Here is a 55178-nt window from a genome sequence, read left to right as displayed (position 1 = left end):
GCCCGGCTCGCCGCCGGATACCGCGCCGATGTCCTGGTCGTCGACGGCGATCCGCTCACCGACCTGGACGCGCTGCGCCAGGCGCGGCTGGTGGTCGCCGGGGGCCGACCGCACGTCCCGACGCGCGTCGCAGTCCGCGCATTGTCAGCATCCTGACGTGCGGTCCGAGGCACCCGACCGTCGCCTACTGGCAGCGATGCTGGTTGGATCGGTGCAGGTTACGAATTCACCTGACGCAGGGGATCTCCTAGTTTGGCGCGCTGTTGAAGGCGAGGTGTCGTGCCTGCGACCTGTCCCTTCTGCGGGGCAGTTGGGAAGCTGACCGGCGAGCATGTGCTGGGTGACTGGCTGTCTCGGATCGGTCTCAAGCTTGATCCGGTGGCCCTTACGACGGGGCCGTTGAACCGGATCGGGCGCAATATCGGTGTGACTCCGCCGTTCAACCGTAAAGTTCGTGATGTCTGCGGGCCATGTAACAACGGCTGGATGAGCCGGCTTGAGGACGTCGCGAAGCGTGTGCTGACGCCGCTCATCCTCGGGGAACCGGGAAACATCGCTCAAGCTGGCCAGGGGCGAATCGCCGCATGGTTGGAGAAGACCGTGCTCGTGGCCATGCTCATGTCCTCGGAGGAGGAGCGGGAAGGCGGGTACAGTCTGCCGGCGCAGGAGTATAGGGCGCTGTACGATCGACGCGCAGCAATGGAGCCGCTGCCTGCTTCGCAGGTCGGGGTCGAGACGAGCGCCGGCCTCGCCCAGCTGTGGCCGGTCATCCAGGACATCGCCTGGCGCCATCGCCAAGGCGCTGCGACCGGTCTACACTGCCCCCACCGAAGCCGCCGCGAGGGCGCGGTTCGCCGAGTTCGCTGAGGCCTGGGGCGGCAAATATCCGGCTATCGTGCGGTTGTGGGAGCAGGCTTGGGCGGAGTTCGTACCGTTCCTGGCCTTCGACGCCGAAATTCGTAAGGTCGTGTGTTCGACCAACGCCATCGAGTCGGTCAACGCCCGCATCCGTCGTGCGGTACGCGGCGGCCTCGTTCGGGAAGTGGCCGCGGGCCCGACGACCCCTTGACCCCAGGACGTTGCGTTACACGTTGCCGCACGTCAAACGCGGTATGCCGCCCCGACTGACGTGCCGAGAGGTGCTGCACGTTCGGCATCGCGCACGACGTGTGGTCCCCAACTGGTCCTCGGCGCAGTCCGGCATCCCCGTAGCCGCCGGGCTATGCCACGAGGCGCTGCGCCTGCCACAGCTGCCCGACCTCTTCCGCGTGAACGTCGATCCGGGCTGCGACTCGTTGTCGTTCGCTGTCGTGCGGTGCTGGCTCCTACAGCTCGCCAGAGCGTCCACGTCATCCAGGAGCACAAGTGAGCATCGCGTTCGCTGACTTGCTGCTGACTGTTTCGTGTCGACGAACCGCCTTGCGCCTCAGCCCTCAGTAGACGTGTTTCGGAGCCGCTTGATGAGCCACACGTACGCACCTGCGTTGGCGGCGGCCAGGGCAACCGCGATGAGATTGATCCAGGCGTCGCCGTAGTAGACGGGGTCGGCGTTCGTAAGCCCCAACACCCACGGAAGGCCGATAGCGAAGCTCGCGACCGTCACGCCAATGATGGCCAATGGGGCAAGGACAAACGCCGCGATGCCGGTCGGAGTGAGCAGCGTCGGACTGTTAACCGCGACCAGGACGACGGCAACGGTGATGCCTACGTACCCACCTACCAGCACAAGCCTCGCAAACGAGGGCCTCCTCATCATGAAGCGAGTAGAGCATGCTGATCACGCCCGGGGAATGGACGAACGGCTATCTCGAAGCTGTTCTAAAGAGCTTTCATGGTTCGGTTGATGGGATGGTGAGTCCGGTTCGGTCGAGGAACGACCACGGTAGAGCGGAGTTGCTGCGGATGCGTCGCAGGCCGCGATGGGCGGCGCGCCACAGGTCGGTGAGGTTGGTGGCGGCGTAGTTGGCCAGGTCGTGGCCCTTGCGCGCGGACCACAGTCCTCGACGGGGTTGAGCTCGGGAGCGTAGCCGGGCAGCCGCACGACCTGCAGCCAGGCGGTCTGCCCGACCAGCCAGTCGTTCATCTGCCGGCTGCGGTGCGCGGCCAGGTTGTCCCCGACCAGGATGACCGGGACGCCACCGACGAGTCCGGGTAGCCGTTGCAGGACGGCAATCAGGCTGGCGGTGGTGTAGGTACAGGAACGTGGCCGACGAGTAGTCGTACCCGTCGGCCGTCGGGGTGGAAGCAGATCAGCCCGACCACCGACAGGTTCTCGCGATGGCCCATGTGATGGCGCAGGATCGGGGTGTGCCCGCGGGGCGCCCAGGTGGTGCGGCCCGGGCCCCGCCGACTGGTCGGCCCATGTGCCCCCGAAGCGATCTATGATGGCTCTGGCCTGCGGAAACGCGTGCTCTCCTAACCCTTGAGGAGCTGCCGTGCCATCACGATGCGCTGCACCTGGTTGGTGCCCTCGTAGATCTGGGTGATCTTCGCGTCGCGCATCATGCGCTCAAGTGGGTAGTCCTTGACGTAGCCGTAACCGCCGAGCAGTTGGACGGAGTCGGTGGTGATCCGCATCGCCACGTCGGAGGCGTAGCACTTGGCGGTGGCTCCGAAGAACGACAGGTCCGGGTCGGCGCGTTCGGATTTGGCGGCCGCCGCGTACACCATCTGGCGCGCCGCGGCGAGGGTCATGGCCATGTCGGCGAGCATGAACTGAATGCCCTGGAACTCGGCGACCGCCTTGCCGAACTGCCGGCGTTGCTTGACGTACGCGAGGGCGTGGTCCAGAGCGCCCCGGGCGATGCCCACCGCCTGCGCACCGATCGTCACCCTGGTGTGGTCGAGCGTTCGGAGAGCAATTTTCAGGCCGTCGCCGACCTCGCCGACCCTGCGGTCGTCGCCGATCCGAACGTTGTCGAAGAACAACTCCCGGGTGGGAGAGCCCTTGATGCCAAGCTTGCGCTCCGGCTCGCCGAACGAAAAGCCCTCGTCAGGAGGACGCGCAGGCGCGGGCGACCTCTTCGATGACGATGCAGGTGGCCACGGCGTCCGCTCCAACGCCGCCGTACTCTTCGCCGATGTGTGGGGCGTGGAAGTCCGCCGCCCGCAGCGCGTCATAGGCTTCGATCGGGAACCGCGACTGTTCATCGACGTCCGCGCGTACGGGGCGATCTTGTTTTCTGCGACGGCGCGGACCGCGGCCCGCAACTCTTCGTAGTCGTCGGGAAGTTTGAACAAATCGAACGTCGCTGCGCTCACCGCCGACCCTCCCCGTAGCGGTAGAAGCCGCGCCCGGACTTACGGCCGAGCAGCCCGGCGTCGACCATCCGGGCCAGCAGCGGCGGCGGCGCGTACAGCGGCTCCTTGAACTCCTCGTACAGCGAGTCGGCCACCGCCTTGGTGGTGTCCAGGCCGATGAGATCCGCCAAAGCGAGGGGCCCCTGCGGGTGGGCGCAGCCACGCACGAAACCCTCGTCAACGTCCTCGGGGGTGGCGAACCCGGACTCCACCATCCGGACCGCCGACAGCAGGAACGGGATCAACAGCGCGTTGACCACGAACCCCGCCCGGTCCTGCGAGTGGATGACGTGCTTGCCCAGCGTGTCGCGGGCGAACCCGCGCACCCGCTCAGCCACCTCCGGATCGGTCAGCAGGCTCGGCACCAACTCCACCAGGGACAGCACCGGCACCGGGTTGAAGAAGTGCAGACCGAGCACCTGGCTCGGGCGGGACGTCGCCACCGCCAGCTTCATGATCGGAATCGAGGAGGTGTTCGACGCCAGGACCGCGTCCGGAGCGGTCACGATCCGGTCGAGCTTCCCGAACAACTCCACCTTCGCGGCCTCGTCCTCGACGATCGCCTCCACCACGATCTCCCGGTCCGCCAGGGCCTCAAGGTCGGTGACCACGTCTATCCGGTCCAGCACCGCCGCCGCGTCCGGGATCTTGCCCTTGGCCTCGGCGCGGCGCAGCGACGCGGCCAGCCGCTCGCGGCCCGCATCCGCCGCCGCCTGGCTCGACTCGACCACCACCACGTCCAGTCCCGCGCGGGCGGACACCTCGGCGATGCCGGCGCCCATCAACCCGCAACCGGCCACACCAATCTTCTTCACACTCACGCCTCCCTGCAGGTGACACCCGACCGGCGTCACGCGTTGCGGCGGCACTGGCCGCCGATTTCGAAGCACGCCTCGCTGACCTGCCCGAGTGAACAGTGGCAAACTGACGTGCGGGGCGGCTGGCCAAATGGCGCGCCGCCGGCATGCGGCAACCTCCGCACGAGGTCCTGCTGGCCGAGTCGCACGCCGCGCACACGCTCGACCGGCCCAGAGCGGTAATCGACTCATCCCATGTCCGGGCGCTCAGGCACGACCGCAAAATCCGAGCCGGGTCGACCGCGTCAGAACCGGCCTGAAACACCAGGTGAGCGCCGACGGCGCGGATCGCTCCGGCCGTCAGTCTCACCGGCGGCGACCGGCGCGACGTCACCCAGGAGGTTCCTAGCGCGGGCTCATCCGCAGGGCGCCGTCCATCCGGATGGTCTCGCCGTTGAGGTAGTCGTGGTCGATGATCGCCATGGCGAGTTGGGCGTATTCGTCGGGGCGGGCCAGGCGGTTGGGGAACGGCACCCCGGCGGCGAGGCCTGCACGGAACTCCTCGGAGACGGTGGCGAGCATCGGCGTGTCGACGATGCCGGGGGCAATAGTGCACACCCTGATGCCGTACTGCGCCAGGTCCCGGGCTGCGGGAAGGGTCAGCCCGACGACGCCGCCTTTCGACGAAGAGTAGGCGGCCTGACCGACCTGGCCCTCGTAGGCGGCGACAGAGGCGGTGTTGATGATGACGCCGCGCTGTCCGTGCTCGTCGGCTTCGGTCTCCGCGATGCGCTCGCTGGCCAGGGCGAGGACGTTGAAGGAACCGACGAGGTTGATCTGGACGACCTTGGCGTACAGGGCCAGGTCGTGGACGCCCTTCTTGCCGAGGATACGCATCGATGGGCCGATGCCGGCGCAGTTGACGACGGTTCGCAGCGGTTGGCCCGAGCCGGCCGCCTGAGCCACCGCGGACCTGACCTGGTCCGGGTCGGTGACGTCGACCGCGACGTACTCGATGCCGTCGCCGCCCTGCGCCGTCTCGATGCTGGCGGGCAGGTCGAAGGCGAAGACCTTCGCGCCGCGCTTGGCGAGCGCCTGGGCCGTGGCCGCCCCCAGCCCGGAGGCGCCTCCGGTCACGATGGCGGCAGTGTTCTCGACGTACATTGATTCTCCATACTGATCGGTGTTTCCTGGTCCGGTCTGCCGCCTCGCCCGTCCACTCAGGAACGGCTGAGGAACGCGTCGATGAGGGCGGAGGCCTCGGGGCCTGCGAGGAGACGTGCGATGGTGTCGGCTTCGTCCCGTGAGATGTCCTCAGGCGACGCTTCCCAGCCGGTGCGCAGCAACCGTTTGGCCTCGCCGTAGGCAGTGGTCGGGCCGGCGGCGAGGTGTTCCGCGATCGCTGTCGCCTGCGGCACGGCCACCTCGTCGTCCACGACGTCGGCGATCAGTCCCCAGTCCCGTGCTTGCTCGGCGCCGAGCGGGCGTGGTGTGAGCGCCATCTGCAGGGCGCGCTGCTGCCCGATCGCCCGGGGCAGCAACGCGGACACGCCGCAGTCCGGGGTCAGTCCCACGCCGGTGTAGGCGAAGGCAAACTTCGTCGAGCGGGCGGCCACCACGAGGTCCGCGCCGAGGACGACGCCCAGGCCCGCGCCGGCGACCGCTCCGTGCACGGCGGCGACGACTGGTTTGGGCAGCGCGGCCAGGCGCCGCAGGCCCCGGTCGAGCACCAGGGCCAGTTCGCGCACGTAGCCGGCGGGGTCCTCGGCGGCCGCCATCGCTGCGAGGTCGCCACCCGCGCAGAACCGTGGACCGGTCCCGGTGAGCAGGACCGCCCGCACGTCGTCATCCGCACCGGCGCGGGCTACCGCGGCCTCGAACGCGTACGCGGTGGGCAGGTCGACGGCGTTGGACACCTCCGGACGGTTGAGGGTGATGCGGGCGACGTTGCCGGGGACGGCGTACCGGATGCTGTCGGCCACGGACTCCTCCTTCCTCATACCCGGCGGAAGAGGGCGGCCATGGCCTGCCCCCCGCCGATGCACATCGTGACGATGCCGAGCTCCCCGTCGGTGCGGGTCAGGTGCTTGGCCACCCGCAGGGCGAGGATCGCGCCGGTGGCGCCGACCGGGTGGCCGAGCGCGATGGCCCCGCCGTACGGGTTGGTCCGCTCCGGGTCCAGCCCCGCGTCCCGGATTACAGCCACCGCCTGGGCCGCGAACGCCTCGTTGAGCTCAACCACGTCGATGTCTCGGGCGCTGGTGCCCGTCTTGTCGAACAGCTGCTTCAACGCCGGCACCGGGGCATAGCCCATCAGTTCCGGCTCCATCGCCGCAGTCGCCACCGCCTCCAGGCTCACCAGCGCGGTCAGCCCCCGCTGCGCGGCGACGGACTCCCGGGCCAGCACCACCGCGGCGGCGCCGTCGTTGATTCCCGACGCGTTGCCCGCCGTGACCGTACCGCCCGTTTCGAACGCAGGCCGCAGCCCGGCCAGCACCTCCAGCGTCGTTCCGGGCCTGGGGTGCTCGTCCCGGTCGACCGTCACCGGCTTGCGCCCACCGACCTCGACAGCGACGATCTCCTCCGCGAAGGCCTCCGCGGCCGCCTCCGACGCCGCGCGTCGCTGCGACTCCACCGCGAACTCGTCCTGGGCCTGCCGCGAGACGCCGTACTTGCGGGCCACGTTCTCCGCGGTGACGCCCATGTGGATGCCGTGGAACGGGTCGGTCAGCATCATCACCGTGCCGTCGACCAGGGTGCGGTCACCAAGCCGGTAACCCGACCGGGCGCTGAAGTCGTAGAACGGCATCCGCGTCATATTCTCGTCCCCACCCGCGACCACGATGTCCGCGTCACCCCACCGCAACTGCATCGCCGCTGACCAGATCGCCTGCAACCCGCTGCCGCACAACCGGTTCACCGTGTACGCCGGAGTGGCGACCGGCAGACCGGCGGCCAACGCGACCCGGCGCGCGTTGTACGCGTCCGGGCCAACCTGGCCGATGCAGCCCATCACCACCTCGTCGACAGCCTCGGCGGGCACGCCCGCCCGGGACAGCGCCACCCTGACAGCGGTCGCCCCGAGTTCGTGCGCCGGCACGTCCTTGAACGCGCCACCGAAACTGCCCACCGGGGTCCGGGCCCCGTCAACAAGGAAAACTCGCTCCGAGCTCACCATCCACCTCCAGATAGCCACGCCGCATCCCCGGCACGGGTTTCCTCACCGCCGCGTCGCCGCACGTCGGCGACGCGAAACTCGCCCATCTCGTTGTCCGCCAGTCCCCACTCCACGTCGATGATCATCTGGATGGCCAGCGCCTGGCGCACCGACAACGGGTGGGAGTGGTCACCGCCTCGTCGTACGCATTGGTGTGCAGGCTGCCGGCATCGTCGCTAATCATGCTAATCATTATCTCCAATGATGCCCAATTGACAACACCCGGAGACGACTCTTCACGAGAAGTCCTTCACGGCTTCCCCGTCGGACAGGAGTTGCGCTGATGGACGAGACGACGGAGCTGCGAACGGGGCTCGTGCTGGGCTGGTCGGCCGGCGGCCCCGAGGTTCCGCCGGCCGACCAGTTCGCCGAGCACGTCGCGCTCATCGAGGAGGGCCGGAGGTTCGACCTCAGTCTGATCGCCAGCGGCCAGCACGTCCTGCCCGAGGGCTCGCGTTTCTACCAGCCGGTCCCCTAGCCCGCAAACCTTGCCCACCGCTTCCGGAAAATCCGCCTGGGCACCGCGTTCCTGCTCCTCCCGTTGCTGCACCCGGTCGACGCCGCTGCGCAGGTGGCCACACTGGATGCTGTGTCCGGCAGTCTGGTGGTGTGCAGCGTGGGCCTGGGCTACACCGACCGCGAGTTCGACCTGTTCGGCGTGACGCGCTCCGAACGGACCGCGCGCCGGAGGAGGCGGTGCAAGTGATGCGCGCGACTGTGGTCGGGGGACCCAGTTCACCACACGGCCGGTTCTTCGACGTGGAGTCCGACCGGCCGGTGGCCGCTCCAGCGCAGCGACCGGGACCACCAATCTGAGTGGGCGGGGGCGCGCCGCCTCGGCCGACCGTGCGGCACGCATTGGCGACACGTTGTACCCGCCACCGTTGGTGGACCAGGACCCGCTACGCACGCTGCACGCGACGCACCTCCGCAGGCGCGAGGACTTCGGCCGAGTTGCCGCGAACACCGTCCCGGTCCGGCATGACCTCTACATCGCCAACTCCGCCGAGGAGGCGGCCGCGCGGATCGAGCCATTCGTGAACGGGCGCAGCCGGACCTACCTGAAGTGGGTATGGGCAGTGGGCGACGTCGGTGCCACCGCCATGCGTGACGAGCGAATCGGCAAAAGCACCGAGGCGCTCTCCCACGGCTTCTGCTCGACACGCCGCAGGGCGTCGCGAACGGGCTGAGCGCGCTGCGCCGGGACGTGGGGATGACCGACTTCGCGCTCCGCCTGCAGTGGCCGGGGATGCCGGTCGGAGAGAGCTTCGAGCAGATGCGCCGGTTCGGCGCGGAGGTGCTGCCGCTCGTGACCTGAGGGTCGGCCTTCAATCAAGGCTTGTCCCTAGTAATCATACGCATAGACATGCTACAAATAGTGATGTCAACCACGCCGACGTTGGGAGCCTGCCGATGACCCAGACCACCGACGCTCCGGGGAGTGCCGCCGCCCACGGGTTTCCTCACCTGTTCTCGCCGATCACGGTGGGGACGATGCAACTTCGCAACCGGGTCATGCTGCCCCCGCACGCGTCGGCGATCGGCAACATCTACGGCACCGACGAGGACGCCGCCCGCAACATCGCCTACTTCGAGCAGCGGGTCCGCAACGACGGGGTCGCCTGGGTGGCGAGTCTGTCCACCCACGTGAAGAACCACCTCATCCCAGGTTTCGAGCCGACCGGGGTCGGGGCGGCCACGCTGGGATTCTTCCGGCTGCCTTTCTTCGTCGAACGCGTTCAGCAGTTCTCCGACGCGCTACATGCACACGGTGCCACCGTTTCGGTGCAGATGGTGCACCAGGGCGGCATGCCACACGGCGCCTCCCACGTGATGAGCGCGCCGACGATCAACCTGATGCCGCACGTAATGAACCAGAACGACATCGACGCGTTCGTCAAGGAGTACGCCGAGTCCGCCCGGCTATCCATGCAGGGGCGCGCCGACGGGGTCGAGCTTCATCTCAACCACGACGATCTGCACGAGTGGTTCCTGTCCCCGCACACCAACCACCGCACCGACCGCTACGGCGGCTCTCTGGAGAACCGATGCCGATTCGCGGTGGAGACGATGCAGGCGATCCGCGAGGTGATCGGCACGAGCATGACGCTCGGCATCCGGCTCAACATCCGCGAGGAGGTCCCCGGCGGGTACGACGTACCGGGCGGCGTCGAGCTCGCGCAGTACTTCGAGTCCACGGGGCTGATCGACTACGTGCACGGCGTCATTGGCAGTCCGTGGGGCAACCCGAGCTACATCCAGCCGACGTACTTCGACCCGGCCCAGTTCGCCGGGCTCGCCGCCGAGCTGAAGAAGGGCATCTCGCTCCCCGTCGTGCACACCGGCCGCATCAACGGACCGGAGGTCGCCGAGCGGGTGCTCAGCTCCGGCAGCGCCGACATCGTCGGCATGGCGCGGGCGCACATCGCCGACGGCGAGGTGCTGCTCAAGGCACGCGAGGGCCGGCTCGCCGACATCCGGCCGTGCGTGGGCGGCAACGAGTGCATCAGCCGCCGCTACGTGGAGGGCCTGCCGTTCGGCTGCGCGGTGAACCCGGGCACCAGCCACGAAGTGGAGGGGCCGTGGCCGCGGCCGAGGACCAGCCGCCGGCTGCTGGTCGTCGGCGGTGGCCCGGCCGGCATGGAGCTCGCCGCACTGACCAGCGAGGCTGGCCTCGACGTGGAGCTCTGGGAGGCTGAGGACGAGCTCGGCGGCCAGCTCCGCTACGCGCCGATGGCGCCCCGGCACGAGATGTACGGCGAGTACCTCGCCTGGCAGCGCCGTCGCCTCAAAGGCCTCGGCGTCAAGGTCACGCTCGGCAAGCGCGCAACCGCCGACGACGTCCGCGCCGCGGGTGCCGACGTGGTGGCCGTCGCCACCGGCGCCGGGCCCCGCACCCCGGCGATCCAGGGCGTCGAGGCCGACCACGTGCACGACATCCGCAACGTGCTCGCCGGACGTGCGGCTCCCGGCCACCGGGTGCTGGTAGTGGCGCAGGATGACCACGTCGCTCCCCTCTCGGTCGCCGACCACCTAGCCAGCAACGGCCACGAGGTGACGGTCATCTACGCCACCGCACAGGCGGCGCCGCTGATGGGTCGCTACATCATCGGCGGCATCCTGGGCCGGTTGGACGACAACAACGTACGCTTCCACTTCAATGAGGAGGTCGTGCGTATCGACCGGCACACGGTCGAGAGCCGTCACGTGTACTCCTGGAAGAGCCGCACGCACGGCGAGTTCGACTCGGTCGTGCTCGCCTGCGGTAGCGTCTCCGATCCCACCCTGTACGACGAGTTGCACGCCGACCTGCCGGACGTGCACATCCTTGGCGACGCCTACGCACCACGGCGCCTGGTGTTCGCCACCCGACAGGCCTGGGCGCTCGCCGAGCAGCTCGTCACCGCCTGAAGCCGAACCGAAACCGAAGGAAAACGGAGACACCATGCTTCTCAAGGACAAGGTCGCGCTGATCACCGCCGGGGCCTCCGGCATGGGCCGCGCAGCTGCCGAGCTGTTCGCCCGCGAGGGCGCCCATGTCATCGTCGTCGACGTGAACGCGGAGGCCGCCAAGGAGACGGTCACGGCCATCGAGGCCGAGGGCGGCAGCGCCACCTCGTCGGTCGTCGACGTCCGCGACCTCGGGGCGCTAAAGGCACTCGCCGAGCAGGTGACCGCCGAGCACGGTGCGCTGCACGTGCTCTTCAACAACGTCGGCATCCCGGGTGCGGCCGGTCTCGACCTGACCGAGGAGGAATGGAACACCGGCCTGGAGATCAACGCACGGGCGTCGTTCTTCCTCAGCGGGTACCTGACCGACGCGCTCAAGGCCGCCGGGAACGCCTCGGTGATCTTCACCAGCTCGACCTCGGGCCTGATCGGCTCGCCGTACAGCCCGATGTACTCCTTCACGAAGGGTGGCGTGATCGCACTGGTCCGCTCGATGGCGCTCGCGTTCGCCACCGAGGGCATTCGGGTCAACGCGATCGCCCCGGGATCGGTGGAGACCCCGGGTCTGCCGGCATTCTTCCGCATCGATGACCCGGAAGAGATCGAGAAGCGCAAGCAGGCGTTCTTCGCGACCATCCCAATGGGACGGGCTGCCGATCCCAGCGAGATCGCCAAGGTGGCACTGTTCCTGGCCAGCGATCTGTCCTCGTACGTCACCGGCGTGACCATCCCCGTGGACGGCGGCATCACCGCGAAGTGAACCACAGAACAACGAAGAGGCCTCGATCCCGGCTCGGATCGAGGCCTCTTGGCGCCGGCGGCGGATCAGACGACCTGCACCGGCTGCTGCCATGGAGCAAGCGTTGCGCCGGGGTCGGCGTACTCCTCTCGGGCAGGTCGTCGGTCATCGCCAGCGACACCCCCATCCGGCCGTATCCGACGAACGTCGCCACCTGGAATGACAGGTCCATCAGCTCCACCTCGTTGGATGCTGCTTCAGCCCGACCGCCACCGGCGATTTCACGCTCGGCCCAGGCAGGTCGAACGTGCTCGTCGCCTGCGGCCGCTTGAGGATGATCTGATCTGCCCCACGGATCCGCGTCCCGCTCGAACCGAACCCCACGCGCCTCGGCCATCAGTTCTCCGGCAGGGACAGGGCCGCCCGCATTGCACCGACCGGGTTACGGAGTGCAATCCCAGCGCCGTGCGGGTTGAGGAAGGCGGGCTCCTCTGAATTAGCTATGTCTGCAACCACCACGACTTTCGTGGTCCTCGCCGCAGCTTCCGCGCTGGTGTCGCAAGCGATTACCTCGCAGGGTAACGACCGGCATAGGGCAGATGTTGCGGAGCCGCACCCCAGTCGTCTGGCGACGACGAGGCCCTCCAGCGTGTCTACGTCGTGTCGCGCGCCAATCCACGATCTGTCGCCGGTCAGCGACACCGCGCATTCGTCGTGGGCGAAGGCCGAGCGGATGCCGAACCTTGGCGCCACACGTACCGAGGGCGGGTTGAGCAGCATTGTCGTGCCCAGGCCACTTGTGGCAGATCCGCCATAACTGCGGCGACCCCGTGACTGGCCCGAATGGCGCTCATCAACGGAATCAGGACCTGCCAGGGTTTGCTCACACCTGAGGCTCTCTGGTCATTGGGGTGCCGTTGGTGGTGGTGCGCTGCCGTACCGGTCTACCGATCCCAGCGGCGATCATCTCGAATTTTGCGACTTTCCTGGCTGATCCGCGTGCTCCGAGCCGGCCATCCTGGAGATGGTCTCTTCCATCAGGGTGCCTCCCACGTCGTTCGCACGCCCCAGCGCGCAGCATCGCCTGCGTTCCCGCGGTTGCGAGCTTCACCAGCCAGCGCCGACAACAGTGCGTCGACCCGGGCCTTGGCGAGCGGCACGATGTCGGGTGCCGTCACCACGTAGGCGCGACGGGACTCGATGGCGTCGACCACCTGCTCGGCCACAACCTCGGCCGGAACCTTCTGCAACTCCAGGCCGAAGTCCGGCTTCGGCAGACCGTCAGGCTCTGTGGCCGGCGGATCGGCCACCAGTGACGCGGGGCGGTTGCGTGCGGCGTCGTGAATCCGGCTCGGAACCGGACCGGGGCAGAGCACGGTCACGCCGACCTCCGGTGCCGCCCGGGCCAGCTCAACGGCCAGGGTCTCGGAGAGCCCGATGACGGCGTGCTTGGTGGCCGAGTACACGCCGTTGCCGCCACCTGGAATCGTGGACAGGCCCGCCATCGACGCGGTGTTCACGACGTGGCCGCGTCCGGCGCGGACCATGTGTGGGACGAACGCACGAACCCCGTTGGCCACACCGTAGAAGTTGACACGCGTGGTCCACTCCAGGTCGGCGAATGACTGCTCCCACACGGGTCGGCGCGAGGTGACCACACCGGCGTTGTTGCAGATCACATCGACCCGGCCGTACGTCGAGAGCACGTGGTCCGCGAGCACCTCCAACCGGTCCGGTGTGCCGACGTCGACGACATGGCCCTCGGCGGTGGCGCCGGTCGCGGACACCTCGGCGACGGCGCGCTCAAGGGCCTCCTTCTCCACGTCCGCGAGGACCACGACGAGCCCGCGCGCCACGAACGCGTCGACCATTGCCCGGCCAATCCCGCTCGCCGCCCCGGTGACGACCGCAACCTGCCCCGCCTCGACCCTCATCGGGTGAGCTCCGCGACCACCTTGGTGCCGAACTCCTCCAATTGCTTCATTGCCTCGCGGTGCGGCAGCCCGGGCCAGTGCGGCTTGTACACGAAGTGGGTCATGCCGAGCTCCTCCTCCAGCTTGGCCAAGCCGTCGGCGACCTCCGCGGCGGAGCCGAGGATGAACCGGTCCTGGATGTCGGCGCGCAGCTGCTCGCCGGAGTCGATCGGTGTGTTCTCGCCGGACAGGCCCCACTTCTTGTAGGTCTCGTAGCGGGCGCGGTAGCGCTCGAGGGCGGCGTCCATCCCGGCCACGCGGTTCGGTGCGATGAGCACCTCACGGCGCAGCGGGAAGTCGCCGTCGAGGGAGAGCCCATGCTCGGCCCGGGTGTCGAGGAAGAGCCTGCGCAGGGTGGCCAGCTCGGCGTGCGTGGGAAACGGCGGTGAGTACCACGCGTCACCCATCCGCGCGGCGCGCTTGACCGCTCCGGCTGCCTGGCCGCCGACCCAGACCGGGATGCCACCCTCACGGATCGGGCGCACGGACGGCCGGGCACCGTGCACGCTGGTGAACTTCCCGCTGAAGTCGACCTCCTCACCGCTCCAGAGCTGCTTGACCAGGCTCAGAGACTCCTCGAACCGATCCACCCGGGTGCCCGGCTCGACCCCGAACGCGTCGAACTCGTGGCCGCTGTAGCCGAGGCCGACGCCGAAAATCGCCCGTCCGTCGGTGAGGACGTCCAGTGTGGCCATCTGCTCGGCGATGTCGACCGGATTCACCATCGACAGCAGCACGATGCCGGTGGCCACCTCCATCGACGGCGCCACCTGTGCCATGTGCGTCAGCCACGGGACCGGCTGGAAGTAGCGCAGCTCGGAGCCGAGGAAGTGTTGCCCGCAGACCATCAGGTCGAAGCCGAGCTGCTCGGAGGTGCGGACCAGGTCCTCGTGCTCGGCACGCTGGACACGCGCGTCGACGCTCGCGTCGTACACGGAAGTGAGCAGGATGCCGAACTTCATGCGGGGACTCCTTTGGAAAGAGCTGGGACCAGCTCGCCATCGGCGAGCGGCGTGTGCAGGTGGGCGCCGAACATGTCAGCGCAGAACGGGTCGGCGCTCGAGGACCACCGCAGCAGCGAGACCTTGGCGGCGCGGATCCGGTCGTCGAAGTAGACGCCCTTCACGCGCGACTCCTCGACGCCGTACGCCTGCGCGACACCGGCCACGGTGAGCAGCATCGAGCCCTTGGCGATCGAGTAGCGTTCCTCGTCACCGAAGAACAGATCGATGGTGAGCGTGAACGGTCCGGCGTTCTTGCTGCGGATGATGTCCGCGCACTCATACAGCCGCATGGGCGGCCTCCTCCTTGACGGCGCCGGCGCGCGGGAACCGCTCGACACTGAGCCGGAACGGCTCCAACGGGTCCGCCAACGGCAGCAGGTGGTAGATGGAGAACGTGTAGACGTCGGAGACCGGAATCACCACCGGCATGATCGGTGCCGCCGCGTTGCCCGCGGTGGTCTTGCGTCCCGGGTAAGGGCCGATGAACAGCCGGATGAAGGCGAAGTACGCCACCTCCCTGGCCAGCTCCTCGTTATCCGCGACCACGTCGACGAGCACACCGGCCTCGTGACCGGTGATCGCCCTGTTCGGCTCAAGTTCTCCGAGCACCGCGTCCAGCCCGAAGATCCGGGTGCTGATCCGCAGCCTGCCCGCGGCAACGTGCGCCGCGAATCGAGGTGCGGACCGCACCTCCCGCTCGGCGGCATCGGTCCAGGTGCGTGCCTGCCGGAGCAGCTCGGGCTCCCGCACGCCGAGCAGGGTGACCGCACGGAAGCCCTCCCTGCGCGCGCCCTCGAGCAGCAGCGTGTACGGCGCCTCGTGCCACTGCGCTCCCGCACACCGGATGCCCGTCGCGGTCTCGTGGTAGGTGGCCTGGGACAGGTCGAGGGCGCCGCCGGGGTTCTCCTCCAGCGTCGGGTGCGCGCGCTCGTAGAAGGTGTGCGACACCAGCGAGCGGACCGAGGCCCGTGCCTGCTTCGAAGGGGAACGCACCTCGAAGCCGGTCTCGTCAAGGCTCGCCCAGATGCTCCGGCCCGAGTCACCCGGCTCCAGGGCGAGGCCACCGCACTCGAGCAGCTTGCCGGCGTGGGCGGCGACCGCGGTCGGGATGCCGCGCATCATCGGCAGCGCCATGAACAGCCCGATGTCGAGGGCGCGGCCGGTGATCACGCCGTCCACGCCGCGGCCGAGCAACTCCTGCACCGGTTCCGGGCCGATCAGCGCGACCACCCTTTCCGCGTCCGCGACGTCGGCCAGCGTGAGTGGCTGGTGTCCGGCGCCTTCGGAGCAGGGCACGACCGGTGGGCCGTCCGCGACGGCGGCGGCCAGGTAGTCCTTGCCGATCTCGGAGCGGACCACGCCGACCTCGGGACTCCACCCGTTTCGCTCGCACATCTCGTCGAAGCTGCGCAGGCAGGTCTCCAGGTGCACGTCAGCGCCCGCTATGCCGAAGGAGAAGACGAACGGCACGCCGTGCTGGAGCGCGGCCCGCACGTAGGGCTCGACGTTCGCGGCCTGGTTGGCGGACACCTGCTCACCCGAGCCGAGCCAGTACGGCCCCCAGTCGCTGCCGGTCCCCTGGGCGACGACCACGTCGACGCCCCACTCGAAGGCCTGGCGGATTTCGTCCTCGATGTCGGGCACGGGGGCGATGTGGTTGACGAAGCCGAGAATGCGGACGGGCCTGCTCATGCGTACTGCTCCTGGAGTCGTCGTCGGAGGATCTTGCCGGTCGGGTTCCGGGGTAGGTCATCGACCACCACCACGGTGCGTGGACGCTTGTACCCGGCGAGCAGCCCGTCGGTGAACGCGACGAGCTCGTCGGGGGTCGGAACGCAGTCGGGTCGCGGCACCACGGCTGCGGCCACCGCCTCGCCCCAGCGCGCGTCGGGTATCCCGAAGACGGCGACCTCGGCGACACCCGGGTGCCGGCGCAGGACCTCCTCGACCTCTTCGGGATAGACGTTCTCCCCGCCGGTGATCACCATGTCCTTGACACGGTCGGTGAGGAAGAGCCTCCCCTCGGCGTCGAGCCGTCCGCCGTCACCGGTGCGCAGCCAGCCGTCGTCGGTGAGGAGCGTCCGCGTCTCCTCGGGCAGGCCGAAGTAACCGGGTGTGTTCTGCGCGGAGCGGGTCCACACCTCGCCGTACTCCCCTGTCGGCACCGACGCCCCGGTCTCGGGGTCGCGGATTTCGAGCTCGACCCAGGGGTACGGGCGGCCGGCGGACCGCAGAAGCGGCGAGTCGGCGGGCAGGTCGGGGTCGGCCGGCATCTCGGTGAACGCGCCGGTGGTCTCCGACATCCCGTAGACGTGGTGCAGCACCGGACCGAAGGTCTGCAGCGCGGCCGCCTGTCCCTCCGGTGTTATCGGGGAGGCGCCGTACACAATCGCCCGCAGGTCGGGGAAGGTGGCGTCCGGCGCCGCCGCCTCGCAGAGCCGGGTGATCATCGCCGGCACCAAGAACGTGTGGCTGATCCGGTCCTCGACGAGGTGCCGCAGCAAGGTGGCCGCGGACGCGTCGCCGGCGAGCACGGTGGTCGCTCCGGCGTACATCCCGGCGAGCCCCCAGCTGAGCGCACCCACGTGGAACAGCGGCGTGGCCAGCAGGCTCATGCTGTCCGCGGACAATCCCCACAGCGGGGTCACCTGCGGCACCTTGGCCTCAAGGTTCCGGTCGGTGATCAGCACACCCTTTGGCCGTCCGCTCGTGCCGGAGGTGTAGACCTGCAGCACCACCGTCTCCGGGTCACCGGCCACCGGCTCGAAGGCGCGCCGAGGGCGGGACAGCCATTCGTCGTATTCCTCCCCCACACGGAGGGAGAGTCGTACGTCGAGCCCGTCCGTCACGCTTCTGAGCAGGTCGGACAGCGACGGGTCGGCAACGACTGCGCGGGCCCGTGCATCGCGGGCGACTGCACGCGCCTCCTCAGGGGCGAGCCGCCAGTTGACGGGTACGGCGACCAACCCCGCACGGGCACAGCCGATCAGCAGCTCGAATGTCTCCGGCGCGTTCGGCATGAGCAGCAGTACCCGGTCCCCGGGCACCAGCCCGGCCTCTACCGCAGCCGCCGCGAATGCGGAAGCACGAGCGTCCAGCGCGGCGAACGTGACTCTCCGGTCACCGTGCACGAACGCGACCGCGTCCCGGCGGCCGTCCGGCACGTTCGGCTGCCGCGCGAGGCGGTATCCGTGCTCAGGCAACTGGTGCGCCTAGGTCGGTGGGCAGGTGCTGGATCGCGCGCAGCATCGCACTGCCTCCGTAGGTCGGCTGGTCGTCGAGCAGCCGCGCGTCCGGGAAGCGGGTGAGCAGGCTGGTGAAGGCGACCTCGCCCTCCAACCGGGCGAGCGCGGCGCCGAGGCAGTAATGGGCGCCGAACGCGAACGACAGGTGATCGGCCTTGTTCGGCCGGGTCACGTCCAACACCGTCGGATTCGGGAAGTGGCTCTCGTCGTGGTTCGCGGCACCCATAACCACGATCAGGGTCTGGTTCTTCTTCAGCTCGATGCCGTGCAGCTCGAAATCCTCGGCGACCACGCGCGGGAGGTAGTGGTGCGGGGAGTCGTAGCGGATCAACTCCTCGATCGCGGGACGCACCAGTTCTGGGTCCTTGACCAGCATGTCCCACTGGTCGCGGTTGCGCTGCAGGGCGAGGAAGCCGTTGCCGAGCAGGTTGGTGGTGGTCTCGCTGCCTCCGAAGAGGATCAGCAGGTACATCGCGACAAGCTCGTCCTCGGTGAGCGCCTCGTTGTCGCGCTGCTCCAGCATCGCCTTCGCGAGCGCAGGTCCCTCGCCGGTACGCCGTACCCGGTCAACGGTGCGACCGACGTACTCGCGGAACGCGTCGATCGCCTCGTCCGCCCCGCGCAGGCTCTTCTCGTCGAGCGAGAACAGCCGGCCGACCGCCTCGGACCACTCCCAAATCAGATCCCGGTCCTCCTGCGGGACACCGATCAGGTCCACGATCACCCGGACCGGCAGCTTGTTGGCCAGGTCCTGCTTCACGTCCGGGTCGGGCTTGGCGAGCATGTCCTCGATCAGGTCGTCCACGTGCTGCTGCACCGATGCCCGCAGCTGCTCGATGCGCCGCGCGGTGAACGCGCGGGCCGCGATCCGACGCAGCCGGGCGTGCTCCTCGCCCTCCTTCCGGCTCATGAACAGGCTCTCGAAGTCGAGCACCTTGAAGAAGACCTCGTGCTGGTCCATGGGGAGCCGGGCAATCGTGCCCTCGGCGAGCTCACCGAAGCGGTAGGCGTTCTGGATGATCGGGTACGCGCCGCTCATGACGGCCTTGACGTCGTCGTAGTGCGTCACAACGGTGGCGGGCCCGCTCTTCCATCGCAACACCCCGGTGCCTTCACGCCAGCGCTCGTACATGGGATAGGGCCACGAGATCGCCTCCGGGTCAGCGCTGAAGAAGGCGGTGATTTCCTCGTCCACGGCTCACTCCATCCCGTTCTCGACCTGCTACCGCATTAACCAAATCCCTATTATTTATGATTATAGTTATACTGTTAGGTTAGTCACGCCGAACCGGGGTGTCAACGTCCTCAGCCCGGTGCACGTCGTCGCAGGCTGGCACGAGCACGCATCCGACCAACACCGCGACCACCCCGGCCAGGCAGGCAACGGCGAGCGCGGCGACGTAACCCTGCTCGAGCGGGTTGTGCATGCCGGGCGGCGTGTAGCGGGCGAGCACAGCGGTCATCACCGCCGCCCCAACCGCACCGCCCATCAACCGCAGCACCTGGTTGATGCCGGTGGCACTCGCGGTTCGCTCCGCAGGGGTCCGGGCCACGATAAGGGCCGGCATCGCGGAGTAGGCGATGCCGATGCCCATCCCCATCAGGCCCATCATCGCGGCGATGTGCCAGGTGCGGTCGTGCCAGACCGCGAACCCGCCGAACGACAGGGTGACGAGCGCGGAGCCGAGCGGCAGCACCAGCCGGGGCGGCATCCACCGCTCGAGCCAGCGGGCCATCGCCGGGCAGACCAGGCTCGCCACCGCCATCGGCAGCATCAGTAGGCCGGTCTCGAACACGGTGTAGCCGAAGCCGACCCCGTCCTCGACCGGCCGCTGCGCAAGGAGGAGCACCACGGCAACCCCACCGAAGATGTTGATCCCGAGGAGCACTGCGGTGAGGTTCACGCCGACCAGGCCTCGGGCGCAGGCCAGGCGCAGGTCGACCATGGGCGCGGCCACCCGCAGCTCTACCACGGCCCAACTCGCCAGAAGAACGACCCCACCCGCGCCAAGGCCGACGGTCAGCGGCGCGGACCAGCCCCACACCTGGCCTCTGGCCACCGCGAGCAGCACGCCGGCGAGCCCGCCGCCGAGCAGCACCGCGCCGGCCGGGTCCAGCCTGATCTTGTGCCGGGCGACACCGGCGACGGGGACCCGCCGCCACGCCCACAGTGCGCCTCCGGCGGAGACCACGAACGCGAAGCCGAACGCCGCGCGGTAGTCGTAGACGAGCACGCAGAGACCCATCACCGGGTTCCCCACGCCCACCCCGACCGCGATGCTTGTCGACAGCACGCCCATGGTCCGCGCCAGGACTACGCCGTGGAGGTGGTCGCGGGCGATGCTCACCGTCAACGGCACCATCGCGTACCCGAAGCCCTGCAGCGCGCGACCGGTGAGCAGGCCGCCGAACGTCGGCACCAGCGCGCCCACCGCGCAACCCACCGCGGTGGCCAGCAGGGCTCCGATGAGAACTCGCCGCTTCAGGTCGCCGTCCGCGAGCCTGGACAGGACCGGTGTGCAGATGACGCCGACCAGGAGCGTGATGATCAGCGTCCACTGTGCCGAGCTGATCGACACCTCGCGCTCGACAGAGACCTCGAGCACGATCGGGCTGCCCAACCCGGCCACCACCGAGCCCGTCATCGCGGCGAACGCGAGACAGGCGACCAGCGACCCCTGTGTACGCGTCCGCGGCGCGATCGTCTCGGTGACCCCGGCCGTCACCTCAGACCAGCTCGAGCAGCGTGGCGTTCGCCATCCCGCCGCCCTCGCACATCGTCTGCATGCCGTAGCGCAGGTTCTCCCGCCGCATCCGGTGCACCAACGTGGTGAGCAGCCGGGCACCGGTGCCGCCGAGCGGGTGGCCCAGGGCGATAGCGCCACCCTGCGGGTTGGTGCGCGCCGGGTCCGCGCCGGTCTCTTGTAGCCACGCCATCGGCACGCTCGCGAAGGCCTCGTTGACCTCGAATGCACCGATGTCCGACAGCGCGACACCCGCGCGCGCAAGCAGTCTCTCCGTCGCCGGGATCGGGCCGGTGAGCATGTAGACCGGGTCTGAGCCGACGACAGTCATCGTGTGCACCCGGGCCAACGGGGTGAGCCCCTGCTCGCGCACCGCGCGCTCGGAGGCGACGAGCAGCGCGGCGGCACCGTCGGAGATCTGGCTAGCCAGCGCCGCGGTGAGTCGGCCGTCCTCCCGGAGCGGCTGAAGCGTGGCGAGCGTCTCCGGCGTCGTCCCCGGTCGTGGGCCCTCGTCACGGGTCACGTCGCCGTAGGGCAGGATCTCGTCGTCGAAGAGCCCCTGCTCGATGGCCTCGATAGCCCGCCGGTGACTCTCGACCGCATACGCCTCCATCGCCTCGCGGGTGAGCCCCCACTTCGCGGCGATCAGTTCCGCTCCGCGGAACTGCGAGATCTCCTGGTCGCCGTAGCGCTCCGCCCAGCCGTTCCCGCTGCGCGGGTGCGCCATCCCCGCTCCCAGGCCGATCGTGGTCGGCGACGCGATGGGCACCTGGCTCATCACCTCGACGCCGCCGGCGACGACGAGGTCCTGGGTCCCCGACATCACCGCCTGCGCCGCGAAGTGCAGGGCCTGCTGCGAGGACCCGCACTGTCGGTCCAGGGTCGTGCCCGGCACCGACTCGGGCAGCCCAGCGGACAGCGCCGTGATCCGCCCGACGTTCGAGGCCTGCGGGCCGACCTGACCGACGCACCCCCACAGCACGTCGTCGATGCGCGCGGGATCGACCCCGGTCCGCACGATCAGGCCTCTGAGAGCGTGTGCCCCCAGGTCGGCCGGGTGTACGGCGGACAGCCCGCCGCCGCGCTTGCCGATCGGTGTGCGGACCGCTCCGACGATGAACGCCTCAGCCATGCTCGCTCCTGTCCCCGCCGCTCTTCCAGGCCGGCTGTCGTTTGCCGAGAAAGGCCGAGGCGCCCTCGGCCAAGTCACTCCCGAGGAAGAACGTGAGGTTCAGGAATTGCGCGGCCTCCAGCGACTGGCTTGCCGGCATGTCCGCGAGCAGGCCGAACGCGCGCCGGCCGAGCGCCACCGCCGTGGGGCTGGTGTCAGCGAACATCGCGGCGTACTCGTCGGCGGCCGCCCACATCTCATCCGTGTTCGCACAGACGCGGGACAGGAAGCCCGCACGTGCGGCCTCGTCCACACCGATCGCTCGCCCTGTCAGCATCATGTCCAGCAGCAGCCGTCGAGGCAGCAGCCGGGCAAGGTGCGCGACGATGATCATCGGGAACAGCCCGATCCGCACTTCGGGCATCGCGAAGGATGCGCGCCGGGTGGCCAGCACAATGTCGCAGATTCCGGCCAGACCCATACCTCCGGCGTACGCCGGACCATCGACCAGTGCGACCAGCGGCTTGGGCGCCTGCAGCGCCAGCTGGTGCAGGTCCACGATGGCCCGGGGCCAGGCCCATGCCTCCTCAGCCGGACGCTGAGCAAGCTCCTTCATCTGCCGGAGGTCGCCGCCGGCGCAGAACGCGGAGCCGTTCGCGCCGATCGCCACCGCCCGGACCTCGTCGTTAGCGAACGCCGTGCGTAGCTCGTCGAGGAGCGACTGGGACAGCTCCGGGTCGAGTGGGTTGCGGTCGTCCGGCCGGTTCAGTGTGAGCACCGCGAGCGGGCCACGCCGGGAAACCAGGACGTGCGGCTCGCTCACCCGGGCCCCTCGATCTCCATCCGCAGCAGCCATGCGTACATCACCTTCCCGAGGTGGTCCGAGCGCAGCGAGAGCGTGCCGCCGCCGTCGAGGGCCCGGGTGAGCACGAAGTTCAGCGCCTTGATGCCGGGCATCTCGTAGCGGGTGACCGTGCCCTTCACCAGGTCACCGAAGTGCGCGGCGACCCGCTCCTCGGTCACCTCCCGGCGCAGGATCCGGTAGCCCTCGTCGTCCCATGCCACCAGCCCGACGTTGCAGGTGTCGCCCTTGTCGCCGGAACGGCCGTGGGCGATGTCGACGACGCGCATCCTCACACCTCCAGCAGCTCGACGGACTGGCGCACGTGCTCCCGCGGGATCAGGCAGGGCCAGATCGCGTAGAGCTCTTTCAGCGGCGGCCGGGTGCCGACACCGGCGACGCCGGCGGGACCGTTGTTGTAGAGCGCGACACTCTCGGTGAACACCTTGCGGGCCTGCTCCTGGTCGGGGCAGCGTGCGGCGTACCGGACGACGATCTCGGGGATGTCCGGGTCACGGGGCTCCGGCACGCGGCTGCCCCACATCGAGGTCTGTCCGAGGTACTCAATGATCTCATCGGTGTACTCGAAGCCGGCGCGCTCCAGCCGCTTCTTGAGGAACGTGATGCCGCGCTGTGCCTTCTGCCAGGCGTCCGGCCAGGTGTAGGTGAACTGGGCCTCGCCGACGAACCCCGCGCGGTACCCCATGTTGACCTTCAGCGTCTGGGGAGCCGGCTTGCCGGTACCACCGGTGATCCGGACCCGGTCCAGGCCGACCTCCTCGAGGGTCACCCCGGTGAAGTCCGCGGTCACGTCGGCGGTGAGATAGTTGGCAGGGTCCAGGATCTCGTAGACCAGCTGCTCGCTGACCGTGCCGACGTCGACGCGGCCACCGGAGGCGGGGGTCTTCGTGAGCACCGCGGTGCCGTCCTCGGCAACCTCCGCGATCGGGTACCCGAGATTCTCGAGACCGTCCACACCGGCCCAGTCCCCGGCGTACAGCCCGCCGGTTGCCTGCCCGCCGCACTCGATGGCGTGTGCGACGACGGTGGCCATGCCGAGCCGCTCCCAGTCATCGGTGGCCCACCCGAACTCGTGGATGAGCGGCCCGAGGTAGAGGGCGATGTCGGTGACCCGGCCGCAGATGACGATGTCCGCGCCCTGCCGGAGCGCCTCCACAATTCCCTCGCAGCCGGTGTACACGGCGGCGTGGGTAAGTCGGTCGCGCACGGTCGACAGCGGCTCACCGGTGTCCAAGTTCGCGAAGTCGACGCCTTGGCCGATCAGGTCGTCGATGTCTGTCTCAATGTCGTCACCGGTGACCACCGCGACCCGTACGCCGGAGACCCCGAGCTCCTTGCAAAGGGCCACCACGCCCTCCGCCGCAGCCCGGGGGTTCGCCCCGCCGGAGTTGGTGACGACCTTGATGCCCTTCTCGACGCAGGTGGGCAGGGCGCCGCGGAGCAGGTCGAGGATGTCCCGGGTGTAGCCGAGGGACGAGTTGCGGGCGCGTTGCTTGGCGAGGATCGACATGGTCAGCTCGGCGAGGTGGTCGCAGCAGAGGTAGTCGATGTCGCCTCGCTCGACCATCTCGATCGCGGGCCGGACGCTGTCGCCCCAGAACGCCATGCCGGCGCCGAGCCGGACGGTCCTGCTCACGCCGCGCTGCCCGCGAGGCCGAGGATCCGGGCCAGGTTGCCGCCGAGGATGGCATCCTCCTCGTCCCTGGTGAGACCGAGGTTGCGGATGGCGGCGATCTCCGCCCCGGGGTTCGCCATCGGCCAGTCCGAGCCGAACACCACCCGGTCGGCCCCGTGTGTGCGGACCAAGTCGCGGATCCGCTCCGGCTCAAGCTCGGCCATAGTCGGCGGCCACGAGGTCTCGATTACCACACGCGTGCCGACCACGTGCTCCTGCGCCTCGTCGAGCCGGTGGTAGCCGCCGTAGTGGCAGGCGACCAGGGTCAGGTCGGGGATTGTGTCCGCGACCTTGCGCAGCAGGTGTGGCGCCCCCCGGTCGCTCGCCTCCTGGTCCCCGCCGGCGCCGGCGTGGGTCACCACCGGGATGCCCTCCGCGGCGAGGGCGGCCAGGATCTCGTGCACCTTCGGGTCGGCCAGCGATACGGACTGGAACAAGGGGTGCAGCTTCACACCGACGATCCCGTTGTCGCGCAGGTGTTTGAGGTTCTCCTCGACCGACAGTTCTGGGTGCACGGTGCCGAATGGCAGCAGCCGGTCACGCGGCACAGTGCCGATGAACTCGTTGGTCCGGGCGACCGTGGAGGCCTTTACCGCGACTCCGAGTGCCAGCGCCATGTCGATGCCTGCCTCGTCCATCGTGCGGAGCAGCCCGGACAGCTTGCCGTCGTACAGGAGCTTCAGCCCGGCCGGGCTCTGCTCCTGCATTGCGTCGGCGATGTGGTCGGGCCAGACGTGTGTGTGGCAGTCGATGATCACTTCTTGGTCGCCCCCTTGGCCCGGTCTTTGACCAGCTTCTTGGCGAGTGAGTCGAGGATGACCTCGGTGGATCCCTCGTAGATCCGCATCGGCCGGGCTTCGCGGTAGAGCCGCTCGATCTTGCTGCCGCGGACCAGCCCGAACCGGCCCATCACCTGTACGCAGCGGTCGGTGACCCGGCCGGCCACCTCGGTCGCGCCGACCTTCGCCATCGACGACAAGTCCAGCGCGCCGAGTGGGTCGTGCGCGGCGGCCGCGGCCGCACGGTAGGTGAGCGAGCGCGCCATCTCGATCTCGACCCAGCTGGTCGCGAGCGACGCGGGCACACCGCCGAGCCTGGCCAGCGGCATGCCGAACTGTTCCCGCTGGCTGGCGTGCCGTACCGCTTCCTCGAGGGCGGCCTGAGCCACCCCGACCGCGGCACCGGCGACGGACACCCGGAACGTGGCGAGGGTGGCGAGCATCAGCTTGAAGCCGGCACCGGGCTCACCGAGCCGGTTGGCCAACGGCACGTGGACGTCGTCCAGGATCACGTCGCCGAGCACGTGCGGTGCGATGATCTGGTGCGGCTTAGCCACCGAGACTCCTGGCGTGTCCGCGGGAACAAACACCAAGGAGTAGGCATCGCCCTCCTTGGCCAGGATCCCGTAGAAGGACGCGTCACCGGCGTTGGTAATGAAGGACTTGTGGCCGTTGACGACCAGCTCACCGCCCTTCTCCTCCACGGTGGTGGTGATCGACCGCAGGTCAGAGCCGACGTCGGGCTCGGTCAGGCCGATCGCGCTGATCGCCTCCAGGGCGGCGACCTTCGGCAGCCATTCCTTGCGGATCTCGTCGGAGCCGCCGACGGAGACCGCGTAGCTGCCGATTCCCTGCATCGCGAACATCGAGTCGAGGTGGCCGCTCTCGTAGGCCAGCGCCTCGCGGACCACGGTGGCGGCGAGGGAGTCGACCGCCTCGAAGCGACCGCCGTACTCCGCCGCCACCAGCACGGCAGCAAGGCCAGACTCCTTGAGCCGCGTACGCACGTCGGGGTCGAGGCTGTCCGCCTCGTCGGCGCGGTCGGCGATGTCCGCGCATGCAGCTGCCAGTGCCCGCGCCTCGGCCTGCAGGTCGAGGTACTTCTGGCTCAGCTCGAACCGGCTGGACATCAGTCCGCTCCCTCCCGAGGGCGCTGGTTAAAGCTGCGCCCCGTCAGTTCCGACGCGATCCTGACACGCTGGATGGCTGGCGTCCCGCCCGCGATCGCCCAGCCGTGCGCGTCCCGGTGCAGCCGCTCGATGCCGTACTCCTCGCTGTAGCCGTTGCCACCGTGCAGCTGCATCGACCAGTCCGAGACCTGCTTGCCCATCTCGTTCGCGAAGCATTTGGCTACCGACACCTCGTAGGGCACCGGCAGCTCCGAGCCGGCGTTGAGCGCCGCGCGCTGGATGAGCAGCCGGGCGGCCTCGACCTGGGTCGCCATCGACGCGAGTGTCATCTGCACGTTCTGGAAATCGATCAGCGGTCGGCCGAACTGCTCGCGCTCCTGGACGTAGGCGATGGCCCGGTCCAGACTGGCCTGCCCGATAGCCAGGCTCATCGTCGCGTTCCCGAGCCGCTCGATCGAGAACACGCCGAAAAGCCGGCTGAACCCGCCCGCCTCGATCACTAGGTTCTCGGCAGGCACCCGCACCTCGTCGAAGTACAGGTCGGCACTTGGAATGCCCCGGAAGCCCATCAGCCTTTCAGGAGCACCGGTCGAGAAGCCCGGGGTGTCGGCCGGCACGATGATCGCGCCGATGCCCTTCGCGCCCGGCTCCTCGTTCAGGCGGCAGTAGACCAGGTAGTGGTCGGCGTGCCCGCCGTTGGAGATCCACCGCTTGGCGCCGGTGATCACGTACTCGTCACCCTCCCGGCGGGCCTGGGTGCGCATGTCGGTCGCCGCCGAGCCGGCGTCCGGCTCGGAGATGCCGATTGCCATCGTCACCTCGCCACGGGTGACCGCCGGGATGTACCGCTGCTTCTGCTCCTCGGTGCCGAAGAACTGGATCACGCGGATCGGGCCGACGTTGGCCTCGAAGACCTGGAAAGCTGCCGGACGGCACTCCTTCGCCAGCTCCTCGATGACGATCAGCGCGTCGTAGAGGGTGCCTCCTTGACCGCCGTATTCCTCGGGGAAGACGATGCCGAGGAAGCCCAGCTCGGCCAGCCGCTTCACCTCGGTGTCGGGAAGGGCGGTGCGATGCAGGTCCCACTCAGCGGCGCGCGGAGCGTAGACCTCGCGGGCGACCTGGGCCGCCAGCTCACGCAGCTGGACTTGTTCTGAGGTCAGTTGGAAGCCCGTCACGTGGGACCCTTCCGTGATGGTCGATTCTGGTGAGCTGAGGGCGCCCACCTTGGATGATAACTATGATCACCATACTGATAGATTAGCGCCGCAGCGTCAAGTAACTTCCAGCAACTAGAGTGACTAGGAGCCGCAGAATGACCACCCTCCCGCCACATTTTGATTTGTCCGGAAAGGTCGCCGTGGTCACCGGAGGCAGCCGCGGGCTGGGCCGCGCGATGACGTGGGGCCTCGCTCGCGCGGGCGCCGACGTCGTGATCGCGAGCCGCAATGGCGACTCCTGCGATGAGCTCGCGGCGGAGGTTGCCGGGAAGACCGGCCGTCGGGCGGTCGGCATCGGCGTGCACGTTGGCCGCTGGGAGGCGCTGGACAGCTACGTCGACCAGGTGTACGACGAGCTGGGCCGGATCGACGTGTTCGTGAACAACGCCGGCATGTCGCCGCTCTACGACCGGGTCGAAGACGTCTCGGAGGCGCTGTTCGACAAGGTCCTCGACGTCAACCTCAAGGGCCCGTTCCGGCTGATGGCGCTGGTCGGCAGCCGGATGGCCGAGGGCGAGGGCGGCTCGATCATCAACATCTCCAGCGCCGGAGCCGTCCACCCGCGCCCACACATCCTCCCCTACTCGGCAGCCAAGGCCGGGCTGAACGCGCTGACGGTCGGCTTCGCGCACGCCTTCGGCCCGAAGGTGCGCGTCAACGCGATCATGGCCGGCACGTTCCTCACCGACGTCAGCAAAGCCTGGGACAAGGACGCGTTCGCCAAGCGGGCCGAGGGGTTCGCGCTCAAGCGCGGCGGCGAGCCGGAGGAGATCGTCGGTGCGGCGCTCTACCTCGCCAGTGATCTCTCGAGCTACACCACCGGCTCGATCCTCACCGTCGACGGCGGGCAGCCCTGACCTCATCCTCCCGGTCCGGACCACACACGTGCGCGGTTCGGACGGCGTCCGACGGCCGGAACGGCTGTCGGACGCCGCACGTGAGCGGTCACCCCTCCGGGCAGCGGCTCACCGGTCCCGGAACTGCGCGGGGCGCCGCTCCAGGAACGCGGATGCGTCGCACCTTGACCACCGTCCGCCCGACCGCCTCCTGCAGGGCGTAGCGGGCCTGGATGTCGCCGACGCCGTCGACCCATCGCGCGCCACCGGCCTGGCCCTTGAGGTCGGTCCCGGCGCAGAATGCCCGGCCAGCGCCGGCGAGCACCACCACCCGTTGCCCGCACCCTTCGTGATCGAAAAGGCGGGCTGCCGCGGGTGATCGACGTGCGGTCAAGCGACCTTGACGATCCCCGCACTCGCCAGCGTGTCCAGCGCGTCGCCGTCGAGTTTCAGCAGCTCACCGAGCACTTCACCGGTGTGCTCGCCGATCGACGGCACTCCGTCGTACACGGGCCCGTCGTAGCTCTTCACGTGGAGCACCGGTCCCGGCATGAGCACCTTGCCGAGCGCCTCGCTGCCGGTGAGCTCCACCAGCGTCCGGTCCAGGTAGTGCGGGTCCACCACGATGTCGCTGGCGTCGTTGACCTGCGAGCAGACCACCTCGAACTTCTCCAGGACAGCAAGGACCTCCGAGCGGGTCCGCCCGGCAACCCAGTCCTTGACGATCTCCTGGAGTTCGTCGTTGTGCTGCATCCGGACCTCGTTGGTCGCGTAGCGCGGGTCTTCGATCATCTCCGGCCGGCCCATCGCGGCGAAGAGCCGCTTGGCAATCCCCTGGTTCGACGCGGCGATCGACAGCCACTTGCCGTCGGCGGCCTCGTACACCCCGCGCGGCGACGCCGAGCCGGTGCCGTTGCCCACCCGCCCCTGGACGAAGCCGGTGCCGGTGTAGTTGAGGATCATGTCGCCGACGATGAACATCAGCGGCTCGTAGAGTGCGATGTCCACGTGGTCGCCCTGGCCGGTGCGCTCGCGCCGGTACAGCGACATCGCGGTCCCCATCGCAGCAGAGATGCCGGCGATCGAGTCGGCGAAGCCGAACGGTGGGGAGGTGGGCGGCGTCTCCGGCCACCCGTTGATGTACGCGAAGCCACTGCCGGTCTCGGCGACCGTACCGAAGCCCGGACGCTCGCGGTACGGGCCGGTCTGGCCGAACCCGCTGACGCTGGTGAGCACCAGGCCGGGGTTGTCGGCGGAGAGTACGTCGTAGCCGATCCCCCACTCGGCCATCCGGCCCGGCCGGAACGACTCGATGACGACGTCGACCTGTGCCGCGAGCCGGCGGACCAGGTCACGGCCCTCGGTGGTGCGCAGGTCTATCGCCACCGAGCGCTTGCCGGAGTTGATCCGGGCGAAGCCCATGGACTGGCCGTTCTTCATCGGTGTCCACTGCCGGGCGTAGTCCCCCGACACCGGGTCCTCGACCTTGATCACCTCCGCGCCGAAGTCGCGGAGCATGCGACCACACGTCGGCGCGGCGTACATCGAGCCGAGTTCGAGCACGCGCACGCCGGCCAGCGGCCCGGACGATGTGACCATCAGACCCTCCACTGGATGTGCTTGACCTCGAGGTACTCCTTCATGCCCCACTCGCCGAGCTCGCGCCCGACACCGGAGCGCCCGTAGCCGCCGAACGGGGCGTCCGGACGCATCGCGCCGCCGCCGTTGATCCAGACCGTGCCGGCCCGGACCTGCTCGGCAACGCGCCGCGCCTCGACCGGGTCGTCGCACCAGATGTTGGCGGCGAGCCCGTACGCCGTGTCGTTCGCGAGCCGGATCGCGTCCTCGGTGTCCTTGAAGGGCAGCACGACGGCGACCGGGCCGAAGATCTCTTCCTGGACCGCCCGGGCGTCGTGCGGGAGGTCGCCGAGCAGCACCGGGTTGACGAAGTACCCCTTCTCCGGAAGCGGCTTGGTGACCTCGAGCAGCTTGGTGCCGCCGACCTGTACGGCCTCGTCGATGAAGCCGAGCACCCGAGCTTTGTGATCGGGCCGGATCATCGGGCCGATATTCGTGGCCGGATCCCAGGGGTCGCCGACGACCATCTGGTCGAACGCCGCCGCACCTGCCTCGAGGAACTGGTCGTACTTGCTCTCGTGCACGAGCAGCCGGGCCAGCGCGGCGCAGCCCTGCCCTCCGTTGCGTGACCAGCGCAGGTGCATCTCGACGGCGATCTTGGTGACGTCGACATCCGGCATCACGATGCTGGGCGACTTGCCACCGAGCTCGAGGGTGACGCCGGTGAGGTTCCGCGCAGCCTGCTCCATGATTTTCGCTCCGACGGCGTCGGAGCCCGTGAAGGAGACCCGGTCGACGCCGCGGTGGGAGGACAACTGCTGCCCGACATCGGCACCGCCGATCACCACGTTCATCACGCCGGCCGGCAGCCCGGCCTCCTGGATCAGCTCGCCGAGCAGCAGGGTGGTCAGCGGGGTCCGCGGCGAGGGGAGCAGCACGACGGTGCAGCCGGCCGCGAGCGCGGCACCGAACTTGAAGATCGCCAGGTTCAGAGGGTAGTTGTACCCGGTGATTGCGGCCACCACGCCGACGGGCTGGTGCACCACGTCGCTCTCAGTCGGGTGCGGCTTGTCGTAGCCACCCAGGTGGACGGTCCGGTCCACCTTCGCGGCCTCCGCGGCCCACCGCAGGTGCTCGTCGACGGCCATCTTGACCTGGAGGTACTCCGCGAGGGAGACCGGAGTGCCGACCTCGTTCACGATCGAGGGCAGCAGCTTGTCGGCGGCCTTCTCGAGCACGTCCGCGAAGCGGTGGATGTGCGCCGACCGCTGCTCACCAGACAGCGCGGCCCAGGCCGGGAACGCCTTGCGGGCCGCGGCCACGGCGGCGTCGACCTGCGCGGAGGAGGCACCGCCGACGGTCGCGATGACCTCCTCGGTGGCCGGGTTCACCACGTCCCACGTCTCGCCCTGCGGGTCCTGCATCTCGCCACCGATGAGCAGCGTGCGGGTCGAGGGAACCCAGTCCTTCATGGGGTGCCGGGCGACCTCGGTGGTGGCGCTCATGATGCATCTCCTTTCATGGGTCTTTTCGCCATCAAGCCGACGCGCGTCATCTCGACGACGACCTGGTCACGCTGGTTGAGGCCGATGTGCTCGAACCAGACGATCCCGGAGTCGGTGCGGCTGGTGGACTCGCGCTTGTCGAGGATCGTGGTCTCGCCGCGCAAGGTGTCCCCGTGGAACACGGGGTTGGGAAACTTGATCTTGTCGTAGCCGAGGTTGCCCAAGGTGGTGCCCATGGTCAGCTCCGGCACGTGGAAGGCGCCAATCAGCGCCACCGTGAAGAGGCTGTTGAGGACCCGCTGGCCGTGCACCGTGGTCTTGCTGAACTCCTCGTCGAGGTGCAGCGGCTGCACGTTCATGGTCAGCGAGGTGAACAGCACGTTGTCCATCTCGGTGATGGTCCGGGTGAGGCCGTGCTTGTAGTGCGCACCGACCTCGAACTCCTCGAAGTAGAGGCCCCGCATCGTCATCGGTCTTCTCCTGTCCGCTTGCCGCCGGTGACCAGCGCTGCCCGGTCGAGCCACTCGACCGCCTTGTCGTAGTGCGCCTTGTCGATGTGCAGACCGCGGTAGCGCAGGGCGCCCTTGCCCTCCGCCACGGCAGCCTCGTACGCCTTGACCATGCCCTCGTAGAACCCGATGTCGTCAGCCGACGGTGTGAACACGTCGTTCACCGTCGCCACGTGCGAGGGATGGATGGCAATCATCCCACGGAAGCCGAGCTGCCGGCCGCGCAGCGCGAACTCCCGGAGCCCGTCGAGGTTCTCCAGGTCCTCCCAGAGACCGGTCAGCGCATGGATGCCGGCTTCGCGGCAGGCGAGCAGCACCCGGCTGCGCAGGTACAGCGTCTCGAGCCCCTCCGGGGTCCACTCGTAGCCGACCGCCCGCGCGATGTCGGCGTGCTCGGCGCTCGGGCCGATCATCGCGCCCACCCGCGGAGAGGCGAGCGCGACCTCGCGGCAGTTCTGGATCGCCTGAACGGTCTCGACCGGCACGATGTACTCGAGCCCCGAGACTCCGTTGCGTGCCTCGAAGTGGTCGAGCAGCGCGTCGTACTGGAGTACGTCGGTGGCCTTCTCGATCTTCGGCGCGAAGACACCGTCCAGCCCTGGGACGACGACCGCCTCGAGGTCGGCCCCGGTCAGCCGGGTGGCCAGCGGGTTGACCCGTACCAGCAGGCCCACCTGGTCGTTGGTCTCGCGGACTCGGGCGATCGAGGCGGCGACCACGGCGCGGGCGGCCTCCTTCTCGCCGTCGGGCACCGAGTCCTCCAGGTCGAGGACGACGCAGTCGGCGCCCGCGGCGATCGCCTTCTCGACCCAGGCCGGGCGGTGCCCGGGGACGAACAGGATCGAGCGGTACGGCTTCATCAGTAGCTCCGGGGCAGTCCGAGCACGTGCTCGGCGACGTAGTTGAGCACCATCTCCTGGCTGATCGGCGCGATCCGCATCAGTCGGGCTTCGCGGAAGTAGCGCTCCACGTGGTACTCCTTGCTGTACCCGAACCCGCCGTGCACCTGTAGGGCGACGTCGGCGGAGAAGAATCCCGCCTCCGCACACAGCCACTTGGCGTAGTTGGCCTCAGCGCCGCAGGGCAACTTCTTGTCGACCATCCAGGTCGCTCTCTGCAGCACGGCGTCCGCCGCCTCGATCCGGATCTTCGCCTCGGCCAACTGAAACGCGAGGCCCTGGTTCTGGCCGATCGGGCGGCCGAAGACCACCCGCTCCTTGGCGTAGCGCGTGCCGCGACGCAGGGCGGCCTCGCCGAGGCCCAACATCGCGTTGGCGGCGACCACCCGCTCGGCATTGAGACCGGTCAGGATGACCTTGAAGCCCTTGCCGACCTCGCCGACGACGTCCTCGTCAGCGACGAAGAGGTCATCGATGAACAGTTCGTTGCTGTCGACGGAGTTGCGGCCCATCTTGGGGATCCGGCGGATGGTGACCTTCTCCCGGTCCATCGGGGCGAAGAACACGGTCAGGCCGTCAGTCTTCTTCGCGCATTCTTCCTTCGGGGTCGTGCGCGCCAGGAGCAGCATCCGATCAGCCTGGTGGGCGTTGGAGATCCAGACCTTCTTGCCGGAGATTGACCAGCCACCGTCGACCTTCTTCGCGAAGGTCGACAGGTTGGTGGTGTCGGTGCCCGCGTCGGGCTCTGTGACCGCGAACGATATCTGGAGCTCACCGGTGGGCACGAGTGGGAGGAAGCGCCGCTTGAGGTCTTCGCTGCCGTGATGGAGGATCGGCTCGAAGCCGAAGATGCCGATGTGAACGGCCGAACAGCCACCCATGCCCGCGCCCGATGCGGAGATTTCCCGCTCGACGATGGCCGCTTCGGTCACGCCGAGCCCGCCACCGCCGTACTCCTCCGGGATCGTGAGGCCGAGCCAGCCACCCTCGACGATGGCGTGGTAGAAGTCCCAGGGAAACTCGTGCTTCTCGTCCCTCTCCGCCCAGTACTCGTCCGGGAACTTCTTGCACAACGTCCGGACTGCCTGGCGAATGTCTTCGTGCATCGGGTCGGTGGTGTAATCCACTGCCTTGTCTCCTGCGTGATTCTCAGTTCGCAACCGCGGTGCGGTCGAAGGTGTCGATGGTGATGCCGGCCTCGCGGAGCGCGGCCTTGCGCACCTTCTCCGACGGCGTCTTAGGCAGAGAGTCCACGATCCGCAGGAACCGCGGGATGGCAAACGCGGGGATCTTCCCCTCACACCAGGACAGCAGCTCCTGGGGGTCCACCGGCTCGGCGGCGACGACGATGGCGAGCACCTCGTCCTCGCCGGCTTCCACGTCCGCTGGTACGCCGATGACCGCGCATTCGGTCACGGACGGGTGCTGCAGGAACGCCTGCTCAACCTCGTAGGAGCTGATGTTCTCCCCGCGGCGGCGCAGCGCGTCCTTGTATCGGTCAACGAAGTAGTACCAGCCATGCTCGTCCCTGCGCAGCGCGTCACCGGTGTGGAACCACAGGTTGCGCCAGGCCTCGAGCGTCTTCTCCGGCATGTTGTAGTAGCCGTTGCTGCACGTCCACGGCTGCACCGGACGCACCACGAGCTCACCGATCTCCCCGACCGGGACCTCGCGGTCGGTGTCCGGGTCCACCAGCCGGATGTCGAACCAGTCCGCGGCCTGCAGCCCCGCTGCACCGGGGGGCCGCTCCACGCCGTAGGGCGAGAGGATCGGCGCGCACGTCTCGGTCAGGCCGAAGGCGTCCACGAATGCCTCGATGCCGTAGCGCTCCTTGAACTGCTCGACGATCGTGCTCGCCGTCGGTGCCGCGTACACGCAGCGGAGCTTGTTGTCACGGTCGTTCTCCCGCGGTGCCTGCTTCCAGGCGAAGTCCATCATCACGCCGACGAAGTTGGTCACCGTGACGCCGGAGTCGCGGACGTGGTCGATCCACCGGCTGGCGCTGAACTTCGAGCGGACAACCGCGCGTCCGCCCGCCACGATCACCGGGTAGACGGCCATGAACTGCGCGTTGCCGTGGAACAGCGGGGTAGTGGTCAGGTAGACGTCCTCCGGCGTCAGCCGGGTCAGGCAGACCACCTCCTGGGCGAAGAAGTAAAGCTGGGAGTACGGCATCGCGACCCCCTTGGAGGGGCCGGTCGTGCCGGAGGTGTAGAAGATCGCGCCGAGCTCCTGCGGCTTCGGGGTGGGCAGCTCGACCTTCGCGCCGCTCTCAAGCTCCTCCCACTCCGAGGCCTGGAAGCCGGTCTCGGTGAGGAGGGCGATCGCCTTGTCTCTGATGCCAGCGCCGGTATCACGGATCCAGAACTTCTCGATGCCCCGGGCGTGCTCGGCGATCGCCACCCACCGCTCGGCGAAGGCGTCGTCGATGACGGCGTACCGGGCCTGTGCGATGTTGAGCTGGTGGCGGAGGAACTCACCCTCGTAGTTGGTGTTGATCGGCACCTCGACGAAGCCGCCGACCGCCGTACCCCACCAGGTGCGGACCAGCTGCGAGGAGTTCATCGCCATGATGACGACACGGTCGCCCTGGGCTGCTCCGGTGCGGTAGAGCGTGCTGGCGACGTGCTCGGCGCTGTCCAGTGCCTGCGCGTAGGTCCAGGTCGCGCCCTCCTCCGGCACGTCGAGGCACACCGCATCCGGTCGTTCGGCGGCATGGTGCCGGATCACGTGGTCGAAGGTCCACGTCTCCGGGTCCGGGAAGGTCGGCACCAGGTCCCGGTAGACCATCGGCTTCGACCGGCTCATTCCGCAGCCTCCGGCGCGCGGAACGACTCCTGCGGGATGTCGGTGCGCGGGGTGATCGCGTTCATCGCCGGCACAACCTCCTTGCCAAAGCGGCGGATCGCGGCGATGGTCTCGTCGCAGTCCATGGTCGGCCACTGCGGGCGGATCAGCAGCGGGTCCACCGGCAGCGTGGTGACCAGGTCGGTCAACTGGTTGACCACGTCCTCGGGGGTGCCGATCACGGCGTGCCCGGACACGGCCTTGGCGAACTCGTTCTCCAGGTCGGTGTCCGCCATCACGTCCAGGCCCTTCTTCGCGTAGGTGAGGTAGCGACCCTGGGCGACTCGGGCGTACTCCACCATGGCCTGCTCGCGGCTGTCCGCGATGAGGCAGTTGCGGCGCAGCGGCTGCGCGGTGAACTCCTTGCCCCGCTCCGCGAACCCGTCCCGGACGATGGCGTACCGCTCCGCAACCTCGTGCTTCGGGGTCTCGGGCGGGCAGGCGTAGGCATCGCCGTACTTCGCCGCACGCCGCACGCCGGGGATGGCGTGCGCGCCGATCCAGATCGGCGGGTGCGGCTGCTGGACCGGGAACAGGTGCGGGTGCACGTCCTCGAGGGTCCAGTACTTGCCCTGGTGGTTGACGGTCTCCTCGGTCCAGAGCTTCTTCATCAGCTCCAGCGACTCGTTGAACCGGCCGGCCCGCTGCTGGTAGGGCACGTCGAGGTAGTCGAACTCCTCGGGCCGGTAGCCCAGGCCGGCGCCGAAGATCAGCCGGCCCTCGGTGACCACGTCCAGGGTCGCGATCTCCTCGGCCAGCATCACCGGGTGGTAGAGCGGCGCGATCATGATCTGGGTGACCAGCCGGACGTCGGGGTCGACGTCGGCGGCCAGCCGGGCCAGGAGCGGCACCGGCTGCAACCAGCGCAGCTCGCCGTACAGGAAGTGCTGCCCGATCGCGATGTACTTGAAGCCGTTCTCCTGAGCGGCTTCCACGATGCGCCGGACGTCCCCGAACTGCTGCGCCGGACTGACCGACTTCGGGACGTCACTCAGGAGCAGACCGACCTGGACCATTGCTGCCTCTTCTCTTGCCTGGGGGAACCAGAAACGGAGCGGAGTCAGGCGGAGGCCGGCAGACCGCCGCCTGCCCAGCCGCCGTCGACGGGAAGGACCACTCCGCTGACATAGCTGGCCTGGAGTGATGCGAGGTAGAAGACCGCGTCCGCGATCTCGTGAGGCTCCCCCACGCGCTTCAGCGGGATGCGGCCGAGGTACTGCTCGTTCGACGCCGCACCGCTGGCCACGGCGGTCCGCTGCATCTCGGTCCGGATGGTGCCGGGGGCGACCGCGTTGACCCGGATCCCGTCCGGTCCCCACTCCGTGGCCAGCGAGCGAACCAGCCCGTCGATCCCCGCCTTCGAGGCACAGTACGCGGCGCGGCCGGCGAAGCCCTGCGAGGCGCAGATCGACGAGAGCATCACGACGCTGGAGCCGTCGGTGAAGTAGCCGCGCGCCACTCTGGCCCCGACGAACGCCGCCCGCAGATTCACCTCGAGCAACCGGTCCCACTCCTCGAGCGGGTAGTCCGTGGAGGGGCCGGTCGAGTGCACGCCGGCGTTCACGACGTACGTCGCGAGCCCGCCGCCGAGTTCGGCCGCTCGTTCGCACGCGCGGGCGATCGTCTCGGGGTCTCCGGCGTCCCCCACGACCGCGTCATGCCCGGCACCGAGACCGCTGGCGAACGAGGCCGCGTCGTCGGAGACGTCGAGCGCGACGACCGCTTGGCCGGCAGCGGCGAACCGCTCGGCGATGGCCTTGCCGAGGCCTCGGGCGGCGCCGGTCACGACGACGCCACGAGGGCGTTCGGCGGCAGCCGGTGCAGCGCTTTCGGCATCGGAAAGAACACTCACGACGTTGCTCCTCATGAGGTCCGAAGACGGCGGCCAGGGCCGCCGTCTAATGACGTGGCGACGATAACACTTCTTGCGAGTCCCTGACAATCATGCGCCTGGAATGGCCGTCGATGACCGTGACCTGCCGACCGTGGTGGACTGCTTCGCACCGGACGGGCTCGTTCACCCGCACAGGGGTGACCATCACCGGCCACGACGACCTGCGCACGTTCTACACCTGGATGATGGACCGCTACGTCACCACCCTCCACATCCCGAACATTCACGTCGCCGACGTGGACACCAAGTCGGTCACCGCGACCGGCACCGGACAGGCCGAACTGGAGCGCGAGAGCCGACTGCTGATGGCCGCCAACCGGTACGACGACGCCTGGGGGGAGAGTTACGGCCGCTGAGATGCACCGGCGCCTGAGGGGGCGTCGTCACCCCTCAGGCACCGAAGTCGGTCAGTGCGTGCCGACGTGCGCGTACTGGTTGGCAGCCGCCGGCAGGTGCAGGACACGCTGCACGCGGATCTTCTTGTGGGTGAGCTTGAGCCGACCGCCCTGCTCGACGTGCACGTCGTCGTAGACGCCGATAATCACGCGGGTTCCCTCGTCCTCCAGCATGGTCGCCTGGAAGTAGGCGTGGGTGACGATCTTGTCGCCGTCCTGCTTCGCAAGCACGTTGGTCACCACGTGCTTGCAGACCGGGATCTGCAGCGCGTTGTGCGCCCGGTAGACATCGAGGAAGGCCTCCACACCCTGTTCGGTTGGGTGGTCCCCGCGGGTGATCTTGACGTCGTCCGTGACGATGTCCCGCAGGGTGTCGAGGTCGCCCTCATCCACCGCGCGGGCGTAGGTGTAGTAGAGCTCGGCGCTGCGGGCGCCAAGGGTTGCGGTGTCGGTCATTTTGCGGTCAGTCCTCCGTCGATGGGAATGGTCACGCCGGTCACGAAACCGGCGTCGTCGCTGGCCAGGAAGGCCACGACCCCGGCGATCTCCTCGGGACTGGCGGGCCGCCCGAGCGGGACCAGGCCGATGAAGTTGGACATCAGGTCCTGCATGTTCGCGCCCGGGTCACGGCCGAAGAAGGTCGGCAGCATCGGGGTGTCCACGGGACCGGGGCAGATCACGTTCACCCGCACCTTGTCCGGCCCGGCGAATAGGGCAAGTGCCCGGGTAAAGGAGGTCAGTGCCCCCTTGGTCATGGAATACAGGGGGCTGAAGGGCGAGCCGACGAGCGCGGCGGTGGACGCCGTCATCGAGATCGACCCCTTGCCGTCGGCCTTCTTCACCACCTCATACCCGAGGGTCGCGGCGTAGAAAGCGCTCTTCACGTTGACGTCGATGGACCGGTCGAAGTCCGCCACCGACACGTCGATGCCGCCGGCGCCGGGCATGCCCACCTGGTTGTGCAGCACGTGCAGCTTGCCGTGAGCGGCGTCGATGTCAGCGTAGAGCGAGCGGAGCGCTCCAGGGTCCGTCGCGTCCACCTCCCGGGCGTACGCCGCACCGCCTGCCTGCTCGATCTCGGACACCACTGCCTTGGCCGCCTCGTCGGACAGGTCCGCGACGTACACGGCCGCCCCCTCGGCGGCCAGCCGAAGCGAGATCGACCGCCCCATGCCGGAGCCGCCGCCGATGACCGCGGCGACTCGGCCGTCGAGTCGTCGGGTGGTGTCCATGCTCATCTGCTCACCTCTCATATGCGGGTGGACGGGATCCGGTCGGTGATCGCGGAGAAGAAGCCGACCAGGAAGTACTCGGGATCGAGCGTGCGTGAGACGGAGACCATCGGTTCGCGCCCATCGGCAAGGGCCTCGGCCCGCTCCTGTCGCTGCCAGTCGAACTGCGCATAGGCGCGTTCGTGCCGGTCGTCCTCGATCTCGTAGATGGCGAGGTAGCGGTAGTTGCTGGGCGGCGCACCTTCGAGGTCGGCGAGCTGGAACCGCTGCGCACAGGCGAAGCCGTCAAGGTTGTTGATCGTGTCGAGGATGTGCACGTCGGAGTACCAGCGGTTGCACTCGTCCTCCCGCCCCGGCTTGGCGTTGCTCAGGACCACCATCAGGTGCTTGGCCGTGGTTCAGCCCTTCTTCGGCATGCCGCGGCCGTTACCGGGCAGCTTGCGCTGGTCGTGACTTGCGGTGATCCCGACCGGGCGAACTTCGATCGCCACCCGGTTCGGGCTGTCGAGAAGCTTCCGCCACGACACCGGGTCCTCGGGCTGGAGCCGGGCGGTGAACTCGTCGAGGAACCAGTCCAGCGTCTCCCGATCGCGGCGGACCGTCGCCTCACCTCGCACCGATAGCATCCGGCGGCCATCCAGCCCGCTTCCGGCGCTGGAGACGACGATGGAGACGCGGGGGTCCCGCTCGAAGGAGCGGACGTGCAGCCGCCCCTCCACCGCGGTCAGCCAGAATGTCCCGTCGACCACGATGAAGCTCATGACAACGCCGACCGGCCAGCCCTCGTCATTGTGGAAGATTACGCTGCACTCGGTCTGGGTGGACAGCAGCTCCGCCTGGTCCGCCTTGTCGAGATGAGTGCCCTTCAGCTGCTCCAGGTCGTCGATGCCGAGCCGCGCCAACGCTGCCTCCTCGGGACGTGTGGCCAGTGTGACCGGCCTGGTACGGAACTGGTGCGCACCTATGAAACATGATATTCGTAGGCAGAGATTGGGAAGTCAAGACTTCCCTTCGCGCTGGGTTTCGTCATATGTTTTTGATTATCACTAATTCTGGGAGGGACGATGGCCAACGCCGTGATCGTCGACGCGGTCCGCTCGCCGATGGGACGGGGCAAGGCCGGCGGGGCCCTCTCGACCGTGCACCCGACGGACCTGCTCGCCGCCGTTCTCACCGGCCTCGTTGGCCGCACCGGGATCGACCCCGGCATCGTGGAGGACCTGATGGTGGGCTGCGTCAGCCAGTCCGGCGAGCAGTCCGCGACACCGGGCAGGCAGGCCTGGCTCTCGGCCGGCTACCCGGTGCACGTGCCCGCGGTCAGCATCGAGCGCAAGTGCGGCTCCGGCCAGCAGGCGGTCGAGTTCGCTGCAATGGGCATTGCTGCCGGTGTATACGACGTGGTGATCGCCGCCGGCGTGGAGTCGATGAGCCGGGTGCCGATGGGATCGAACCGTCAAGGTGCCGACCCGCACGGGCCCGGCGTGGCAGCCCGCTTTCCGGGGCTTGTCTCCCAAGGCGTCGCCGCCGAGCTGGTCGCCCAGAAGTGGGGCCTATCCCGGCGCAGTCTGGACGAGTACGCCGTCTCATCGCACGCTCGTGCTGCCGAGGCCGCCCGGATCGGAGGCTTCGACCACGAGATTGTGCCCATCACGCTGGCTGACGGCAGCGTGGTCGACCGTGACGAGACAATCCGTCCGGGCAGTGGCGCGGACAAGCTGGCCGAGCTACGCGCGGTGTTCGGCACCGACGAGCTGACCGCGCGCTTCCCCGACATCGAGTGGAAGGTCACCGCGGGGAACTCCTCCCAGATCACAGACGGGGCAGCTGCTTTGCTGCTGATGAGCGAGGAGAAGGCCGCTGCGCTCGGTCTCACCCCGCGTGCCCGGATCGTCGCCTCGTCCGTGGTCGGTGACGACCCGATGCTGATGCTGACCGGTCCCATCCCCGCCACCCAGAAGGTGCTCGAGCGCGCAGGAATGTCGATTGAGGACATCGACGCGATCGAGGTCAACGAGGCGTTCGCCTCGGTGCCGCTGGCCTGGCAGGCGGAGTTCCCGGTTGCCTCCGAGCGGCTCAACCCGCGCGGTGGCGCGATCGCGCTCGGCCATCCACTCGGCGCCTCCGGCGTGCGACTGATGGCCACGCTCATCAACCACCTCGAGCAGACCGGCGGCCGCTACGGGCTGCAGACGATGTGCGAGGCCGGTGGGATGGCCAACGCCACCATCATCGAGTCCCTCGCCTAACTACGGAGACAACATGAACCTCACGGGCAGCTCCGCCGTCGTCACCGGCGGCGCCTCCGGCCTCGGCCTTGCCACGGCTTCGATGCTCATCGACCGAGGTGTGGCGGTCACCATCGTCGACCTGCCCTCCTCGGCCGGCGCCGAGGTGGCGGTGAAGCTCGGCGACCTGGCGAGCTTCGCACCCGCCGACGTCCGCGACGCCGAGGCGGTAGACCGCGCGCTTGACGTCGCCGAGTCGGCGGCGCCGCTACGGGCACTGGTGCACTGCGCCGGCCGGGGCGGCACCGTCCGCCTGGTCAATAGGGACGGCAGCCCCGGCGACTACAACCTGTACCGCGAGCTCGTCGACATCAACCTGATCGGCAGTTTCAACATGCTGCGGCTCGCCTCGGCGCGGATGGCCGCGCACGAGCCGGTCGACGGCGAGCGCGGCGTGTGTGTGCTCACCGCCTCGGTCGCTGCCTGGGAGGGCCAGATCGGCCAGATCCCCTACGCCTCGGCCAAGGCCGGCGTGGTCGGGATGACGCTGGTCGCCGCCCGCGACCTTGCGCAGCGCCAGATCCGGGTCTGCTCGATCGCGCCGGGCTTGTTCGACACCCCGATCCTGTCCCGCTTCTCGGACGAGATCCGGGAGGGGCTCGCCAAGCAGGTACCGCACCCTTCCCGGCTCGGCCGACCCGAGGAGTTCGCGGCGACGGCACTGCACATCCTGGACAACCCGATGCTGAACGGCGAGACGATCCGTCTGGACGGCGCGATCAGGATGGCGCCGCGCTGATGTCGGACTCCGTGCTCACCGACGTGGTCGACGGCGTCCTCGTCGTCACCCTCAACCGACCCGACGCGCGCAACGCGATCAACACCGAGACCGCGGTCGCGGTCGGCGAGGCGATGGACCGGCTGGACTCCGACCCCTCCCTCGTCTCCGGGATCATCACCGGCGCTGGAGGCACCTTCTGCGCCGGCATGGACCTCAAGGCGTTCCTGGCCGGCGAAAAGCCGTCGATCCCCGGCCGGGGCTTCGCCGGCATCGTCGAGGGCCCGCCCGCTAAGCCGGTCATCGCCGCGGTCGAGGGGTACGCGATCGCCGGGGGGTTCGAGATCGCGCTGGCGTGCGACATGATCGTCGCCGCCGACAATGCGAAGTTCGGTCTGCCCGAGGTCAAGCGTGGGCTCGTCGCCGCCGGCGGTGGCCTGATGCGGCTGCCACAGCGGATCCCCTACCACGTGGCGATGGAGTGGGCCCTGACCGGTGACCTGGTGACCGCGCAGCGCGCACACGAGGTGAACCTGGTCAACCGCCTCGCCGAGCCGGGGATGGCCCTCGACACCGCACTCGAGCTGGCGCGTGCGATCGCCGTTAACGGCCCGCTCGCGGTGGCAGCCACTAAGCGGATCATCATCGAGGCGCCGGAGTGGAGGGCTGCGGAGATGTTCGACAAGCAGCGCGAGATCAGCGTGCCGGTCCGAGAGTCCGAGGACGCCCGCGAGGGCGCGACCGCGTTCAAGGAGAAGCGAGCTCCCCGCTGGCGCGGCGTGTGACATGACGATCCTGCAGGGAGTACCCCGACCTCCGAAGGCGGCGATGCTCCTTGCCCAGCGAATCGTCCGCGACTTTGTGCACCAACGGGTGCCGGCCGGGTCGGTGTTGCCCACCGAACGGCACATGGCCCAGACCTACCAGGTCGGCCGCGGCACGCTGCGCGAAGCGCTCCGGCTGCTCGAACTCCAAGGTGTCATCACGTTCCAGCGAGGGCCGCACGGGGGTCCGGTACTCAACGACCCGGACGCCGGGCACGTCGCGCACACGCTGACCCTGCTGGCCCAGCTCTCCGGTACGCCGTACCGCTCGGTCCTGGAGGTGCGCGCGGCCATTGAGCCGCTGGTCACCCGGCTGGCCACCAACCAGATGGACCCGGCCACGCTGAGCGAGCTCGAAGGCACTGTGAGCACGATGCGCCGCACCCCGCCGAGAGACCACGCCTTCTGGCGGGCGAACAAGCGCTTCCACGCGCTCATCGCCGAGGCAAGCGGCAACCTCGTGCTCTCCCTGTTGGTGGACTCCTTCCTCGGCATCACCGACAGCGAGGCCGTGGGCGTCGGCTATCCCGAGGGCTGCCGCGGCAGCATGCTCGAGGCGCACCACGAGATCTACCAGGCGATCGTCGACGGGTGCCCGCAGACCGCTGCCGACCGAATGTTCGAGCACATCACCGACTACGAGCGGTACGCCGAACGCGCACACCCCGAGGTGCTGGCTGACCCGGTGACCTGGAAGCCGAGCCAGACCGCCCACCGCTCCCGTTGAGTGGGCGGTCATTCTCCGCTCAGTGCGCGTTCCTTCCCCTTCAGGGCGCAGGGTTCTCACTCGGGGGCGGGGAACCGTGGCTTCCGCTTTTCCATGAACGACGCAGCGCCCTCGGCCATGTCGGGGCTGCCGATCGCCTGCACCAGCATGCCGAGTCCGGTGGAGAACGAGTCGCGTGCGGCGTTCCACCAGATGTTCGAACTCACCTTGGTGATCTCGAGATAGCGCGGGCTCAGCGCGGCGAGCTCGTCACACCACCCGGTCACCGCTTCTTCGAGCCGGTCGTCATCGACGACGTCGTTAACCAACCCGAGCTCCATCGCCTTCTCGGCCGGGTACCGGCGGCACAGCATGGCGAGCTCCTTCGCGCGCTTCTCACCGATCTGCACGCCCATCACGTTGGTCGCACCCGTCACCGGCGAGCTGCCGACCTTCGGGCCGGTCTGGCCGAAGGTGGCCGACCGGGCCGCGACCGCGAGGTCGCACGCGACCACCAGCTCGTTGCCACCGCCTGCGGCCGCACCGTTCACTGCCGCGATGACCGGGCGAGGACAGGTGCGCACCGCGTCGAACAGCCGCAGGCTCGCCCGGTAGAGCGCCCGCAGTTGCGCTGTGTCCGGCGCGGCGAGGTTGGTCAGCGCCCCACCGGCGCAGAACGAGCCGCCAGAGCCGGTGATCACCACTGAGTGGTACGACGTGGCACCCTCCAGCGCATCCGCGATCGCGTGCGCCATCGGCCCGTCATACGCGTTGCGGCGCTCCGGCCGGTTGAGGCGGATCCACAGCGCGTTGCCACGGGGCTCGACCTTGATGTCTGCCATCAGCTCTCCTTGCGAAGTTCGGTGCGATGCCTGTCCATGTTCTTCCAGCCCAGCGCGTCGTCGGCGATCAGGATGGCCTGGATGTTCGCCGATCCCTCACCGGTCTGCCAGAGCTTGGCGTAGTTGAGGTAAATGCTGATCGGCAGCTCGTCGCTGAACGCGGCGCCGCCGAATATCTCCGCGGTGGCCTGGGCGGCTCGATTGCACACCTCGCCTGCGTAGTACTTCGCGATCGTGCTCTCCCGGGTCGCGACGAATCCGGAGTCGTAGCCGTCGGCTGCGGCGCGGACCAGAGCCCGAGCGGCAGCGACCTCCGCGGTCATGTCGGCGAGCTGCTTCTTGACCATCTGGAAGCTGCCGATCTTCTCGCCGAAGGCGGTGCGTTCGTCGGCGTACGCCACGGCCGCGTCGAGACAGGCCTGCGCCAGCCCGACCGAACGAGAGGCGACCGACAGGCGCCCGTAGTCCATGGCGTTCATCGCCACCTTGAACCCCTCGCCCTCGGCGCCGAGGACGTACGACGTGGGCACGCGCACATCGGTGAGCGTCACCGAGTTCGTCGGCATCAGCTTGCCGAGCACCCGGCACGGGACCGGTGTCGCCTCGAAGCCCGGGGTGTCGGTAGGCACCACGAACGCGGTCACACCCCGGTGACCGGCATCAGGATCGGTCTTCGCGTAGACCACGGCCACGTCGGCGACGTTCGCGTTGGTGATCCACATCTTCGCGCCATTGATGACGTAGTCGTCCCCGTCGCGCACCGCGCGAGTGCGCATCGCGCCCAGGAAGTCCGAACCGCCTTCCGGCTCGGTCATGGCGTTCGCTCCGAGCAGCTCACCACGTACCAGCCCCGGCACGTAGCGCTGCACCATCTCCGGCGCCCCCCAGTTGGCGATGGTCAGCGGGACCGTCGCCGCCTGGAGGTTCATCGGAGCGGACAGAGGCGGGTAGACCCGGGCGAGCTGCTCGGCCACCGCCGACAGCGCCCGGTACCCGGCGTCGTTGCCGCCCAGGGCCTCCGAGAAGCAGCATCCGAAGAAGCCCAGCTCCCCCATCTCGCGGTAGAGGTCGCGCGGAAACTCGCCCTTCTCCTCCAGCTCCCTGATCCGCGGACGCACCCGGTCCTGCCCCCACTCCCACACGAGCGAGCCGAAGTCGGCGCCAATGTCCTCGCCGGGCCTAACGGTCTGTGCCACCATGCGTCAACCCTTCTTCGCCTGTTACGTGTGCTCGGCCGACGCATGGACGGTCTGTGAGATCTGCCACATGCGTCTGGATGTGCTAATCTTTAACATCATCTTGGACCTGCGAGGACGGAGTCGTCGATGGCCGTTGCCGAGCCAGCACAGCGCCCGCCGAAGGCCGCCATGCTGGTGGCCCAGCGCATCGTGCGAGACGCGCTGCGCGAAAACCTCCGGCCAGGGGACCTCCTGTTGCCCGAGCGCACGATGCTGGAGAAGTACCAGACCGGCCGGGGGACCCTGCGCGAGGCGCTGCGCCTGCTCGAGTTCCAGGGTGTGATCGCGCTCAAGCCAGGCCCCCGCGGTGGACCGGTGCTGCAGAACCCGGACGCCAGTCACCTCGCGAGCACCATCGTGCTGCTCATGCAGCTCAAGCAGGCGCCATTCCGCACGATCGTCGAGGTGCGCAGCGCCATGGAGCCGATGATCAGCAGCCTCGCCGCCCAGCGGATGTCGGACGAGTCGCTCGAGGACCTCGCCGGCACGATCGAGCAGATGCGCGAGGAGATCGACGATCAGCACTCGTTCCTCGACGCCAACAAGCGCTTCCACGACATCATCGCCTGGTCGTCGGGCAACACGTTGTTCGGCTACATCGTCGACTCGCTGCTCGGCATCATGGACGGCACGGTACTCGGTGTGGACTACCCCGGCCACCGCCGCGGCGCGATCTTGAAGGCGCACGAGGAGATCTACTCGGCGCTCAAGGCTCGCGATCCGGAGGCGAGCGAGGCCCGCATGCGCGATCACATCAACGCCTACGAGCGGTACGCCGAACGCAAGTTCCCCCAGGTCCTCAAGGAGACCATCCCCTGGGAGCAGCGCTTCTACGGATAACCTGCCCGAGCACGTGACACGGCCCCGGCCCGCACTCGCGGACCGGGGCCGAAGCCTGTGCCTGATGGTCACTGCTCGGCCAAAGCAGCCTCGCCCAGGAACGCGCGCAGCACCGAGGCGTGGCTGCGCGCGTCGCCGGCGACACCGGAGTAGACGACCTCGCCGCGGGCGATCGCGACCACCTGGTCGGCGACGTCGAGACCGGCGTCGGCGTTCTGCTCGACCATCAAGATGCCGATGCCCGAGTCGGCCATCTGGCGTACCTTGGCGAGGATCGAGTCGACGACCACCGGAGCAAGGCCCATCGACGGCTCGTCCATCAGCATCACCTTCGGCTGCGACATCAGCGCACGGCCGAAGGCCAGCATCTGCTGCTCACCGCCGCTGAGCAGCCCGGCCGCTCCGTTGCCCCGGTCGGCGAGGATCGGGAACATCTCGTAGACCCGGGCGAGCGTCTCGTCGTACGCCTCCTTGGGCGCGGTGTAGCCGCCCAGCCGCAGGTTCTCGGCCACCGTCAGCGGACTGAACACCCGCCGTCCCTCCGGCACCAGCACGACTCCCCGGCGGACCAACTTGTGCGGCGCCAGCCGGGTGATGTCGTCACCGTTGAGGTGCACGCTGCCCTGCACCGGACGCTCCAGGCCGGCCACTGCCTTGAGCGTGCTGCTCTTCCCGGCACCGTTGGCACCGAGCACGAGCGTGACCTTGCCGGGCTCTACATCGAGGCTCACGCCGCGCACAGCCTCGATGTTGCCGTAGTGGACGTGGAGATCCTTGATCTCAAGCATCCTTGCCCCACTTCTTTCCGAGGTAAGCCTCCTGCACGGCCGGGTTGCGCACGACCTCGTCGGGCTCGCCCTCGGCGATGAGCTGCCCGGAGTTCATCGCGAAGACGTAGTCACAGGTGTCCAGCATCATCTGCACGTCGTGCTCGACGAGCAGCTGCGTCAGGCCTTCCTCCCGCAGGTCTCGCAGCAGACCAGAGATCTCGGCCCGCTCGGACTGGTTCATGCCCGCGGTGGGCTCGTCCAGCAGCAGGAGGCGAGGGTCCATCGCCAGCGCCCGCGCGATCTCCACCCGACGCTGGGTGCCGTAGGACATCTCCGAGGGGTAGTAGCTCTCGAAGCCCTCGAGGCGGGTCCGCCGGATCGCGTCCGCGACGCCCGGTGACGCTGCCGGGCCGCGCAGCCGCTCGAACCAGCTCGGCCGACGCCCGGCCTTCTGCTCGGAGGTGGTCCGGGCGTCCGCGCCGATCTGGATGTTGGCGCGTACGTTCAGGTCCGGCAGCAGCCGCACCGTCTGGAACGTCCGTGTCACCCGGAGCTGGGCGAGCCGCGACGGCGGGACGTGCTCGTAGGACGCCCCATCGAAGAGCAGCTCGCCGCGGGTCATCCGGGTGAGCCGGGTAATCGCGCCGATCAAGGTGCTCTTGCCGGACCCGTTCGGTCCGATGATCCCGTAGATCAGACCCGGCATCAGCTTCATGGAGATGCCGTCCACCGCCTTGACGCCGCCGAAGTGCACGGCGAGGTCACGCAGCTCCAGGACGGGCGTGGTGGTCTGCTCGACCGGCTGGGCGCTCATGGCACGGCCTCCTCGTTCAGTGCGAGCTCGCGCACGTCGCCCGTCGTCGGGTCGACGTCACCGGCCGCCTCCTCTGCGGCGGCAGGCGGTGGATCGTGCCGTTCACGACTGCGCCGCTGGAGCCCCTTGTTCAGGTCGACCAGCACGCCGTAGATGCCGCGCGGCAAGAACACCGCGGCGAGCGCTACGACGATCCCGTAGACGAGCTCCTGCCACGCGCCGATCGCCGTGAGGACGTCCGGCAGCCAGGTGAAGATGACCGCGCCGATGACCGCACCCTTCCAGGAGCGGGAACCACCCACGACGATCATCGTCAGGCCGAGCACGATCAGGCCGAAGCCGATGTCCAGCGGGCCGATCGCGCTGCGGACGAGCACGTTCATCGAGCCGGCCAGACCGCCGAGCGCGCCGCTGACCACGAAGGCGGTGAGCCGGTAGCGACGCAGGCTAATGCCCATCGACGAGGCGAGCTCGGGGTCGTCACGCACGGCATCGACCCGGCGCCCGGTGCGACCAACCTCGCTCAGCGCCACGAGCACCAGGGCAATGAGCGTGATCGTGAACAACTGGCTCATCGTGAAGTCGGTGATAACGCCGTACAGGCCGGTCGAACCACCCGTGGTTTTCCCACCGTTGATCGCGATGACCCCGATGATCAGGTCGAACGCGACGGTGGCCATCGCCAGGTAGAGGCCGTTGAGCTTGAAGATCAGGAGGCCCAGCAACAGCCCGATGACGGCAGTGGCCAGCATCGCCGCCCCGATCGCGACGAACGCGGACGCGTCCTGCTTGATGACGAGGATCGCAGCGAGGTATGCACCGATCCCGTACGAACCGGCGCCGGCGAACGAGAAGACGCCCATCCGCAGCGGCACCTGGATCGACAGCGCCAGGATCAGGCCGGTAAATGTGGCCTGGAATAGGACCAGGTGGGAGTCGTAGAAGCTCATCATGTGCGTCGCACCTCCGCGCGACCGAAGACACCAGACGGCCGCACCAGCAGGACTAGGAAGATCAGGCCGAAGCTGACCGCCTCTACCCAGGAGCCGCTGGTCTGGGTGAGCACCACCGTCTCCGCGGCGGCCAGGAAGAAGGCGCCGAACGCGACGCCGCGCATGCTGCCGACGCCCCCGAGGATGATGCACGCGAAGGCCTTCACCAGCAGCGTGTCACCGCTTTCGGGAGTGATCGCGCCGAGGCCGAAGGTGAACAGTACGCCGGACAGGCCGGCCATCCCGCCCGCGACGGCCATCGTGGCCAGCGCCATCTTCCGACGGTCGATGCCCATCAGGGCGGCGGTCTCGGCGTCCACGCCGATGGACCGGAGCGCGAGGCCCTGGCGCGACCGCCGCAGCCACACCGCGGCGGAGACCCATAGGACGACCGCGACCACGATGCTGAGAGCGGCGATGTTGGTGATCCGTAGGTCACCCATCGTCCAGGTGTTCACTTTGAACGTGGACTTGCTGAACCCGAACGGGTTGCTCTTGGTGTAGTGCTGGGCGATCGCCAGGGGGATGATCGCGACGCCGATCCCGCCGATGAGGATCTGCATCTCGGCGGCCCGTTTGTCCTTCGCTCGCTTGATGATCTGCTCGAAGGCGAGCACCTGGATCAGCAGGGACATGAGGGCGCCGACGATCAGGCCGATTAGCATGATCAGCGGCAGGCCGAGTTCGGTCTGCTGCAACACCAGGTACGCCGTGAACGACGAGAACATGAAGATTGCGCCGTGGCCGAAGTTCAAGATGTCGATGGTGCCCCACGTCAGGCTCATGCCCAGGGCGAAGAGCAGGTAGATCGACCCCAGGGTCACCACACTCAGAAGGTCTTGCACGACTTGCTCCCGTCTGCTTCCTTCTCTGCCTAGCCGACCGGGCCGGCTGGTGGGACCAGTGCATCCCACCAGCCGGCACAGGTCACTGTCCGGTGCCCTCGTAGAGGAGCTTCTCGCCCTCGGTGCTGTACTCCACCATCACGCCGGGCACCTGCAGGGTGCCGTCCACCCACTTCAGGTCCTTACCGAGCGCGCCGTCGAAGCTCTTGGCCGCCTCTTTCTTCATGGCGTCCTTGATCGCAACACGGTCGATGGAGCCCGCCGCCGCGATCGAGCGGGCCAGGAAGTGCGCTGCGTCGTACGCCTCGGCCGCGTAGTTCAGCGGGTCCTCGCTGTACGCGGCACGGTAGGCCGCTACGAACTTCTGGCTGCTCGCCGCGCTCTGCTGGAAGTTGAAGTCAGCAGGCCAGACCATGCCGTCGGCGGCCTTGCCCGCGGGCTTGAGGTTGCCGGCGCTCGCACCGGAGTTGCCGAGCACCTTGCCCTCGTAGCCGGCCTGACGCAGCTGCGTCATCACGGTCGGGTTGGACGCGCCCACCTCGAGCGCGGCGACGACGTCGGGCTTCGACGCCAGCAGCTGCGAGATCGGGGCCGCAAAGTCCTGTGTGGTCGCCGACGTCGCGATGCTCTTGGTGATCTTGAAGCCGAGGTTCTCGGCGAGCTGGGGATAGGTCTTCTCACCGATCTCCTGCAGCGTGGGAGTCACGCTGGTGTACATGAGACCGACGGACTTGTAGCCCTGCTCCTTGATGAACTTCGAGATGATCGGGTAGTAGGAGCTCATCAGCGGGGTGGCGCGGTAGGTGTAGTCGCCCACCACCACCCCGTGGCTGCCGGCCTGCGTGTAGACGATCGGCATGCCCTGCTTCTGCGCCAGCGGCGACATCGCCACCGCCTCGGTGCTGGACACCGACCCGAACACGGCCGCGACGTCGCGGTCGCTGATCGCCGACGTCAGCGCGCTCGCCGCGGTCTGCGGCTCGCTCTTGGTGTCCTTGAGCTCGAGCTTGATCTTACTGCCGCCGAGGAGGCCGGAGTCGTTGATCTCCTTCACTGCGAGCTGGTAACCCTTGTTGGCGGAGGCGCCGGCGAAGGCCACCACGCCAGTGGTCGGGTTGACCGACACCAGCTTGATCTCGGCCGGCAGGCCCTTGCCCGAAGCAGGCGCGTGGCTACCTCCGCAGGCTGTCATGCTCAGGAGTACTCCGGCGGTCAGCGCCGCGCCCGCGATCTTGCGCCGTCCCGCCCGGCGTGCGTTCCAGATCATGTGTGTCTCCGATCGTGCATGCATATCATGCACATGATTGGCATGTGATTGGCGTGTGATGGGCACCATACGGTGCGGCAAGGCTCCTGTAAAGCAATTGGGTGCGGCTCCCCTGAAGGGATGATCATTTCGGGATGATGGGTCGAGGTAGCGGCTGGCGTGGGCGCGGTGTTGCTCTTGCTGTAGGTGGTAGGCCCAGTAGGCGTCAAGGTCGCCGTTGGCGGTCAGGGCCGTAGCTTGGGGACGGCTCGGAGGCGGGGTCGCCCTCGGTGTGAAAGCTCCAGACGGCCTTGCAGATGTACCGCAGCACGTCCACGAACTCGGCGCTCGCGCCGCTCGCGGCCGCCGCTGGGCATGCCGATCACATCGTCAGGGTGCAATGTCGTCTGCGGGACAAACCACCGGTCAGGTGAGCAGCGAGGCCAACGCGTCGTGGAAGTCGCGCGCGAACCGCCGCGAAACCGCCGCCTGCGGCGCGAACAGCTCGAAGCCGTGCACCGCACCTCGGTAGACGACCAACTCCGTGGAGACCCCGGCCGCCATCAGCCGCTGCGCGTAGTCGACGTCCTCGTCGACGAACAAATCGAGCTCGGCGGTGCCGATCCACGTCCTCGGCAGGCCCGCCAGGTCGGTGGCCCGGGCCGGAGCGGCGTACGCCGGGACCGGCTTTACGCCGGACAGGTACGCCGTCCACGCGATCGTGTTGCTCTCCTCGTTCCACACCCGTGAGTCGGTCACCGCGGTGCTCGAGGCGGTGACCATCCGATCGTCGAGCATCGGGTAGACCAGCAGCTGTCCGGCCAGCCCTACAACCGCCTCGTCCCGGGCCCGCAGTGCGAGCCCGGCGGCGAGCCCTCCTCCCGAGCTGGCGCCGCCGACAACGATCCGGTCGGGATCGATGCCGAGGTCGCGAGCTTCCGCCTGCAGCCACGTCAGCGTCGCGTAGCAGTCCTCCAGCGCCGCTGGATAGGGATGTTCGGGCGCGTGACGCCAGTCGGGCGCCACCGCCACGCAGCCGTGCGTGGACACGACCCGGTCCAGCAGCGGGTCGTCTTGTTCCGCGTGGCCAAGTACGTGTCCCCCGCCGTGCACCCAGAGCAACGCCGGTCGCAGCGGATCGGCCGGCCCCGCCAGACCGTTCGGGCGGTGTAGCCGCACCGGCACCGAGGAGGCGCCGTCGCGTCCTGGCACGTGCACCACCTCGGTGCGCACCCGTCCGCTCGGCTGCCACCTCGACCGGGCGAGCGCGGCCAGTTCGCGCCGTTCCGCACGCGCGTGCGCGAGATCGCGAAGGTCGAGCCGCGGGATATGGTCGAGCACGGCCGCGATCTCCGGGTCGAGCCGCTGCAGGAAGCGCATCAGGCGACCCGGCCGCGGCGCTTCCCAGGAGTGAAGGTTGCCGGGATCCGTTGGAAGCCGGCGTTGACGCCCTGGTGCGGATAGGTCTCCACGCCGTCCAGGTCGACCCGGTAGTCAGGCATCCGTTCCAAGATCTGGCCAACCAGCTCCCGGGCGATGGCGCGGCCAAGATGGGCGCCGGCGCACCGGTGGATGCCCATTCCGAACGCGGTGTGCCGGTTCGGCCACCGGTGCAGGTCAACCTCGTCGGCGTCCTCGAACTGGGCGGGATCGCGGTTTGCCGAGCTCCAGGCCAGCAGCACCCGGTCGCCGGCCTTTATCGAGCAGCCCCGAAACTCGATGTCCTGGGTCACCGTCCGCGCTAGCGCCTGAGTCGGCGAGAACGCGCGCAGGAACTCCTCGATCGCGCGCTCGAGGAGCTCGGGGTGCTCGATCAGCTCGGCCCGCTGCTCGGGGTGTCGGTGCAGGTGCACCAGCGTCTGGCTGACCAGCGAGGCGGTGGTGCCCACCCCGCCGGAGATCAGCAGCTCGATGATGGAGTACGCTGCGTCGTCGGTGATCGGCTCCCCGTCGACCTCCTGCACCAGCAGGTGACTGATCAGGTCGGCTCGCGGCTCCCTGCGGCGTGCCGCGATCGCCTCGGTGATCTGCCGCTCCATCCATGGGATGTCGACCTCGACCGATCGGTTGTGGGCCGGGCTGCCCGGCGAATCGGCGAGCACCGAGTGCAGAGTGCGCGAGTAGCGCTGCCAGTCGTTGACGTCGAGACCGAGCCAGTCCAAGGTGACCACCGCGGGCACGCCGATCACCGAGGCGAGATCGCACTCACCCTCCTCGATCACCTGGTCGATGAACCACTCGGTCCACTTCGCGATCATCGGCCGCAGCTCCTCGATCGCCGCCGGAGAGGTGACCGGGTTGAGGATCTTTCGGTAACTGCGGTGCTCAGGCAGGTCTAGCTCCACCGGAATGTGCAGGCGGACCGGTGCCTTCGGGATCACGTTGTTCAGGCCCTCCCCACCGTGGGAGCTTCGACCCGATGAGAATACGGCGTCGTTGCGCGCGGCCTCGAACACCGAGGCGTAGTCGGAGAGCACCCAGTAGCCGCCGTGGGCATCGGTCCACGCGACGGGCGCCTCGGCCCGCAGCCGGGCGTACGAGACGACCGGGTCGACCGAGTGCTCCAGGGAGTTGTGGTCGAAATGCACTACCGGGCAACCACCGCGCTTGGTCATCGACCCACCTGCCAGCTTCCATTATTTATGCGTATGATAGCAAGGATCGTGTTGCTGTCTACCTGATGCCCGGAGAAGGAGTGCTGCGGTGCAGATCGGTGTGATTCTCGGAGACGTCCACGCGAGCGTCTCCCCGAAGGACCACCTCGACGGGCTGCTGCGGCAGGTCGAGGCCGCGCAGCGCAACGGCATCTCCTACATCACCATCGGGCACCACTACCTGTACGGCGACCTCCGCTGGTTGCAGCCGATCCCGACGCTCGCCCGGATCGCGGCAGAACTCGACGAGCACGTCACGCTGGCGACCACCGTCATCCAGGTGCCGCTCTACCACCCGATCGCGCTGGCCGAGGAGCTCGCCACCCTCGACATCCTCACCCGGGGCAAGCTCGTGGTGGGCGCGGGCGCCGGCTACCGCCAGGACGAGTTCACCTACTTCGGCATCGACTTCACCAAGCGGTTCGCGATGATGGACGAGTCGCTGCGGCTGATGAAGATGTTGTGGACCCAGGACGTGGTCGACTTCGACGGCAAGTTCTGGAAGCTCGAGGACGGCCACACGCACATCCGGCCGTGGCAGGACCCGCACCCGCCGATCTGGATCGGCGCGATGAAGGACGCCGGTGTCCGCCGCTCGGCGCGTCTCGGCGACGGCTGGCCGGTCACCCCGGAGACGAAGATCCCCGAGATGGTCCGGCTGATGGCGCTCTACGAGGACGAGCGGGACAAGCTCGGCCGGCCCCACGTCAAGCACCCGCTGCGGCGGGAGATCATCCCCGGCCGGACCACCGACGCGGCATTCGAGCGCTTCGAGTCCATGGCCAAGGAGCGCCTGCTGGCATACGCCGCACGCCAACTCGCGACCCGCGACGCCGACGAGCTGACTCGGGAATTCCGCAACGTGGCCGCGAAGGAGACCTTCATCGGTACGCCGGACGAGTGCATCGCGCAGATCCGCGATCTCTCCGCGATCGTTCCGATCGACCCGATCCTGGTCCGTGCGCAGTGGCCACACATGAGCACCGAGCAGGTGGTGGAGTACCTCGACGACCTGGGTCGGGACATCGTCCCGGCCCTGCGCCAGATCGACTCCGTCGACCGCGTCGTGCGCGACGCCGCGGTCTGATCCGAACTCAGTCGGCGACCGCGCCCGACTCGAGCAGCCGCACGACGTGCTCCGCGCCGAACCCGTGCTCGGCGAGGATCTGACGGGTATGCTCCCCCGGCCGGGGCGGCAGCGTCGGCACCGGCGTCGCGGAACGGCTGAAGCGCGGGGCGACCGCCGGCTGCACGTGCCCGGTGTCCCCGATGGGCATGTACGCCTCGCGTTGCCGGGCATGGGGGTGTGCGGCCGCCTCGTCCATGTCCAGCACGGGGGTCACGCAGCAGTCCACGCCGGCGAAGGCGGCCGTCCACTCGTCCCGGGTCCGCGTGGCGAACGCCGCGGTCAACGCCTTGCGCAGCACGGGCCACCTGCTGCGGTCCTTGTGGCTGCCCGTCAG

Annotated in this window: 59 protein-coding genes and 3 pseudogenes (2 of these 62 cut by a window edge); 16 read left to right on the top strand and 46 right to left on the bottom strand. The window is 68.6% G+C overall.

What is annotated here, in order from left to right:
- The 3 genes and pseudogenes from HC031_RS19620 to HC031_RS19610 form a co-directional block, all read left to right on the top strand.
- Positions 1-156 carry the final stretch of an amidohydrolase family protein gene (locus HC031_RS19620; protein WP_167926810.1) on the top strand. Its footprint begins 1062 nt before the window's first position, so 156 of the gene's 1218 nt are visible here — the last part of the coding sequence; its start codon lies beyond the left edge, outside the window; it ends in the stop codon at positions 154-156.
- 123 nt (positions 157-279) lie between these two features.
- Positions 280-867, top strand: coding sequence for a hypothetical protein (locus tag HC031_RS19615; protein ID WP_167926809.1), 588 nt, complete (start codon positions 280-282; stop codon positions 865-867).
- A pseudogene (locus HC031_RS19610) lies at positions 809-1051 on the top strand (transposase); the annotation flags it as partial. The gene HC031_RS19615 and the pseudogene HC031_RS19610, both read left to right, overlap by 59 nt.
- A gap of 375 nt (positions 1052-1426) precedes the next feature.
- Here the strand turns inward: HC031_RS19610 and HC031_RS19605 are convergent.
- From HC031_RS19605 to HC031_RS19570, 8 genes and pseudogenes are all read right to left on the bottom strand, one after another.
- Complete coding sequence (locus HC031_RS19605) at positions 1427-1756, bottom strand: hypothetical protein (protein ID WP_167926808.1); 330 nt, start codon at positions 1754-1756, stop codon at positions 1427-1429.
- 21 nt (positions 1757-1777) lie between these two features.
- Positions 1778-2248, bottom strand: a complete 471-nt coding sequence (locus tag HC031_RS34810; protein WP_420813655.1) for a transposase — start codon at positions 2246-2248, stop codon at positions 1778-1780.
- Positions 2249-2415: 167 nt separating this feature from the next.
- Positions 2416-3261 (bottom strand): annotated as a pseudogene (locus HC031_RS19595) (acyl-CoA dehydrogenase family protein).
- Positions 3258-4115: a 3-hydroxybutyryl-CoA dehydrogenase gene (locus HC031_RS19590; RefSeq protein WP_338090743.1), complete on the bottom strand. Its 858-nt coding sequence runs from the start codon at positions 4113-4115 to the stop codon at positions 3258-3260. Before HC031_RS19590 ends, HC031_RS19595 begins: the two are co-directional and overlap by 4 nt.
- Positions 4116-4502: 387 nt before the next feature.
- Complete coding sequence (locus tag HC031_RS19585; protein WP_167926806.1) at positions 4503-5261, bottom strand: SDR family NAD(P)-dependent oxidoreductase; 759 nt, start codon at positions 5259-5261, stop codon at positions 4503-4505.
- 56 nt (positions 5262-5317) lie between these two features.
- Positions 5318-6079, bottom strand: coding sequence for an enoyl-CoA hydratase-related protein (locus HC031_RS19580; protein WP_205862965.1), 762 nt, complete (start codon positions 6077-6079; stop codon positions 5318-5320).
- Between the two features lie 14 nt (positions 6080-6093).
- Positions 6094-7275 (bottom strand): thiolase family protein, encoded by a 1182-nt coding sequence (locus HC031_RS19575; RefSeq protein WP_167926804.1) that lies wholly within the window; start codon positions 7273-7275, stop codon positions 6094-6096.
- The gene (locus HC031_RS19570; RefSeq protein ID WP_167926803.1) at positions 7269-7424 is read right to left on the bottom strand and encodes a hypothetical protein; all 156 of its coding nucleotides are present in this window, start codon (positions 7422-7424) and stop codon (positions 7269-7271) included. The genes HC031_RS19575 and HC031_RS19570 overlap by 7 nt, the downstream gene beginning before the upstream one ends.
- 173 nt (positions 7425-7597) lie before the next feature.
- Here HC031_RS19570 and HC031_RS19565 point away from each other — a divergent pair, with 173 nt between their 5' ends.
- The 5 genes and pseudogenes from HC031_RS19565 (at position 7598) to HC031_RS19545 (ending at position 11524) form a co-directional block, all read left to right on the top strand.
- Positions 7598-7792: a hypothetical protein gene (locus HC031_RS19565; RefSeq protein ID WP_167926802.1), complete on the top strand. Its 195-nt coding sequence runs from the start codon at positions 7598-7600 to the stop codon at positions 7790-7792.
- Positions 7793-7810: 18 nt separating this feature from the next.
- Positions 7811-8020: pseudogene (locus HC031_RS19560) on the top strand (LLM class flavin-dependent oxidoreductase); the annotation flags it as partial.
- A gap of 178 nt (positions 8021-8198) precedes the next feature.
- Positions 8199-8504, top strand: coding sequence for a hypothetical protein (locus tag HC031_RS19555; RefSeq protein WP_167926801.1), 306 nt, complete (start codon positions 8199-8201; stop codon positions 8502-8504).
- A gap of 223 nt (positions 8505-8727) precedes the next feature.
- Complete coding sequence (locus HC031_RS19550; RefSeq protein WP_167926800.1) at positions 8728-10725, top strand: oxidoreductase; 1998 nt, start codon at positions 8728-8730, stop codon at positions 10723-10725.
- A 34-nt stretch (positions 10726-10759) separates the two neighbouring features.
- Complete coding sequence (locus HC031_RS19545; RefSeq protein ID WP_167926799.1) at positions 10760-11524, top strand: SDR family NAD(P)-dependent oxidoreductase; 765 nt, start codon at positions 10760-10762, stop codon at positions 11522-11524.
- Here the strand turns inward: HC031_RS19545 and HC031_RS19540 are convergent.
- From HC031_RS19540 to HC031_RS19465, 15 genes are all read right to left on the bottom strand, one after another.
- On the bottom strand, positions 11511-11900 hold the full coding sequence (locus HC031_RS19540) for a hypothetical protein (protein ID WP_167926798.1): 390 nt from the start codon (positions 11898-11900) through the stop codon (positions 11511-11513). The two genes, HC031_RS19545 and HC031_RS19540, sit on opposite strands and share 14 nt — an antisense overlap.
- A 640-nt stretch (positions 11901-12540) precedes the next feature.
- Positions 12541-13437 (bottom strand): SDR family NAD(P)-dependent oxidoreductase, encoded by an 897-nt coding sequence (locus HC031_RS19530; RefSeq protein ID WP_167926797.1) that lies wholly within the window; start codon positions 13435-13437, stop codon positions 12541-12543.
- The gene (locus tag HC031_RS19525) at positions 13434-14438 is read right to left on the bottom strand and encodes an LLM class flavin-dependent oxidoreductase (protein ID WP_167926796.1); all 1005 of its coding nucleotides are present in this window, start codon (positions 14436-14438) and stop codon (positions 13434-13436) included. Before HC031_RS19525 ends, HC031_RS19530 begins: the two co-directional genes overlap by 4 nt.
- Positions 14435-14770, bottom strand: a complete 336-nt coding sequence (locus HC031_RS19520) for a DUF4387 family protein (protein WP_167926795.1) — start codon at positions 14768-14770, stop codon at positions 14435-14437. The genes HC031_RS19525 and HC031_RS19520 overlap by 4 nt, the downstream gene beginning before the upstream one ends.
- The gene (locus tag HC031_RS19515) at positions 14757-16172 is read right to left on the bottom strand and encodes an acyclic terpene utilization AtuA family protein (protein WP_167926794.1); all 1416 of its coding nucleotides are present in this window, start codon (positions 16170-16172) and stop codon (positions 14757-14759) included. The genes HC031_RS19520 and HC031_RS19515 overlap by 14 nt, the downstream gene beginning before the upstream one ends.
- Positions 16169-17683, bottom strand: a complete 1515-nt coding sequence (locus tag HC031_RS19510) for a class I adenylate-forming enzyme family protein (RefSeq protein ID WP_167926793.1) — start codon at positions 17681-17683, stop codon at positions 16169-16171. The genes HC031_RS19515 and HC031_RS19510 overlap by 4 nt, the downstream gene beginning before the upstream one ends.
- Positions 17676-18920, bottom strand: coding sequence for a cytochrome P450 (locus HC031_RS33230; protein WP_167926792.1), 1245 nt, complete (start codon positions 18918-18920; stop codon positions 17676-17678). Before HC031_RS33230 ends, HC031_RS19510 begins: the two co-directional genes overlap by 8 nt.
- A 79-nt stretch (positions 18921-18999) precedes the next feature.
- Complete coding sequence (locus HC031_RS19500) at positions 19000-20451, bottom strand: MFS transporter (RefSeq protein WP_167926791.1); 1452 nt, start codon at positions 20449-20451, stop codon at positions 19000-19002.
- Between the two features lies 1 nt (position 20452).
- Complete coding sequence (locus HC031_RS19495; protein ID WP_167926790.1) at positions 20453-21601, bottom strand: acetyl-CoA C-acetyltransferase; 1149 nt, start codon at positions 21599-21601, stop codon at positions 20453-20455.
- Entirely contained in the window at positions 21594-22403 is an 810-nt protein-coding gene (locus tag HC031_RS19490) for an enoyl-CoA hydratase-related protein (protein WP_167926789.1), read from the bottom strand. The genes HC031_RS19495 and HC031_RS19490 overlap by 8 nt, the downstream gene beginning before the upstream one ends.
- Positions 22400-22711, bottom strand: a complete 312-nt coding sequence (locus tag HC031_RS19485) for an AtuA-related protein (RefSeq protein WP_167926788.1) — start codon at positions 22709-22711, stop codon at positions 22400-22402. The genes HC031_RS19490 and HC031_RS19485 overlap by 4 nt, the downstream gene beginning before the upstream one ends.
- Before the next feature lie 2 nt (positions 22712-22713).
- Positions 22714-24078, bottom strand: coding sequence for an acyclic terpene utilization AtuA family protein (locus tag HC031_RS19480; protein ID WP_167926787.1), 1365 nt, complete (start codon positions 24076-24078; stop codon positions 22714-22716).
- Positions 24075-24875 (bottom strand): amidohydrolase family protein, encoded by an 801-nt coding sequence (locus HC031_RS19475; protein ID WP_167926786.1) that lies wholly within the window; start codon positions 24873-24875, stop codon positions 24075-24077. The genes HC031_RS19480 and HC031_RS19475 overlap by 4 nt, the downstream gene beginning before the upstream one ends.
- The gene (locus HC031_RS19470; RefSeq protein ID WP_167926785.1) at positions 24872-26026 is read right to left on the bottom strand and encodes an acyl-CoA dehydrogenase family protein; all 1155 of its coding nucleotides are present in this window, start codon (positions 26024-26026) and stop codon (positions 24872-24874) included. Before HC031_RS19470 ends, HC031_RS19475 begins: the two co-directional genes overlap by 4 nt.
- A complete protein-coding gene (locus tag HC031_RS19465; protein ID WP_167926784.1) occupies positions 26026-27204 on the bottom strand; it encodes an acyl-CoA dehydrogenase family protein in 1179 nt (392 codons plus the stop codon). Before HC031_RS19465 ends, HC031_RS19470 begins: the two co-directional genes overlap by 1 nt.
- Before the next feature lie 137 nt (positions 27205-27341).
- Between HC031_RS19465 and HC031_RS19460 the strand changes: the two genes are divergently transcribed.
- Positions 27342-28103 carry an SDR family NAD(P)-dependent oxidoreductase gene (locus HC031_RS19460; RefSeq protein ID WP_167926783.1) on the top strand — a complete coding sequence of 254 codons (762 nt, stop codon included), beginning with the start codon at positions 27342-27344 and terminating at the stop codon, positions 28101-28103.
- An 88-nt stretch (positions 28104-28191) separates the two neighbouring features.
- On the opposite strand, the gene HC031_RS19455 is transcribed toward HC031_RS19460, so the two are convergent.
- Genes HC031_RS19455 through HC031_RS19415 form a run of 9 tightly spaced genes read right to left on the bottom strand, consistent with a single transcriptional unit; the run spans position 28192 to position 37272 of the window.
- The gene (locus HC031_RS19455) at positions 28192-28413 is read right to left on the bottom strand and encodes a hypothetical protein (protein ID WP_167926782.1); all 222 of its coding nucleotides are present in this window, start codon (positions 28411-28413) and stop codon (positions 28192-28194) included.
- Between the two features lie 59 nt (positions 28414-28472).
- Complete coding sequence (locus HC031_RS19450; protein WP_167926781.1) at positions 28473-29681, bottom strand: CaiB/BaiF CoA transferase family protein; 1209 nt, start codon at positions 29679-29681, stop codon at positions 28473-28475.
- Entirely contained in the window at positions 29681-31165 is a 1485-nt protein-coding gene (locus HC031_RS19445; protein WP_167926780.1) for an aldehyde dehydrogenase family protein, read from the bottom strand. Before HC031_RS19445 ends, HC031_RS19450 begins: the two co-directional genes overlap by 1 nt.
- Positions 31162-31635, bottom strand: a complete 474-nt coding sequence (locus HC031_RS19440; protein ID WP_205862964.1) for a MaoC family dehydratase — start codon at positions 31633-31635, stop codon at positions 31162-31164. The genes HC031_RS19445 and HC031_RS19440 overlap by 4 nt, the downstream gene beginning before the upstream one ends.
- A complete protein-coding gene (locus HC031_RS19435; RefSeq protein ID WP_167926779.1) occupies positions 31632-32534 on the bottom strand; it encodes an HpcH/HpaI aldolase/citrate lyase family protein in 903 nt (300 codons plus the stop codon). The genes HC031_RS19440 and HC031_RS19435 overlap by 4 nt, the downstream gene beginning before the upstream one ends.
- The gene (locus HC031_RS19430; RefSeq protein WP_167926778.1) at positions 32534-33700 is read right to left on the bottom strand and encodes an acyl-CoA dehydrogenase family protein; all 1167 of its coding nucleotides are present in this window, start codon (positions 33698-33700) and stop codon (positions 32534-32536) included. The genes HC031_RS19435 and HC031_RS19430 overlap by 1 nt, the downstream gene beginning before the upstream one ends.
- Before the next feature lie 22 nt (positions 33701-33722).
- Positions 33723-35381, bottom strand: a complete 1659-nt coding sequence (locus HC031_RS19425) for an AMP-binding protein (protein ID WP_205862963.1) — start codon at positions 35379-35381, stop codon at positions 33723-33725.
- Positions 35378-36436, bottom strand: a complete 1059-nt coding sequence (locus HC031_RS19420; protein WP_167926777.1) for an LLM class flavin-dependent oxidoreductase — start codon at positions 36434-36436, stop codon at positions 35378-35380. Before HC031_RS19420 ends, HC031_RS19425 begins: the two co-directional genes overlap by 4 nt.
- Before the next feature lie 44 nt (positions 36437-36480).
- A complete protein-coding gene (locus HC031_RS19415) occupies positions 36481-37272 on the bottom strand; it encodes an SDR family oxidoreductase (protein WP_167926776.1) in 792 nt (263 codons plus the stop codon).
- Positions 37273-37451: 179 nt separating this feature from the next.
- On the opposite strand from HC031_RS19415, the gene HC031_RS19410 reads away from it, so the two are divergent.
- Complete coding sequence (locus tag HC031_RS19410) at positions 37452-37670, top strand: hypothetical protein (RefSeq protein ID WP_167926775.1); 219 nt, start codon at positions 37452-37454, stop codon at positions 37668-37670.
- Between the two features lie 51 nt (positions 37671-37721).
- Here HC031_RS19410 and HC031_RS19405 read toward each other — a convergent pair whose 3' ends face one another.
- Genes HC031_RS19405 through HC031_RS19390 form a run of 4 tightly spaced genes read right to left on the bottom strand, consistent with a single transcriptional unit; the run spans position 37722 to position 39843 of the window.
- A complete protein-coding gene (locus HC031_RS19405; protein ID WP_167926774.1) occupies positions 37722-38165 on the bottom strand; it encodes a nuclear transport factor 2 family protein in 444 nt (147 codons plus the stop codon).
- Entirely contained in the window at positions 38162-38941 is a 780-nt protein-coding gene (locus tag HC031_RS19400) for an SDR family NAD(P)-dependent oxidoreductase (RefSeq protein ID WP_167926864.1), read from the bottom strand. Before HC031_RS19400 ends, HC031_RS19405 begins: the two co-directional genes overlap by 4 nt.
- Positions 38942-38958: 17 nt before the next feature.
- Positions 38959-39321 (bottom strand): DUF4286 family protein, encoded by a 363-nt coding sequence (locus HC031_RS19395; RefSeq protein WP_205862961.1) that lies wholly within the window; start codon positions 39319-39321, stop codon positions 38959-38961.
- Positions 39322-39339: 18 nt separating this feature from the next.
- Positions 39340-39843, bottom strand: a complete 504-nt coding sequence (locus HC031_RS19390) for a pyridoxamine 5'-phosphate oxidase family protein (RefSeq protein ID WP_167926772.1) — start codon at positions 39841-39843, stop codon at positions 39340-39342.
- 162 nt (positions 39844-40005) lie between these two features.
- Between HC031_RS19390 and HC031_RS19385 the strand changes: the two genes are divergently transcribed.
- The 4 genes from HC031_RS19385 to HC031_RS19370 are packed head-to-tail and all read left to right on the top strand — an operon-like array spanning position 40006 to position 43495.
- Entirely contained in the window at positions 40006-41187 is a 1182-nt protein-coding gene (locus HC031_RS19385) for a thiolase family protein (protein WP_167926771.1), read from the top strand.
- A 13-nt stretch (positions 41188-41200) separates the two neighbouring features.
- Positions 41201-41965 (top strand): SDR family NAD(P)-dependent oxidoreductase, encoded by a 765-nt coding sequence (locus tag HC031_RS19380; RefSeq protein WP_167926770.1) that lies wholly within the window; start codon positions 41201-41203, stop codon positions 41963-41965.
- The gene (locus HC031_RS19375; protein WP_167926769.1) at positions 41965-42729 is read left to right on the top strand and encodes a crotonase/enoyl-CoA hydratase family protein; all 765 of its coding nucleotides are present in this window, start codon (positions 41965-41967) and stop codon (positions 42727-42729) included. Before HC031_RS19380 ends, HC031_RS19375 begins: the two co-directional genes overlap by 1 nt.
- Before the next feature lies 1 nt (position 42730).
- Positions 42731-43495, top strand: a complete 765-nt coding sequence (locus tag HC031_RS19370) for a FadR/GntR family transcriptional regulator (RefSeq protein WP_167926768.1) — start codon at positions 42731-42733, stop codon at positions 43493-43495.
- Between the two features lie 56 nt (positions 43496-43551).
- Here the strand turns inward: HC031_RS19370 and HC031_RS19365 are convergent, their stop codons facing one another.
- Both HC031_RS19365 and HC031_RS19360 read right to left on the bottom strand, forming a co-directional pair.
- Positions 43552-44316, bottom strand: coding sequence for an enoyl-CoA hydratase/isomerase family protein (locus HC031_RS19365; RefSeq protein ID WP_167926767.1), 765 nt, complete (start codon positions 44314-44316; stop codon positions 43552-43554).
- Positions 44316-45515: an acyl-CoA dehydrogenase family protein gene (locus HC031_RS19360; protein WP_167926766.1), complete on the bottom strand. Its 1200-nt coding sequence runs from the start codon at positions 45513-45515 to the stop codon at positions 44316-44318. The genes HC031_RS19365 and HC031_RS19360 overlap by 1 nt, the downstream gene beginning before the upstream one ends.
- A gap of 126 nt (positions 45516-45641) precedes the next feature.
- Here HC031_RS19360 and HC031_RS19355 point away from each other — a divergent pair, with 126 nt between their 5' ends.
- A complete protein-coding gene (locus tag HC031_RS19355) occupies positions 45642-46394 on the top strand; it encodes a FadR/GntR family transcriptional regulator (protein ID WP_205862960.1) in 753 nt (250 codons plus the stop codon).
- A 68-nt stretch (positions 46395-46462) separates the two neighbouring features.
- On the opposite strand, the gene HC031_RS19350 is transcribed toward HC031_RS19355, so the two are convergent.
- The 7 genes from HC031_RS19350 to HC031_RS19320 all read right to left on the bottom strand — a co-directional run bounded on the left by HC031_RS19350 (position 46463) and on the right by HC031_RS19320 (position 53676).
- Complete coding sequence (locus tag HC031_RS19350; RefSeq protein WP_167926765.1) at positions 46463-47182, bottom strand: ABC transporter ATP-binding protein; 720 nt, start codon at positions 47180-47182, stop codon at positions 46463-46465.
- Positions 47175-47978, bottom strand: a complete 804-nt coding sequence (locus tag HC031_RS19345; RefSeq protein WP_167926764.1) for an ABC transporter ATP-binding protein — start codon at positions 47976-47978, stop codon at positions 47175-47177. The genes HC031_RS19350 and HC031_RS19345 overlap by 8 nt, the downstream gene beginning before the upstream one ends.
- Entirely contained in the window at positions 47975-48931 is a 957-nt protein-coding gene (locus tag HC031_RS19340; protein WP_167926763.1) for a branched-chain amino acid ABC transporter permease, read from the bottom strand. The genes HC031_RS19345 and HC031_RS19340 overlap by 4 nt, the downstream gene beginning before the upstream one ends.
- Positions 48928-49815, bottom strand: coding sequence for an ABC transporter permease subunit (locus HC031_RS19335; RefSeq protein ID WP_167926762.1), 888 nt, complete (start codon positions 49813-49815; stop codon positions 48928-48930). The genes HC031_RS19340 and HC031_RS19335 overlap by 4 nt, the downstream gene beginning before the upstream one ends.
- Before the next feature lie 82 nt (positions 49816-49897).
- Complete coding sequence (locus tag HC031_RS19330; RefSeq protein WP_167926761.1) at positions 49898-51082, bottom strand: ABC transporter substrate-binding protein; 1185 nt, start codon at positions 51080-51082, stop codon at positions 49898-49900.
- A gap of 405 nt (positions 51083-51487) precedes the next feature.
- Entirely contained in the window at positions 51488-52441 is a 954-nt protein-coding gene (locus HC031_RS19325) for an alpha/beta hydrolase (protein WP_167926760.1), read from the bottom strand.
- On the bottom strand, positions 52441-53676 hold the full coding sequence (locus tag HC031_RS19320; protein WP_167926759.1) for a cytochrome P450: 1236 nt from the start codon (positions 53674-53676) through the stop codon (positions 52441-52443). The genes HC031_RS19325 and HC031_RS19320 overlap by 1 nt, the downstream gene beginning before the upstream one ends.
- Positions 53677-53764: 88 nt before the next feature.
- On the opposite strand from HC031_RS19320, the gene HC031_RS19315 reads away from it, so the two are divergent.
- The gene (locus tag HC031_RS19315) at positions 53765-54802 is read left to right on the top strand and encodes an LLM class flavin-dependent oxidoreductase (protein WP_167926758.1); all 1038 of its coding nucleotides are present in this window, start codon (positions 53765-53767) and stop codon (positions 54800-54802) included.
- 7 nt (positions 54803-54809) lie between these two features.
- Here the strand turns inward: HC031_RS19315 and HC031_RS19310 are convergent, their stop codons facing one another.
- On the bottom strand, positions 54810-55178 hold the 3' end of the coding sequence (locus tag HC031_RS19310; RefSeq protein WP_167926757.1) for a CoA transferase. Its footprint extends 792 nt past the window's final position; the window shows 369 of its 1161 coding nt (coding positions 793-1161); its start codon lies beyond the right edge, outside the window; its stop codon occupies positions 54810-54812.

The sequence above is a fragment of the Planosporangium thailandense genome, assembly GCF_011947195.1.
Lineage (GTDB): Bacteria > Actinomycetota > Actinomycetes > Mycobacteriales > Micromonosporaceae > Planosporangium > Planosporangium thailandense.
This window is presented reverse-complemented; position numbering and strand designations above follow the sequence as displayed.

What these genes read in the sequence shown, in the direction of transcription:
- HC031_RS19525 (WP_167926796.1), bottom strand. Translation starts at nt 14,438, where the DNA reads ATGAAGTTCGGCATCCTGCTCACTTCCGTGTACGACGCGAGCGTCGAC.
- HC031_RS19575 (WP_167926804.1), bottom strand. Translation starts at nt 7,275, where the DNA reads ATGGTGAGCTCGGAGCGAGTTTTCCTTGTTGACGGGGCCCGGACCCCG.
- HC031_RS19385 (WP_167926771.1), top strand. Translation starts at nt 40,006, where the DNA reads ATGGCCAACGCCGTGATCGTCGACGCGGTCCGCTCGCCGATGGGACGG.
- HC031_RS19365 (WP_167926767.1), bottom strand. Translation starts at nt 44,316, where the DNA reads ATGGCAGACATCAAGGTCGAGCCCCGTGGCAACGCGCTGTGGATCCGC.
- HC031_RS19400 (WP_167926864.1), bottom strand. Translation starts at nt 38,941, where the DNA reads ATGGACACCACCCGACGACTCGACGGCCGAGTCGCCGCGGTCATCGGC.
- HC031_RS19550 (WP_167926800.1), top strand. Translation starts at nt 8,728, where the DNA reads ATGACCCAGACCACCGACGCTCCGGGGAGTGCCGCCGCCCACGGGTTT.
- HC031_RS19540 (WP_167926798.1), bottom strand. Translation starts at nt 11,900, where the DNA reads ATGGCCGAGGCGCGTGGGGTTCGGTTCGAGCGGGACGCGGATCCGTGG.
- HC031_RS19340 (WP_167926763.1), bottom strand. Translation starts at nt 48,931, where the DNA reads ATGATGAGCTTCTACGACTCCCACCTGGTCCTATTCCAGGCCACATTT.
- HC031_RS19485 (WP_167926788.1), bottom strand. Translation starts at nt 22,711, where the DNA reads ATGCGCGTCGTCGACATCGCCCACGGCCGTTCCGGCGACAAGGGCGAC.
- HC031_RS19360 (WP_167926766.1), bottom strand. Translation starts at nt 45,515, where the DNA reads ATGGTGGCACAGACCGTTAGGCCCGGCGAGGACATTGGCGCCGACTTC.
- HC031_RS19605 (WP_167926808.1), bottom strand. Translation starts at nt 1,756, where the DNA reads ATGATGAGGAGGCCCTCGTTTGCGAGGCTTGTGCTGGTAGGTGGGTAC.
- HC031_RS19515 (WP_167926794.1), bottom strand. Translation starts at nt 16,172, where the DNA reads ATGAGCAGGCCCGTCCGCATTCTCGGCTTCGTCAACCACATCGCCCCC.
- HC031_RS19395 (WP_205862961.1), bottom strand. Translation starts at nt 39,321, where the DNA reads ATGGTGGTCCTGAGCAACGCCAAGCCGGGGCGGGAGGACGAGTGCAAC.
- HC031_RS19435 (WP_167926779.1), bottom strand. Translation starts at nt 32,534, where the DNA reads ATGAAGCCGTACCGCTCGATCCTGTTCGTCCCCGGGCACCGCCCGGCC.
- HC031_RS19330 (WP_167926761.1), bottom strand. Translation starts at nt 51,082, where the DNA reads ATGATCTGGAACGCACGCCGGGCGGGACGGCGCAAGATCGCGGGCGCG.
- HC031_RS19585 (WP_167926806.1), bottom strand. Translation starts at nt 5,261, where the DNA reads ATGTACGTCGAGAACACTGCCGCCATCGTGACCGGAGGCGCCTCCGGG.
- HC031_RS19425 (WP_205862963.1), bottom strand. Translation starts at nt 35,381, where the DNA reads ATGAGCCGGTCGAAGCCGATGGTCTACCGGGACCTGGTGCCGACCTTC.
- HC031_RS19545 (WP_167926799.1), top strand. Translation starts at nt 10,760, where the DNA reads ATGCTTCTCAAGGACAAGGTCGCGCTGATCACCGCCGGGGCCTCCGGC.
- HC031_RS19370 (WP_167926768.1), top strand. Translation starts at nt 42,731, where the DNA reads ATGACGATCCTGCAGGGAGTACCCCGACCTCCGAAGGCGGCGATGCTC.
- HC031_RS19520 (WP_167926795.1), bottom strand. Translation starts at nt 14,770, where the DNA reads ATGCGGCTGTATGAGTGCGCGGACATCATCCGCAGCAAGAACGCCGGA.
- HC031_RS19530 (WP_167926797.1), bottom strand. Translation starts at nt 13,437, where the DNA reads ATGAGGGTCGAGGCGGGGCAGGTTGCGGTCGTCACCGGGGCGGCGAGC.
- HC031_RS19440 (WP_205862964.1), bottom strand. Translation starts at nt 31,635, where the DNA reads ATGACGATGCGGGGCCTCTACTTCGAGGAGTTCGAGGTCGGTGCGCAC.
- HC031_RS19345 (WP_167926764.1), bottom strand. Translation starts at nt 47,978, where the DNA reads ATGAGCGCCCAGCCGGTCGAGCAGACCACCACGCCCGTCCTGGAGCTG.
- HC031_RS19405 (WP_167926774.1), bottom strand. Translation starts at nt 38,165, where the DNA reads ATGACCGACACCGCAACCCTTGGCGCCCGCAGCGCCGAGCTCTACTAC.
- HC031_RS19460 (WP_167926783.1), top strand. Translation starts at nt 27,342, where the DNA reads ATGACCACCCTCCCGCCACATTTTGATTTGTCCGGAAAGGTCGCCGTG.
- HC031_RS19445 (WP_167926780.1), bottom strand. Translation starts at nt 31,165, where the DNA reads ATGAGCGCCACCACCGAGGTCGCCCGGCACCCCATGAAGGACTGGGTT.
- HC031_RS19565 (WP_167926802.1), top strand. Translation starts at nt 7,598, where the DNA reads ATGGACGAGACGACGGAGCTGCGAACGGGGCTCGTGCTGGGCTGGTCG.
- HC031_RS19350 (WP_167926765.1), bottom strand. Translation starts at nt 47,182, where the DNA reads ATGCTTGAGATCAAGGATCTCCACGTCCACTACGGCAACATCGAGGCT.
- HC031_RS19450 (WP_167926781.1), bottom strand. Translation starts at nt 29,681, where the DNA reads ATGGTCACATCGTCCGGGCCGCTGGCCGGCGTGCGCGTGCTCGAACTC.
- HC031_RS19420 (WP_167926777.1), bottom strand. Translation starts at nt 36,436, where the DNA reads ATGGTCCAGGTCGGTCTGCTCCTGAGTGACGTCCCGAAGTCGGTCAGT.
- HC031_RS19320 (WP_167926759.1), bottom strand. Translation starts at nt 53,676, where the DNA reads ATGACCAAGCGCGGTGGTTGCCCGGTAGTGCATTTCGACCACAACTCC.
- HC031_RS19380 (WP_167926770.1), top strand. Translation starts at nt 41,201, where the DNA reads ATGAACCTCACGGGCAGCTCCGCCGTCGTCACCGGCGGCGCCTCCGGC.
- HC031_RS19495 (WP_167926790.1), bottom strand. Translation starts at nt 21,601, where the DNA reads ATGGCTGAGGCGTTCATCGTCGGAGCGGTCCGCACACCGATCGGCAAG.
- HC031_RS19325 (WP_167926760.1), bottom strand. Translation starts at nt 52,441, where the DNA reads ATGCGCTTCCTGCAGCGGCTCGACCCGGAGATCGCGGCCGTGCTCGAC.
- HC031_RS19470 (WP_167926785.1), bottom strand. Translation starts at nt 26,026, where the DNA reads ATGTCCAGCCGGTTCGAGCTGAGCCAGAAGTACCTCGACCTGCAGGCC.
- HC031_RS19355 (WP_205862960.1), top strand. Translation starts at nt 45,642, where the DNA reads ATGGCCGTTGCCGAGCCAGCACAGCGCCCGCCGAAGGCCGCCATGCTG.
- HC031_RS19375 (WP_167926769.1), top strand. Translation starts at nt 41,965, where the DNA reads ATGTCGGACTCCGTGCTCACCGACGTGGTCGACGGCGTCCTCGTCGTC.